The organism is Thalassorhabdomicrobium marinisediminis (genome assembly GCF_003072065.1).
GTDB lineage: Bacteria > Pseudomonadota > Alphaproteobacteria > Rhodobacterales > Rhodobacteraceae > Octadecabacter > Octadecabacter marinisediminis.
Map to the genome: position 1 here is coordinate 55392 of NZ_QCYG01000007.1, position 55822 is coordinate 111213.

General features: G+C 64.2%; 57 protein-coding genes and 2 tRNA genes (2 of these 59 only partly in view). 24 read left to right on the plus strand and 35 right to left on the minus strand.

Going from position 1 to position 55822, the window contains the following annotated elements:
- From rplM to DC363_RS11625, 5 genes are all read right to left on the minus strand, one after another.
- Window positions 1-5: the 5' portion of a 50S ribosomal protein L13 gene (rplM, locus tag DC363_RS11605; RefSeq protein ID WP_108641328.1), read on the minus strand. It extends 505 nt beyond the left edge of the window; 5 of the gene's 510 nt are visible here — the first part of the coding sequence; the start codon lies at window positions 3-5; its stop codon lies beyond the left edge, outside the window.
- 196 nt (window positions 6-201) lie between these two features.
- Window positions 202-636, minus strand: coding sequence for a PaaI family thioesterase (locus DC363_RS11610; RefSeq protein WP_108641329.1), 435 nt, complete (start codon window positions 634-636; stop codon window positions 202-204).
- 16 nt (window positions 637-652) lie between these two features.
- Complete coding sequence (locus tag DC363_RS11615) at window positions 653-2122, minus strand: carboxypeptidase M32 (protein WP_108641330.1); 1470 nt, start codon at window positions 2120-2122, stop codon at window positions 653-655.
- Window positions 2123-2125: 3 nt separating this feature from the next.
- Window positions 2126-3265 (minus strand): heme A synthase, encoded by a 1140-nt coding sequence (gene ctaA, locus DC363_RS11620; RefSeq protein ID WP_108641331.1) that lies wholly within the window; start codon window positions 3263-3265, stop codon window positions 2126-2128.
- Between the two features lie 185 nt (window positions 3266-3450).
- Entirely contained in the window at window positions 3451-4194 is a 744-nt protein-coding gene (locus tag DC363_RS11625) for an RNA methyltransferase (protein ID WP_108641332.1), read from the minus strand.
- A 116-nt stretch (window positions 4195-4310) separates the two neighbouring features.
- Here DC363_RS11625 and DC363_RS11630 point away from each other — a divergent pair, with 116 nt between their 5' ends.
- Window positions 4311-4955, plus strand: coding sequence for a thiamine phosphate synthase (locus DC363_RS11630; protein WP_108641333.1), 645 nt, complete (start codon window positions 4311-4313; stop codon window positions 4953-4955).
- Here DC363_RS11630 and olsA read toward each other — a convergent pair.
- From olsA to DC363_RS11645, 3 genes are read right to left on the minus strand one after another with little or no spacing between them, the layout of a single operon-like run.
- Window positions 4905-5738, minus strand: a complete 834-nt coding sequence (olsA, locus tag DC363_RS11635) for a lyso-ornithine lipid O-acyltransferase (RefSeq protein ID WP_108641334.1) — start codon at window positions 5736-5738, stop codon at window positions 4905-4907. The genes DC363_RS11630 and olsA overlap by 51 nt on opposite strands.
- Window positions 5735-6532 (minus strand): L-ornithine N(alpha)-acyltransferase, encoded by a 798-nt coding sequence (gene olsB / locus DC363_RS11640; RefSeq protein WP_241962988.1) that lies wholly within the window; start codon window positions 6530-6532, stop codon window positions 5735-5737. Before olsB ends, olsA begins: the two co-directional genes overlap by 4 nt.
- 18 nt (window positions 6533-6550) lie before the next feature.
- On the minus strand, window positions 6551-6733 hold the full coding sequence (locus DC363_RS11645) for a DUF3553 domain-containing protein (protein WP_241962989.1): 183 nt from the start codon (window positions 6731-6733) through the stop codon (window positions 6551-6553).
- A gap of 15 nt (window positions 6734-6748) precedes the next feature.
- Between DC363_RS11645 and DC363_RS11650 the strand changes: the two genes are divergently transcribed.
- Window positions 6749-7336, plus strand: a complete 588-nt coding sequence (locus tag DC363_RS11650; RefSeq protein ID WP_241962990.1) for a histidine phosphotransferase family protein — start codon at window positions 6749-6751, stop codon at window positions 7334-7336.
- Here the strand turns inward: DC363_RS11650 and DC363_RS11655 are convergent.
- From DC363_RS11655 to DC363_RS11680, 7 genes are all read right to left on the minus strand, one after another.
- Window positions 7333-8583 carry a glutamate-5-semialdehyde dehydrogenase gene (locus DC363_RS11655; RefSeq protein WP_108641338.1) on the minus strand — a complete coding sequence of 417 codons (1251 nt, stop codon included), beginning with the start codon at window positions 8581-8583 and terminating at the stop codon, window positions 7333-7335. The two genes, DC363_RS11650 and DC363_RS11655, sit on opposite strands and share 4 nt — an antisense overlap.
- Entirely contained in the window at window positions 8583-9686 is a 1104-nt protein-coding gene (gene proB / locus DC363_RS11660; RefSeq protein ID WP_108641339.1) for a glutamate 5-kinase, read from the minus strand. Before proB ends, DC363_RS11655 begins: the two co-directional genes overlap by 1 nt.
- The gene (gene obgE / locus DC363_RS11665) at window positions 9674-10708 is read right to left on the minus strand and encodes a GTPase ObgE (RefSeq protein WP_108641340.1); all 1035 of its coding nucleotides are present in this window, start codon (window positions 10706-10708) and stop codon (window positions 9674-9676) included. Before obgE ends, proB begins: the two co-directional genes overlap by 13 nt.
- Window positions 10709-10777: 69 nt before the next feature.
- Window positions 10778-11341 carry a GNAT family N-acetyltransferase gene (locus DC363_RS11670; RefSeq protein WP_108641341.1) on the minus strand — a complete coding sequence of 188 codons (564 nt, stop codon included), beginning with the start codon at window positions 11339-11341 and terminating at the stop codon, window positions 10778-10780.
- Entirely contained in the window at window positions 11338-11733 is a 396-nt protein-coding gene (locus tag DC363_RS16695) for a hypothetical protein (RefSeq protein WP_146180782.1), read from the minus strand. The genes DC363_RS11670 and DC363_RS16695 overlap by 4 nt, the downstream gene beginning before the upstream one ends.
- A 112-nt stretch (window positions 11734-11845) precedes the next feature.
- Complete coding sequence (rpmA, locus tag DC363_RS11675) at window positions 11846-12115, minus strand: 50S ribosomal protein L27 (protein WP_108641342.1); 270 nt, start codon at window positions 12113-12115, stop codon at window positions 11846-11848.
- A gap of 11 nt (window positions 12116-12126) precedes the next feature.
- On the minus strand, window positions 12127-12870 hold the full coding sequence (locus DC363_RS11680; protein ID WP_108641343.1) for a 50S ribosomal protein L21: 744 nt from the start codon (window positions 12868-12870) through the stop codon (window positions 12127-12129).
- Window positions 12871-13052: 182 nt separating this feature from the next.
- On the opposite strand from DC363_RS11680, the gene DC363_RS11685 reads away from it, so the two are divergent.
- Complete coding sequence (locus DC363_RS11685; protein ID WP_108641344.1) at window positions 13053-13400, plus strand: hypothetical protein; 348 nt, start codon at window positions 13053-13055, stop codon at window positions 13398-13400.
- On the opposite strand, the gene DC363_RS11690 is transcribed toward DC363_RS11685, so the two are convergent.
- Complete coding sequence (locus DC363_RS11690) at window positions 13397-14218, minus strand: DUF2059 domain-containing protein (RefSeq protein ID WP_108641345.1); 822 nt, start codon at window positions 14216-14218, stop codon at window positions 13397-13399. The genes DC363_RS11685 and DC363_RS11690 overlap by 4 nt on opposite strands.
- Before the next feature lie 146 nt (window positions 14219-14364).
- Here DC363_RS11690 and DC363_RS11695 point away from each other — a divergent pair.
- From DC363_RS11695 to DC363_RS11715, 5 genes are all read left to right on the plus strand, one after another.
- Window positions 14365-14454, plus strand: a tRNA-Ser gene (locus DC363_RS11695).
- A gap of 197 nt (window positions 14455-14651) precedes the next feature.
- On the plus strand, window positions 14652-15683 hold the full coding sequence (locus tag DC363_RS11700; protein WP_108641346.1) for an AI-2E family transporter: 1032 nt from the start codon (window positions 14652-14654) through the stop codon (window positions 15681-15683).
- A gap of 147 nt (window positions 15684-15830) precedes the next feature.
- A complete protein-coding gene (locus DC363_RS11705) occupies window positions 15831-16091 on the plus strand; it encodes a hypothetical protein (protein ID WP_108641347.1) in 261 nt (86 codons plus the stop codon).
- A gap of 32 nt (window positions 16092-16123) precedes the next feature.
- Window positions 16124-16459, plus strand: a complete 336-nt coding sequence (locus tag DC363_RS11710) for a peptidoglycan-binding domain-containing protein (RefSeq protein ID WP_108641348.1) — start codon at window positions 16124-16126, stop codon at window positions 16457-16459.
- Window positions 16460-16613: 154 nt separating this feature from the next.
- Window positions 16614-18917 (plus strand): FdhF/YdeP family oxidoreductase, encoded by a 2304-nt coding sequence (locus DC363_RS11715; RefSeq protein ID WP_108641349.1) that lies wholly within the window; start codon window positions 16614-16616, stop codon window positions 18915-18917.
- 17 nt (window positions 18918-18934) lie between these two features.
- On the opposite strand, the gene DC363_RS11720 is transcribed toward DC363_RS11715, so the two are convergent.
- The 3 genes from DC363_RS11720 to DC363_RS11725 form a co-directional block, all read right to left on the minus strand.
- Window positions 18935-19327: a group III truncated hemoglobin gene (locus DC363_RS11720; protein ID WP_338418932.1), complete on the minus strand. Its 393-nt coding sequence runs from the start codon at window positions 19325-19327 to the stop codon at window positions 18935-18937.
- Between the two features lie 5 nt (window positions 19328-19332).
- On the minus strand, window positions 19333-19488 hold the full coding sequence (locus DC363_RS16970) for a hypothetical protein (protein WP_196778417.1): 156 nt from the start codon (window positions 19486-19488) through the stop codon (window positions 19333-19335).
- A gap of 167 nt (window positions 19489-19655) precedes the next feature.
- A complete protein-coding gene (locus DC363_RS11725; protein ID WP_108641351.1) occupies window positions 19656-20765 on the minus strand; it encodes a zinc-binding dehydrogenase in 1110 nt (369 codons plus the stop codon).
- 246 nt (window positions 20766-21011) lie between these two features.
- Between DC363_RS11725 and DC363_RS11730 the strand changes: the two genes are divergently transcribed.
- Window positions 21012-23897 carry a hybrid sensor histidine kinase/response regulator gene (locus tag DC363_RS11730; protein ID WP_108641352.1) on the plus strand — a complete coding sequence of 962 codons (2886 nt, stop codon included), beginning with the start codon at window positions 21012-21014 and terminating at the stop codon, window positions 23895-23897.
- 53 nt (window positions 23898-23950) lie between these two features.
- On the opposite strand, the gene tmpB is transcribed toward DC363_RS11730, so the two are convergent.
- Window positions 23951-24553, minus strand: coding sequence for a (R)-1-hydroxy-2-trimethylaminoethylphosphonate oxygenase (gene tmpB, locus DC363_RS11735; protein ID WP_108641353.1), 603 nt, complete (start codon window positions 24551-24553; stop codon window positions 23951-23953).
- A complete protein-coding gene (tmpA, locus tag DC363_RS11740; RefSeq protein WP_108641354.1) occupies window positions 24550-25692 on the minus strand; it encodes a 2-trimethylaminoethylphosphonate dioxygenase in 1143 nt (380 codons plus the stop codon). The genes tmpB and tmpA overlap by 4 nt, the downstream gene beginning before the upstream one ends.
- Before the next feature lie 96 nt (window positions 25693-25788).
- Here tmpA and DC363_RS11745 point away from each other — a divergent pair, with 96 nt between their 5' ends.
- Window positions 25789-26643: a LysR family transcriptional regulator gene (locus DC363_RS11745; protein WP_108641355.1), complete on the plus strand. Its 855-nt coding sequence runs from the start codon at window positions 25789-25791 to the stop codon at window positions 26641-26643.
- Between the two features lie 4 nt (window positions 26644-26647).
- Here the strand turns inward: DC363_RS11745 and DC363_RS11750 are convergent, their stop codons facing one another.
- The 3 genes from DC363_RS11750 to DC363_RS11760 all read right to left on the minus strand — a co-directional run bounded on the left by DC363_RS11750 (window position 26648) and on the right by DC363_RS11760 (window position 30023).
- The gene (locus DC363_RS11750; protein ID WP_108641356.1) at window positions 26648-27739 is read right to left on the minus strand and encodes a M24 family metallopeptidase; all 1092 of its coding nucleotides are present in this window, start codon (window positions 27737-27739) and stop codon (window positions 26648-26650) included.
- Window positions 27740-27819: 80 nt separating this feature from the next.
- A complete protein-coding gene (locus tag DC363_RS11755; RefSeq protein ID WP_108641357.1) occupies window positions 27820-29406 on the minus strand; it encodes an ABC transporter substrate-binding protein in 1587 nt (528 codons plus the stop codon).
- On the minus strand, window positions 29403-30023 hold the full coding sequence (locus DC363_RS11760) for a helix-turn-helix domain-containing protein (protein WP_108641358.1): 621 nt from the start codon (window positions 30021-30023) through the stop codon (window positions 29403-29405). Before DC363_RS11760 ends, DC363_RS11755 begins: the two co-directional genes overlap by 4 nt.
- A 146-nt stretch (window positions 30024-30169) precedes the next feature.
- Here DC363_RS11760 and DC363_RS11765 point away from each other — a divergent pair, with 146 nt between their 5' ends.
- From DC363_RS11765 to DC363_RS11790, 6 genes are all read left to right on the plus strand, one after another.
- Window positions 30170-31216, plus strand: coding sequence for an ABC transporter permease (locus tag DC363_RS11765; protein ID WP_108641359.1), 1047 nt, complete (start codon window positions 30170-30172; stop codon window positions 31214-31216).
- Window positions 31217-31227: 11 nt separating this feature from the next.
- Window positions 31228-32124, plus strand: a complete 897-nt coding sequence (locus tag DC363_RS11770) for an ABC transporter permease (RefSeq protein WP_108641360.1) — start codon at window positions 31228-31230, stop codon at window positions 32122-32124.
- Complete coding sequence (locus DC363_RS11775) at window positions 32121-32957, plus strand: ABC transporter ATP-binding protein (protein WP_108641361.1); 837 nt, start codon at window positions 32121-32123, stop codon at window positions 32955-32957. The genes DC363_RS11770 and DC363_RS11775 overlap by 4 nt, the downstream gene beginning before the upstream one ends.
- Window positions 32954-33688, plus strand: coding sequence for an ABC transporter ATP-binding protein (locus tag DC363_RS11780; protein WP_108641362.1), 735 nt, complete (start codon window positions 32954-32956; stop codon window positions 33686-33688). Before DC363_RS11775 ends, DC363_RS11780 begins: the two co-directional genes overlap by 4 nt.
- A 19-nt stretch (window positions 33689-33707) precedes the next feature.
- Complete coding sequence (locus tag DC363_RS11785; RefSeq protein WP_108641363.1) at window positions 33708-34199, plus strand: GAF domain-containing protein; 492 nt, start codon at window positions 33708-33710, stop codon at window positions 34197-34199.
- A 117-nt stretch (window positions 34200-34316) separates the two neighbouring features.
- A complete protein-coding gene (locus tag DC363_RS11790; protein WP_108641364.1) occupies window positions 34317-34508 on the plus strand; it encodes a hypothetical protein in 192 nt (63 codons plus the stop codon).
- A gap of 9 nt (window positions 34509-34517) precedes the next feature.
- On the opposite strand, the gene glpK is transcribed toward DC363_RS11790, so the two are convergent.
- From glpK to DC363_RS11825, 7 genes are all read right to left on the minus strand, one after another.
- Window positions 34518-35981 carry a glycerol kinase GlpK gene (gene glpK, locus DC363_RS11795; RefSeq protein WP_108641365.1) on the minus strand — a complete coding sequence of 488 codons (1464 nt, stop codon included), beginning with the start codon at window positions 35979-35981 and terminating at the stop codon, window positions 34518-34520.
- Window positions 35978-36724 (minus strand): RlmE family RNA methyltransferase, encoded by a 747-nt coding sequence (locus tag DC363_RS11800; RefSeq protein WP_108641366.1) that lies wholly within the window; start codon window positions 36722-36724, stop codon window positions 35978-35980. Before DC363_RS11800 ends, glpK begins: the two co-directional genes overlap by 4 nt.
- A gap of 8 nt (window positions 36725-36732) precedes the next feature.
- Window positions 36733-37869 (minus strand): ABC transporter ATP-binding protein, encoded by a 1137-nt coding sequence (locus DC363_RS11805; RefSeq protein WP_108641367.1) that lies wholly within the window; start codon window positions 37867-37869, stop codon window positions 36733-36735.
- 24 nt (window positions 37870-37893) lie between these two features.
- Window positions 37894-39552 (minus strand): alpha-amylase family glycosyl hydrolase, encoded by a 1659-nt coding sequence (locus DC363_RS11810; RefSeq protein WP_422396410.1) that lies wholly within the window; start codon window positions 39550-39552, stop codon window positions 37894-37896.
- 20 nt (window positions 39553-39572) lie between these two features.
- Entirely contained in the window at window positions 39573-40730 is a 1158-nt protein-coding gene (locus DC363_RS11815) for a carbohydrate ABC transporter permease (RefSeq protein WP_108641368.1), read from the minus strand.
- Window positions 40730-41737 (minus strand): carbohydrate ABC transporter permease, encoded by a 1008-nt coding sequence (locus tag DC363_RS11820; protein WP_108641369.1) that lies wholly within the window; start codon window positions 41735-41737, stop codon window positions 40730-40732. Before DC363_RS11820 ends, DC363_RS11815 begins: the two co-directional genes overlap by 1 nt.
- 86 nt (window positions 41738-41823) lie before the next feature.
- Window positions 41824-43182, minus strand: coding sequence for an ABC transporter substrate-binding protein (locus DC363_RS11825; protein WP_108641370.1), 1359 nt, complete (start codon window positions 43180-43182; stop codon window positions 41824-41826).
- A gap of 228 nt (window positions 43183-43410) precedes the next feature.
- Here DC363_RS11825 and DC363_RS11830 point away from each other — a divergent pair, with 228 nt between their 5' ends.
- Together DC363_RS11830 and DC363_RS11835 are read left to right on the plus strand one after the other, a co-directional pair.
- Window positions 43411-44475, plus strand: coding sequence for a LacI family DNA-binding transcriptional regulator (locus DC363_RS11830; RefSeq protein ID WP_108641371.1), 1065 nt, complete (start codon window positions 43411-43413; stop codon window positions 44473-44475).
- A 39-nt stretch (window positions 44476-44514) separates the two neighbouring features.
- Entirely contained in the window at window positions 44515-45495 is a 981-nt protein-coding gene (locus DC363_RS11835; protein ID WP_108641372.1) for a glucokinase, read from the plus strand.
- A 128-nt stretch (window positions 45496-45623) separates the two neighbouring features.
- Here DC363_RS11835 and DC363_RS11840 read toward each other — a convergent pair whose 3' ends face one another.
- The 3 genes from DC363_RS11840 to guaB form a co-directional block, all read right to left on the minus strand.
- Window positions 45624-47903 (minus strand): ATP-binding protein, encoded by a 2280-nt coding sequence (locus tag DC363_RS11840; protein WP_108641538.1) that lies wholly within the window; start codon window positions 47901-47903, stop codon window positions 45624-45626.
- 184 nt (window positions 47904-48087) lie between these two features.
- Window positions 48088-49248, minus strand: coding sequence for an RsmB/NOP family class I SAM-dependent RNA methyltransferase (locus DC363_RS11845; RefSeq protein WP_108641373.1), 1161 nt, complete (start codon window positions 49246-49248; stop codon window positions 48088-48090).
- On the minus strand, window positions 49249-50697 hold the full coding sequence (guaB, locus tag DC363_RS11850; RefSeq protein WP_108641374.1) for an IMP dehydrogenase: 1449 nt from the start codon (window positions 50695-50697) through the stop codon (window positions 49249-49251).
- 129 nt (window positions 50698-50826) lie between these two features.
- On the opposite strand from guaB, the gene speB reads away from it, so the two are divergent.
- The 6 genes from speB (at window position 50827) to DC363_RS11875 (ending at window position 55611) form a co-directional block, all read left to right on the plus strand.
- Window positions 50827-51789: an agmatinase gene (gene speB / locus DC363_RS11855; RefSeq protein WP_108641539.1), complete on the plus strand. Its 963-nt coding sequence runs from the start codon at window positions 50827-50829 to the stop codon at window positions 51787-51789.
- A gap of 113 nt (window positions 51790-51902) precedes the next feature.
- On the plus strand, window positions 51903-53942 hold the full coding sequence (locus DC363_RS11860; protein WP_108641375.1) for an ASKHA domain-containing protein: 2040 nt from the start codon (window positions 51903-51905) through the stop codon (window positions 53940-53942).
- A 90-nt stretch (window positions 53943-54032) separates the two neighbouring features.
- Window positions 54033-54106, plus strand: a tRNA-Gly gene (locus DC363_RS11865).
- A gap of 185 nt (window positions 54107-54291) precedes the next feature.
- On the plus strand, window positions 54292-54681 hold the full coding sequence (locus DC363_RS16700; protein WP_146180783.1) for a hypothetical protein: 390 nt from the start codon (window positions 54292-54294) through the stop codon (window positions 54679-54681).
- Window positions 54682-54796: 115 nt separating this feature from the next.
- Window positions 54797-55147 carry a RidA family protein gene (locus DC363_RS11870; protein ID WP_108641376.1) on the plus strand — a complete coding sequence of 117 codons (351 nt, stop codon included), beginning with the start codon at window positions 54797-54799 and terminating at the stop codon, window positions 55145-55147.
- Window positions 55144-55611 carry an acyl-CoA thioesterase gene (locus DC363_RS11875; RefSeq protein ID WP_108641377.1) on the plus strand — a complete coding sequence of 156 codons (468 nt, stop codon included), beginning with the start codon at window positions 55144-55146 and terminating at the stop codon, window positions 55609-55611. Before DC363_RS11870 ends, DC363_RS11875 begins: the two co-directional genes overlap by 4 nt.
- A 27-nt stretch (window positions 55612-55638) precedes the next feature.
- Here DC363_RS11875 and pgi read toward each other — a convergent pair whose 3' ends face one another.
- Window positions 55639-55822, minus strand: partial view of a glucose-6-phosphate isomerase gene (pgi, locus tag DC363_RS11880; protein ID WP_108641378.1) — the final stretch only. The gene runs 1433 nt beyond the window's last position; only the last 184 of its 1617 coding nucleotides appear in the window; its start codon lies beyond the right edge, outside the window — the gene reads right to left on this strand; it ends in the stop codon at window positions 55639-55641.

Consider the following 55822-nt stretch of genomic DNA (forward strand, 5'->3'; position numbering starts at 1 on the left):
TTCATCGGTACATCCTAAAAGTAAGGACCGCATAACGCGGCCCGACATTCGATGGCTGGGTTCTATGCCCGCCGCACCCGCCCGTCAACCGCCTTGAAGCCGAATGTTTCCAGCGTAATCAAAGGCTTAGCAAAACGGTATCTATATACCCCATCAGTTTTGTGCAGTTTGCGCGGTGTGGCCGCATGCGTCCCCCGCGCCTTATGTGGCCGACATCCCCTTCGGCGGGATCGAATAGGTCAGCGAGGCCCGCGCCACCGGCTTGTCCTCGGCCCCTTCGGTAAAGAGCCGCCCTTCGCACACGGCCAGTGCGCGCCCCAGTTTAAGCAACTCCATGCGGCACAAAAGTCGCCCCGGCTGCGGCTTGCGCATGAAATCCATCGCGCAATTCGTCGTCACCGCAAGGCCCACCGGCCCCAGAACGCTGAGAATACAGAAATAGGCGCAAACGTCCGCCAGCGCGAACATCGCGGGGCCCGAGACCGTGCCACCGGGGCGCAGATGCTGCTCCGAAGCGCTGAGCGCCATGGTGAGCAGGGGCGGCGCCACCGCGACGAAGGTGAACTGGTTGGCCACCTGTGGAAAGTCGCGCTCCAGAAAGGCCTGCAGGGCCGCCTTGTCCATCTTCAAGTCCATGGTGTCGCCCCTGCCCTTACAGCTTGTAGATCGCGCTGAACTTCTCTTCGAGATAATCCAGCAACGGCGCTTCGTTGGGCGTGAAGCCGCAGGCGTTCTCAATCAGTTCGCGCGGCGGGACCAACCCGCCATGACGCTGCACCTTCTCTTGCAGCCAGTCGGTCGCGGGCGTCGTGTTGCCCTGCGCCAGCGCGGCGTCAAGCTCGGGCAGGGCCGCGCGCATCGACTGGTGCAGACAGCCTGCATAGACATTGCCCAGCGTGTAGGTCGCGAAGTAGCCGAAAAGCCCCACGGACCAATGGACATCCTGCAACACCCCGTGGCTCGGCTTGTCCACGGCAAATCCGAAATCGGCCTCGAACCGTTCGTTCCAGGCGGCTTCAAGATCCTCTACCTCAAGATCGCGGGCGATGAGCGCCCGCTCCAGATCGAACCGCAAGAGCACATGCAGGTTATACTGCACCTCATCGGCCTCGGTCCGGATATAGCCGTTCTGCACGCGGTTCACCGTGCCGAAGAAGGTCTCTTCGTCGGCGATGCCGAAATCCCCGAAGGCCTCGCGCATCTGGCCGTAGAGCCAACCGGTGAAAGCGCGGCTGCGCCCGATCTGGTTCTCGTAGATCCGGCTTTGGCTTTCATGCACGCCCATCGACGCGCCCTGCCCCAGCGGCGTCAGCAGATAGCGACGGTCGACGTTCTGTTCATAAGCACCGTGTCCAACTTCGTGGATCGTCGAATAGATGCAATTGAACGGGTCCAGTTCGTCGGTGCGGGTGGTGATGCGCACGTCCAGCCCGGACCCGCTCGAGAACGGATGCACCGCCTTGTCTACCCGCCCCCGCGCCATGTCATAGCCGAAGGTCTTAGCGATCTGCCGCGCCAGTTTCATTTGCGCGCTTTCGTCGAAAACCCCCTCCAATGCGGGCGGGGCTTCGGTCTCCAGAATGGCCGCGCGCAGTTCGACCAGACGGGGCCGCAGCGCGCCGAACATCTGCGACAGATCCGCCGCCGTGGCCCCCGGTTCGTAATCGTCCAGCATCGCGTCATAGACGTCGCCGCCCGCCGACAGCGCCGCCCCCTCTTCGCGTTTGAGGGCCACGACCTCTTGCAGGACCGGCAGGAACGCAGCCACGTCGTCGGCGGCGCGCGCTTCGGCCCAGGCACCCTGCGCCTCTGAGGTGACGCGCGCGATGGCGCTGGCGAGCTTTGCGGGAACCTTGTTGGCCCGATCGAAGGCGCGGCGGATCTGGCGCAACTGGGCGGCTTCGACCTCGCCCGAGGCGTTGGCCTCGGCCAGCCAGTCACCCACCCGCGGATCGCTGCGGCGCGCGTGCAGCACCGATTCCATCGCGGCCATTTCCTCGCCCCGCTGGGGGGCGGCGGCGCGGGGCATCACGGTCTCCTGATCCCAACCCAACCGGCCCGCGACCTGCGCCAGCGCCTCGGTCTCGCGTGCATGCGCCATCAGTTCGTCATAGGCTGCCATGTCTCAGGTCCCCCGGATGCTTTGTGGAAGTGGATAGCGCGCCAGATAGCGCGCCCGCAGGATCGCCACCCAAAGCACGACCGCGGTGAACTGGTGCAGGATCGCGATATGGGCCGGCGCGGAATAAAGCGCCGTGACGATGCCGATCACCATCTGCAGTGCCATCAGCGCCAGCACGACGTTGAAGCCGAACCGCGTTTTCACATGGGGCGAGCGGCGCCCGCGCAGCCAGACGACCACGGTGAAGATCGACAGAAGATAGCCGGACATGCGGTGGATGAACTGCACCAGTCCGTCATCTTCAAAGAAGTTGCGCCACAGCGGTTCAAGCTGGAACGGGTCCGGCGGAAAGAACCCGTCGCCCATCAGCGGCCAGGTCGGAAAGGCCCGGCCCGCATCGATCCCGGCGACAAGTGCGCCGAGAAGGATTTGCAGAAAGGCGAAATGCATCAGGCCCGTGGACATAGAGAACAGCTTGTGCTCGCCGCTGCGCCGCGCCTGCATCAGGTCCGCCTCGCGCCGGCCCAGCAAGAACACATACCAGGCGATGAACCCCAGGATCACGAAGGCCAGCCCCAGATGGGTCGCCAACCGGTAAGAGGCCACGTCGAGCATCCCGTCGCGCAACCCCGAGGAGACCATCCACCAGCCGATCACCCCCTGCAGCCCGCCAAGCGCGCCCAGCCACAACAGCCGCCCCGTCCATCCGGCGGGAATCTGTTTGCGCAGGGCGAAATAGGCAAAGCCCAAAGCCCAGACGAGGCCGATGACGCGGCCCAACTGCCGGTGCCCCCATTCCCACCAATAGATCACCTTGAACTCCGACAGGCTCATGCCCGCGTTCTGCTGGGTGTATTCGGGGATCTGCTTGTAGGCCTCGAACTCTGCAGCCCAGGCGTCATCCGTCATCGGCGGGACCGAACCGGACAGGGGCGCCCATTCGGTGATCGACAGGCCGGAATCGGTCAGCCGGGTCAGCCCGCCCACGGTGATCATCACCACCACCAGAACAAACAGGATCATCAGCCAGACGCGGATCGCCCCGCGTGCGCCGCGCCCCCGCCCGTCGATGCCGCCCGGGGCGGCCACGGGCTTTTGCACGTCATCGACCTCTTCGAAAATACTGCGTGGCTTCGTTGCCATGTCACACCTCAATCGCTGGTTCGCGCAAACCTATGCCGCGCCCTGTGTCTGGGCAAGCCGCAGCGCCAATGCGCCGCAGCCCGCCTTTATCTTTGCTTTGCAAATATCCCGGGGGGGCCGGCGCCCGTGGCGCCGCGGGGGGCTGGCCCCCCGTCCCGGCCCGAAACACCGCCCTTACCTTCGCGTCATCCTCGCGTTTTCCCCCGCAACAACTGCCGCAAGGCCCCGTGCAACATCTGCACATCCGCCCGCGTCATGGGCATCCGGCTCCACAGGTTGCGCAGGTTCACCTTCATGTTCTCGGCCTTGTGCTCGGGATAGAAGAACCCCGCCTCCTCGAGCCGGTCCTCGTAATGGCGGGCCAGGGCCTCAATGTCGCGCTGGTCTGCGGTTTCAACGGTCTGGCCCTGCACGACCACCTCGGGCACGTCTTGCTGGGTGCGCCGCCATTCATATCCCGCGAGCAACACGCATTGCGCGAGGTTGAGCGACGGGAACGCCGGATTGACCGGCACGGTGATGATCGCATTGGCATGGGCGATGTCGGCGTTCTCCATGCCTGAGCGTTCCGGCCCGAACATCACGGCGACCTTCTCGCCCCGCGCGATCCGGGCCGCGGCATCGCGCATCGCGGCCTCGGGCGAGAACACCGGCTTGGTCAGCTCGCGCGGGCGGGCGGTGGCGGCATAGACATAGGTCCGATCGGCAATGCCCCCCGCCACATCCTCGGCCACCTCGGCCTCATCCAGCAGCCGGCCCGCGCCGCTGGCCATGGCGTCGGCTGCCGGATTGGGCCAGCCGTCCCGCGGGGCGACGATGCGCATCCGGTCCAGCCCGAAATTCCACATCGCCCGCGCCGCCGCGCCGATATTCTCGCCCATCTGGGGGCGGATCAGGACAAAGACGGGCTGGGGCGTGTCGGTGGGCATGGTTGTGCTCTGCGTGGGGTCATGGGACATTGCGAAATCTGGGCGTGGCGTAGCTCACCCCTATTCAATACGCAATGCGACCGTTATAGCGTCCGCAATCAATAAAGGCCGCACAAATGACCGAGACCCCCGACCAGCCGCAACTCTATCTCATCACGCCATCCGACTTCGAGCTGTCGAGCTTTCCGGACAAGCTTGCCGCCTGTCTGGATGCCGAGGATGTCGCCTGCGTGCGGCTCAGCCTTGCCACCTCGGACGAGGATCGCCTCTCACGCGCCGCCGACGCCCTGCGCGAGGTGACGCATGTGCGTGACGTGGCGCTGGTGATCGAAAGCCATATGCTCATGGTGGAGCGTTTGGGGCTGGACGGGGTGCATCTCACCGACGGCGCGCGCTCGGTGCGCAAGGCGCGCAAGGATCTGGGCGACGACGCCATCGTCGGCGCGTTCTGCGGCACCTCGCGCCATGACGGCATGACCGCCGGAGAGTTGGGCGCGGATTACATCAGTTTCGGCCCCGTGGGACAGACCCCGCTCGGCGATGGCAGTCAGGCGGAACAGGACCTGTTCGAATGGTGGTCGATGATGATCGAGGTGCCCGTCGTGGCCGAGGGCGCGCTGTCGGACACGCTGATCCGCTCCATCGCGCCGCACACGGATTTCTTCGGCATCGGTGACGAGATCTGGAAGTCCGAGGACCCCGCCGCGACCCTACGCGCCCTCGTGGCCGAGATGGGCCGCGTGGCCCCGCCGCACAGTTGATTCCAGCGCGGCGGCAAGGGCCTTGCGGTCGGCAAAGTCCGCCACCCGCACCGGCGCGTGATAGACCACGGTGACACGGCCCTGCGGCGCCTGCGCTAGCGTGGCCAGAAGATGGGTGCCGAAGTCCATATCGCCCCACCAGCCATAGTGCCGCGGGTCCGCCCCCTTGGGCGCGTGATAGACCAGCGTCACCGGCTGGATCGACAAGTGCGCGCGCAAGGCCGGATCGAAGAAGGCCGCGAACAGGGTGGGTTTGAACGGCAGCACCTGCAACCCGTCGGTCGAGGTGCCTTCGGGGAAGAACAAAAGCTTGTGTCCAAGGCTCAGACGGTTGCGGAAGGTCTCGATCTGCTGCGCGGCCGCGCGTCGATCTCGGGCGATGAACACCGTGCCCGTGGCCCGTGCCAGCCAGCCGATCCCCGGCCAGCGCGCCACCTCGGCCTTGGAGACGAAATAGATCCGTTTCGCGGCGTTGAGCGCGAAGATATCCAGCCATGAGACGTGATTCGACACCACCGCCCCCGCACCCGCCAAGGGCGTTCCGATCCGCCGATAGCCGATCCCCAGCAGCACAAAGGCGCTCCGACAGACGAACTGGGTGATGAAGGGGGTCACCGGCCGACCTGCGCCGCAAAGGGGCCGTTCAATGAGCCGCACCAAAAGCAGAAGCGCCAGTCCGCCGAAGGTCAACAGACCCACCGCCAGCCCGCGATAGATCACGCGCAGCCAGCCTGCGGCGGTGATCCGGTGGGACGGCGGCAGATCGGCCGACTGCCACGTCATCGCCCGCCCCCGTAGATCGCCTTTTGCCGCGGATTCATCCGCGTCACGTCCAGAATCAGGCACACGTCCGTCGTGTTGAACCGGTGGTCGACAAAGGCCCCGTCGCCCACGCCGCCACCCAGCCGCAGATAGGCCTTGATCAGCGCCGGCATCTGCCGCATCGCCGCGACCCGGTCGATCTCTGAAGTCAACGCCATGGGTTGATAGGATTTCGAGCGCACCCGCAGCGCCTCGGGGGCCAGATGGTCGCGGGCGAGCACGGACAACGGCTGTGCCAAAGCCTGCGGATCGGTGCCGTGAAAGCTCGCCACGCCGAACAACACCTCGACCCCGCGCGTCTGCACCAGCTGCGCCAGCCCTTGCCACAGATGCAGCATGGCCGCGCCGCCGCGATAGGCCGGATGCAAGCAAGAGCGCCCGAGCTCCAGCAACGACCGGCCCGACCCCTCAAGCGGCGCGAGGTCATATTCGTCCGCACAGTAGAACTGCCCCGCCGCCTGCGCCGCGCGGCGATCCATCAGGCGATAGACGCCGACAACCTGATCCCCGAGGGAGCGGGCGCGATCGAACAAAAGAAGATGATCCGCATGGGCGTCGAACCGGTCCCGCTCCAGCCGCGCGCGGTGATCGACAAGCGGACCGTCTGCGCCCAGCTCTTGCACGAAAACCGCGTAGCGCAGACGCTGGGCCGCGCGCAGATCGTCGCCGTCACGGGCCAAACGCACGTAGAAATCGGGCGCCGCACCGGTCACGACCATCCCCCGAAAGGGTTGCCAGACAAATCCGTGCTCCATACACTCATAGGACGAACGTCACCCAAACGAAACAACCTGCAAGGTAATCGCTGCCGCATCAATCACAACCTTCCCCGTGTTCTGAAAGTTTACCGTCACCTTTCCGGCGACCGACGATTGCACCTGCCCCTTGCCCCAATCGGGTCGGTCCGGATGCTCGACGATCATGCCGGGTTCGTAAAGCGATTGTCCTGCCATCATTTTCGGAGGTCCCCCTTGACCAATCTGCACGCGCTTGTCGGCTCCCGCATCTGTCACGACCTCATTAACCCATTGGGCGCGATCGGCAACGGGATTGAGCTTCTTGGCCTGACCGGAGTGGGCGCCGGTCCGGAATTCCAACTGGTCGAGGACAGCGTCGCCAATGCGACCGCGAAGCTCAAGCTTTTGCGGCTGGCCTTCGGCGCGGCGTCGCGCGAACAGGTCTGCAGTCGCATTGAAATTCTTTCGATCCTTGATGCCGTCGCGCACGGCGGGCGGTTGCGCTATAGCTGGCACGTCTCGGGCGATGTGGCGCGGCTGGATGCCCGCGTGGCACTGCTGGCCGCGATGTGCGTGGAAAGTGCGCTGCCCATGGGCGGTGAGATCGACCTGCGCAAGAGCGGCGAGCATTGGGAGGTGCAGACGCAGAACGACCGGCTGACGCTGGACCCGAACCTTTGGGGGCCGCTGGGCCGCAACGCCTGCCCCGACGACCTCTCGGCGGCGCAGGTGCATTTCGGTCTGCTGGCGCCGATGGCCGAGGAAGCGGGCCGAAAGCCGCAGGTCAGCCACGGCGCGAATTGGGTCAAGATCGCCTTTTAGGGCCGCAACGTCCCGTCGCCCACCACCAGATACTTGAAACTGGTCAATTGCGCCGCCCCCACGGGGCCGCGTGCGTGCATCTTGCCGGTGGCAATGCCGATCTCCGCGCCCATCCCGAACTCGCCGCCGTCGGCGAATTGCGTGGACGCGTTCCGCATCAGGATCGCACTGTCCAGACGGGCAAAGAACGCAGCCGCCGCCGCGTCATCCTCGGTCACGATGCAATCGGTGTGGCTGGAGCCGTAGCGCTGGATATGCTCAATCGCTTCGTCAATGTTATCAACGATTTTTGCGGCGATCTTCATGTCGAGGTATTCCATCCCCCAATCGGCCTCGGTCGCCACGGCATCGCCTTTCAGCCCCTGCGCGTGGACCGTGACCCCCGCCGCGCGCAGGTCATCGACGATCTGCTGCCCGAGCGAAGCCGCATCGCGGTGCACCAGAAGGCATTCCGCCGCGCCGCAGATCCCCGGGCGTCGCGTCTTGGCGTTCAACACGACCGCGCGGGCCTTGTCGGGATCGGCCGCCTTGTCGATATAGATATGCACGATGCCTTCGAGATGGGCGAACACTGGCACCCGTGCCTCGCGCTGGACAAGGCCGACCAGCCCCTTGCCGCCGCGGGGCACGATCACGTCAATCGTCTCGGTCATGGTCAACATTTCGCGCACGGCGGCGCGGTCACGGGTCGGCACCAGTTGCACGGCCTCCTCCGGCAGACCGGCGGTGCGCAACCCTTCTTGCAGGGCCACGTGGATCGCACGGGAGCTGTGGAAGCTTTCCGAGCCGCCGCGCAAAATCACCGCATTGCCGGCCTTAAGACACAGGGCCCCTGCATCCGCCGTCACGTTCGGGCGGCTTTCGTAGATCACGCCGATGACCCCCAGCGGCGTGCGCACGCGGCGGATGTTCAGCCCGCTGGGCCGGTCCCAATCCTCAAGCACTTCGCCGACAGGATCAGCTTGCGCCGCCACCGCGCGCAAACCCTCCACCATCGAACCGATGCGCGCCTCGTCCAGCATCAGCCGGTCGAGCATCGCCGGGCTCAATCCTTTTTCACGCCCAAAGGCCATGTCCTTGCCGTTGGCCGTGATGATGTCCTCCCGCGCGGCCCAGACGGCGTCGGCCGCAGCCTCAAGCGCGGCGGTCTTGGTCTCGGCCGGGACCGTGGCCAGCACGCGGGCGGCCGCTTTGGCGCGGGCGCCGATTTCGGCCATCAGGGCATGAATGTCGTCACGGTCAGTCATCAAATCACCATATCGTCGCGATGGATAAACACGCTGCGCCCTTCATAGCCCAGAACCGCGGCTATGTCCTGACTGCGCAACCCCTTGATTTGCTGGGCTTCGGCGCTGGAATACCGCGCCAGTCCAAGGCCCAGTGACGCCCCGTCCGGCCCTAGAATCGCCACCGGATCACCGCGCCCATAGGCGCCTTCGATGGCGGAAATGCCGATGGGCAGCAGCGACTTGCCGCCGCGCAGGGCCTCAACCGCGCCCGCATCCACAACCACACGCGCCTGCGGCTTCATCGCCGCGATCCAGCGTTTGCGCGCGGCTTTCGGGTTCGTCTGTGCGGTGAACCAAGTGGCCCTCGCGCCATTCTCCAGCGCGTTCAAAGGGTTGAGCGGTGTTCCTAAGGTAATTGCCATGGCGCAACCGGCCTCGGTCGCGAGTTTCGCCGCGATCAATTTGGTCTTCATCCCGCCCTTCGACAGGCCCGAGGCGGCATCCCCCGCCTGCCCCTCAATCTCGGGCGTGATTTCATCAACAACATCATAGTGTTGCGCGTCGGGGTTTATGTTGGGGTTGGCGGTGTAAAGCCCGTCCACGTCGGACAGCAGAACAAGGCAATCGGCCCCCGTGGTCACCGCCACCTGCGCGGCCAGCCGGTCGTTGTCGCCGTAGCGAATTTCGTCCGTGGCGACGGTATCGTTCTCGTTCACGATGGGGGTCACGCCGAGCCCGAGAAGCGTCTCCATCGTCGCGCGGCTGTTGAGGTAGCGTTTGCGGTTTTCGGAATCCTCAAGGGTGACAAGCACTTGCGCGGTGTTGATGCCATGGGGGGCGAGTGCTTCTTCATAGGCGCGAGCAAGGCGGATCTGCCCCACGGCGGCGGCGGCCTGCGATTGCTCGAGCGCCAACACCCCGGTGCCCAGCCCCAGAACCCGCCGCCCGAGGGCGATCGACCCCGAGGACACAAGAATCACGTCCTTGCCCTGTCCCCGCAGCCGCGCTACATCGGCCGCGAGGGCTTGCAACCAGTCGCTCCGCAGCCCCGTGGCCTGATCGACCAACAGGGCCGATCCGATCTTGACGACCAGCCGGCGCGCGTCGATCAGGGTTGCCAAGGGGCCTGCTCCTCGGGGGTTTTCTGGCGTAGCTTGTCCTCGGCGATCTCGGATTTCAGCGCGCGCAAGACCTCAACCGTGCCTTCGCCCGTGGCACCGGACATCATCATCACATCGACGCCCGTGGCCTCTTTGATCTCGCCCGCGATGAACTGGCGTTCTTCCGCGTCCAGCGTGTCGATCTTGTTGAGCACGGTGACGCGCGGCTTGTCGGCCAGTTGCGCGCCATAGGCCTCGATTTCCTCGATGATCGTGCGGTAATCGCCGACCGGATCGCCCGAGGTCCCGTCGATGAGGTGCAGCAGCACTGACGTGCGCTCCACATGGCCCAAAAACAGATCGCCCAGCCCCTTGCCGTCGCTGGCGCCTTCGATCAATCCGGGAATGTCAGCGACCACGAATTCCGAGCCATCGACCCCAACGACCCCAAGGTTCGGCACAAGTGTGGTGAAGGGATAGTCCGCGATCTTGGGCCGCGCGTTGGAAGTCGCGGCCAGAAAGGTGGATTTGCCCGCGTTGGGCAGGCCCAGAAGCCCCGCATCGGCGATCAGCTTGAGGCGCAGCCAGATCGTCCGCTCGACCCCGTCCTGACCGGGGTTGGCGCGGCGCGGGGCCTGATTGGTGGCGGATTTGAAGTGCAGGTTGCCCCAGCCGCCGTTGCCGCCGCGCGCCAACACGACGCGCTGGCCGGTCTCGCTCATGTCGACCAGAACGGTTTCCTGATCCTCGTCCAGAATCTCCGTGCCCGTGGGCACCTTGAGTACGATATCGTCCCCGTCGGCCCCCGTGCGCTGCTGGCCCTTGCCCGCCTCACCGTTCTTGGCAAAGAAGTGCTGCTGATAGCGGAAGTCAATCAGGGTATTGAGGTTGTCCACCGCCTCAACGATCACATCGCCGCCCTTGCCGCCGTCACCACCGTTCGGCCCGCCGTATTCGATGTATTTCTCACGCCGGAACGAGATGCAGCCCCCGCCGCCGCTGCCGGAACGGATATAGACTTTGCACAGGTCGAGGAATTTCATCGGAACGGCTTTCTATGGTTTGCAATTGGCGATACGCGAAAGCGGGCCGCGCCTCAACCTTGCAGCGCGTTAAACCTGTGCCATCTTGCGCGCATAGGTCCATGTGGGCACCACCGCCCCGCGCGACACGCTGAAGGTTTCCGCATCGCCCAAATAGGCAAAGCCCGCGTTGGTCAGCACCCGGGCCGAGTTCGGGTTGTCCTGAAACACTTCGGCATAGACATCGCTGGCCCCTTGCGGATTGGCGGCGAGGATTGCGTCGACCGCTTCGGTGGCGATCCCGGTGTTCCAGAACGCCGGCGCCACCCAGTAGCGGATTTCCGATTGGTTGCGGTCCAGCCGCTGCATCTTGATCACCCCCATGACCTCGGCGTGGCCCTTGCCGGAACCGTCGATGGCCCAGTAATCCTCGGTCCGGTTCGGGGCCCGGGCCCGGTGGATCATGTTGTCCACGTACTCCGGCGGCAGGGGATGCGGGATCACCCGGGTCGCGGAGGCCACGCGCAGGTCCCCCAGATACCGCTCAAGCAGGCCAAGGTCGGAACGCTCAAGCGGACGCAGGGTGAAACGTTCGGTGGCAATGACGGCCTGCGCCTCGGGGATCTCCTGAGGAAGGGCTTCTTGCACACTCATAACGTGTCTCCTGCGGCGGTGGCTTCGGGGGCATGGGCGGCGATTGGACCCGTCCATATTTTATTGAGGTAATCATCGAATGGGCGTCCGACAAGGCGGCGCGCGCGGTTTTGACGGCGGGCGGCTGAAAATCGGTGCGCCGAAATATCGTGCATCGCCAGCAAGATAGCACAGAACGGTCGCGCGGCGTCGCGGGGTGCTACGACATGATAAAAGTTATCAACCAGACAAACCCGCTGCGGCAGCGCACGCGTGTCGAGACGGCGCAATAACAACCGTGGGTCGCATGAGGTCAGGCCAGCGCGCGCCGAACGTCGGCGGCCCCGCAAGACGCGTTGAGGGATGCGAATTGTTGCTGAACCGCACAGGCGGTCCAATGTGTTGTCAGACATACGACCCTCCCCGATCGAATGGTGAACACGGTGCGCGCCCGACGGCGCGTCACATATGGAAAAAGGGGCCGGTTTGCACCGACCCCTTTCAATCTTGAATTTTAGGTTTCGGTTATTCCGCGGCTTCCGCGTCCGGCATGACGGAAATGAAGGTGCGCCCTTTGAACCCTTTGCGGAAGGACACGGCCCCTTCGACGGTTGCAAAGATCGTGTGATCCTTGCCTTCGCCGACGCCTTCACCGGGCCACCACTTGTTGCCGCGCTGACGCGCGATGATGTTGCCGGGGATGACGGACTCGCCGCCGAATTTCTTGATGCCAAGGCGGCGACCGGCTGAGTCGCGACCGTTACGGGATGAACCGCCTGCTTTTTTGTGTGCCATTTGGTCTCTCCTTAACCTTTAGCCAGTTCTTTGGCCTGCTCGACCCAGCCTTCACGCTCGATCCGGCCCTTGAACGACAGTTTCTCGTCCATAGCAGCAACGTCCTCGGGGGTCCATGCTGCGATCTGGGCGAAGCTGGTGACGCCGCCCTCGATGAGTTTCTTCTCCAGAGCCGGGCCAACGCCGCTCAGCTTCTTGAGATCGTCGGTCGCCTCGGATGCGGCGGCCTTGTCGGCCTTGGACACCTTGGCTTTCGCTTCAGCCTTGGGGGCTGCGCTTTCGTCCTTGGTCTTGACCGCGGCCTTCTTGGTGGCTTTCTTCGGCTGCGATGCACGCTCAGCGGCGGCAGCGGCCTTTTTCGAGGTCGGCGCGCCCTTGCCGGCATCCGCCTGAGCGGCCGAGACGAAGCCCGCACCGGCCAGCGCGGCTTTTACGCCGGATTTGCCTGCGCCGGACTCGAGAATGTCGGTGATCCGCACGAGGGTGAGCTGCTGACGGTGGCCCTTGGTCCGCTTGGACGAATGCTTCCGGCGGCGCTTGACGAAGTTGATCGTCTTCTCGCCCTTGATCTGGTCGATGACTTCCGCCTGAACGCCGGCATCTTCCACCAGCGGCAGACCCACGGTGTTGCCGACCATCAGAACGTCGTTGAATTGAACTGTTTCGCCAGCTTCCGCAGCGATCTTTTCGACACGCAGCACGTCGCCAGAAGCGACTCGGTACTGCTTGCCACCGGTTTTGAGAACCGCAAACATATCGTTTTCCTTTTCAATCGCGTCTCTGGGGTCCCTTGTTTTCAAGGCGTTCATCGCTTTCGCGACCCGTGGACAGCGCGCCCCCTCGGGCGAGTTTTCGCTTGTGTCCGAACAGATGACTTGCTCGGATGGCGGCTTATCTGACCAATTGGCGGGCAAGTCAACCCAAAGTCAGGACCCTCATGCGTCTATTTCCCGTCCTCTTCCTTATGACCGTCGCGGCCTGTTCCGAAGGCGGCGATCTGCGCAACCCGCTCGCCCTGCCCGCCCGCGCGCTGGGTCAGATGTTCGGCGATGGCCCCAGTGCGCGGACCCGCGGTCAGCTTGAGGTTTTCGTCAAGACCAATCACCCGGCCCTGATCACCGACATCCGGCGCGGCGGCGGCGACACCCTCAACACAGCCTTCGATCTGGCCCGGGTGCCCGTCCCCGCCCGCGCGGCGCATACCTTGCAACTGCAATCGAACCTCGCGCTTTATAACGCAAACCTCGACGCGCTCACCGCGGCAATTCTGGTGGCCAGCGCCTAAAGCTCCTGTGTGGACATTTCCGAAGCCGCCGCCCGTCCCAGTGCGTGGCTGATGCCGGTGAACAGCCGGTCAAAACTGTCGAACATGGCGCGGTTGACATGGCCGCCGGCCTCGGTCTGGGAAAAGGCGATATAGGCGTCCAGATCCGCATCCTCGAGCGGTTGATACGCCATGAACAGGAAGGAATGGATCCATTCGCTGGTGCTGGCGCGCACCTCGGCTTCCTGGCTCCACACATCGTCAAGGATCTGGTCCTCGCTCAGCACGCCGTCAAAGGCGTTGCCATCCAGCAGCCCGGCATAGAACGCCAGATTGGAGTTGAGCGCGCTGGCCACGTTCAGCTCAACCAGATTGTTGATCTCGACAAAGGTTTCAACCTGCTCGAACCGCGGATCCCCGTCAGCAGCGGCGATGGCGGCGGCCTCTTCGCTGGCCTCCTCGACCGCTTGATCGAGCAGGGCCCGCCGCGCCGTCACCTCAAGCTCGACGATGTTCTGCCCCTGCTCCGAATCGAAAAAGTCGAGGATGGGGGCAAGGTCGACCCCGTCGAGCGACGCCTCGAAATCCTCCTGCACAATGCCCATCATCACGTCGTAGTCGTAGATCTGCTGCACGACCATGTTCCACTCGGCCGAGGGCGGCCCGGATGTGAGGTCGGCACCGATCGTCTCACCGTAGCTGATGCCCTCTTGGCGCATGATGTCGATGACCTCGGGCAGGTGCAAAAGCTCGAACAACGCCTCGCTCTGGCTTTGCTGGGCGGTGGCGGGCATGGCGACGACGGCGGCAACCGCGAGCGGCGCAAAGCGCATGAACATGAAACGAAACCTTTCTTCTGCTTTGCCTTTCAATATGCAGTCCTGCCCCGATTTCCAAGGGCCGCACCCCGGCCCGCACGCAATTGTCAGGAAACCCCTTGCACCCCCCGCCGCAGCGGATTATCAGGCCGCACGATCCTTGGTGCGGAGAGGTGCCGGAGTGGTCGAACGGGGCGGTCTCGAAAACCGTTGTGGGTGCAAGCCCACCCAGGGTTCGAATCCCTGTCTCTCCGCCACTATCCCCATACATTCCGATACGAGCTGTCCTTCCCCGTCCGCGCTTGATCTCCCTTGCGCCAAGCTATGGACGTTTCGCGGCTCAAACCCTCTGTTGCCAAGCACCTTGAGGCAGCGTCGAATCTGCCTCATGTTGACCGTCTCGGTGGTCATACATAGGCCCTCGCCAAACGGCATCGATAAGAACGGAGAGCGAATGCGGAACGCGACTTACGGCACTGCGCTGACCCTCATGATCGGGTGGATTTTGTGGATCGGCAAGCCGGTGCTGCTGCCCATCCTCGCGGCCGTGATTTCCGTCTATGTCCTTTTGACCGCAGCGACGAGCATGCAGAAAGTGCCCGTTCTGGGCAGCCTTCCGGACTGGGCGCGGCGCGCGTTGATTTTGGCCTTGTTCACCTTCGTCGTGATCTTGCTGTTCCTTCTGGTCATCAACAATCTCGCGCAGGTGGCCGCCGCGCTTCCCCGGTATCAATCCAACCTTGAGTTGTTGATCACGCGCAACGCCAGCATTCTGGGCATCGAGGACGAGCCCACATGGGAAAACGTGCGGCGAGAAACGCTGGATCAGGTGAATTTCCGATCTTGGGTCGCGCCGGCGCTGCTGTCCTTGCGCGGCTTCGGGGCCACGCTGTTCCTTGTGGTGCTCTATGCCAGCTTCTTGATCGCGGAACGGGGCGCCATGGCGCGCAAGGTGGTGATGGCCATGGGCGATGAAGAGGCCGGAGCCCGTGCCATATCGCTGGTCTCGCGCATCAACGAACGGATCGGGCAGTATCTTTTCGTGAAGACCGTCGTGAACGTGATCCTGGGCGGGATTTCCTTTGCGATCATGCTGCTGCTGGGGATCGAATTTGCCCTGTTCTGGGCCGTCCTGATCGCCTTCCTCAACTACATCCCCTACATCGGATCGCTTGTCGGCGTGCTGTTTCCGGTCCTGCTCAGCCTTGCGCAGTTCGGCTCACTCGGCATGGCGACGGTGGTGCTCGTCTCGCTGACAACAGCGCAGGTTTTCGTCGCGGCCTATCTTGAGCCACGGATGATGGGCCGGGCGTTCAATCTCAGCCCCTTTGTCGTACTGCTGGCGCTGGCGTTCTGGAGCACCCTTTGGGGGCTGGCCGGCGCGCTTCTGGCGGTTCCGCTGACCGCGAGCCTTGTGCTTTTGCTGGCCGAGATCCAGACCATGCGCCCGATTGCCGTTTTGCTCTCCGCCAACGGAAACGTTTAGCGCTTCGCACAATTATCAAAAGAAAATTAACAACTGTCCGTAAGGGCCGCTGATCCCCTGCCGCAAAACTGCCGAATTGGCTCCCTAATTTCATCCAAATTGGCCACGAAGACCGGCACAACGAAAACAACCCGGAGGAGAAATGCTATGTCCGACCCCACAACCACAACCATTATCATCGCCAAACCTGAAAAGAGCGTCGTTGCCGCGTTTCTGCTGACCTTTTTCTTCGGCCCCCTCGGGCTGCTTTATGCCACGGTCGGTGGCGGGATCTTCCTGATTATCGTCGCGATTATCCTCGCGATTTTTACGCTTGGCTTCGGGGCGCTGATCACCTGGCCAATCGCGATGATCTGGGGCGTGGCGGCGGCATTGGCTTCAAAACAGAACCGCACCGTAACTGCCTGACGCCAACGCATTGCAATACTTAAGAGAATATCATGATCAACCGTAGAAACATCCTTATCTCGGCCCCCGCCGCCCTGCTTTGCGCCCATGCCGCCACCGCGCAGTCCGCTGGCGTGACAGTCGAGGAGGTGCGCGCCGTGTTCGAGCAACGCGACCGCGGCACCCGCATGATGGCGCAGCGGGGGCTGCAGGGGGAAGGGTATTACACCGGGCCGATCGACGGTGCCTGGGGTCCGGGCACGGCCGAGGCCTACCGCAAGCTCATTGCATCGCCGCGCTATCAACGGCACGCCTCTGGCTGGACATGGTCGCGTGAGGCGCAGGTGATCGACACTTTGCTATTCCTCAATTCCGACGCTTTCCTTTAGAACGCCCGAAAGAAAATTTACTGGTATTCCGATCCCATTTCACGGGGTCGGAATACGCGCGGCCATCCACGGCAGGCAGCCGATCCGCGCCCCCCCACCGGAACCATCACCCGCCCTTGCGGGTTGGGCCATATGGGCTGCAGGGGGGCATGTCATGACCGGCGATACAGCGGCGAACAAACATCGCACAACGCAACAGGACGAACAGGTGCCGACCTATGACCACCCCGCCGGCGGCTGGGGGTCGGTCCAGAGCGTGGCGCGGATGTTCGGTACCACCGGCCCCTCCCCGGTGGCGCTTAAGATGTTGGCCAAGCTCAACAAGCCCCGCGGCGTCATGTGCTCCTCTTGCGCCTGGGCGAAACCGGCCAAACCCCACCGGTTCGAGTTCTGCGAGAACGGCGCCAAGGCCACCCTGTGGGAGCTTGATCCCGCCCGTGCGGATGCGTCGTTTTTCGAAGCCCACACCCTGAGTGAGTTGCGAAGTTGGCACGACCAAGACCTTGAGTCCTCGGGCCGCCTGACCACCCCGCTGCGCTACGACGCGCAAAGCGACCGCTATCGTTCCGTCAGCTGGGACGAGGCTTTCACCGCCATCGGGCGCGAATTGACCGCGCTGCCGCCCAAACAATCGGTTTTCTACGCTTCGGGCCACGCGGGGCTTGAGGCCTCCTACCTCTATGCGCTGTTTGCGCGCGCGCTGGGGCATCAGAACCTGCCGCAGTCGTCGAACATGTGCCATGAAACCACGAGCGTTAATCTCGCAACCTCAATCGGCACCCCCGTGGGCACCTGCACGCTTGAGGACTTCGACCATTGCGACGCGATTTTCTTTTTCGGGCAGAACACGGGCAGCAATTCGCCGCGCTTCCTGCACACGCTGAAAGACGCCGTGGACCGCGGTTGCCGCATCGTGACGTTCAACCCCGTGCGCGAACGCGGGCTGATCGAATTCGTCGATCCGCAGGATCCTAAACAGATGACCATCGGGCGCAGCACCGAAATTTCCGAGAAGTACTATCAGGTGCGGCCGGGCGGCGATGTGGCGGTGCTTACCGGGCTGATCAAATGCGTGCTGGACACCGACGCCAAGGCCCCCGGGACGGTGATCGACTTCGACTTCATCAACGACGAGACCGACGGCTATGACGCCATGCTCGAGGCGGTGCAGGCCGCAACGTGGGACGAAATCGAAGCGCATTCCGGCTTGTCGCGCGCGCTGATCGAGGAGGCGGCGCAGATCTACATCTCCGCCGACAAGGCGATTGCAATCTACGGCATGGGGCTGACGCAACATGTGAACGGCTGGCTCAATCTGGGCATGCTGTGCAACCTGTTGTTCCTGCGCGGCAATATCGGCAAGCTGGGCACCGGCATCTCTCCGGTGCGGGGGCACTCCAACGTGCAGGGCCAGCGCACGGTCGGGGTGGGCGAGAAGACCAAACACATGCCCTCGGACAAGCTGCGCGCACTGTTCGACATCGACCCCCCGCAAGAAGACGGGATGAACATCGTCCACGCGGGCGAAGCGATGCTTGACGGCCGCGTCAAGGCCATGATCTCGCTGGGGGGGAACCTTCTGCGGGCGATGCCGGACCGCGAACGGATGGAACAGGTCTGGCGCAAGCTGAACCTGACCGTGAACATCGCCACGAAACTCAACCGGACACATCTGTTCCCCGGGCGCGAGGGGTATCTGTTGCCCTGTCTGGGGCGCACGGATCGCGACATTCAGGCCAGCGGACCGCAGGCGGTGACGATGGAAGATTCGCTCTCGCATATCTATGGCTCGATCGGTGAAGCCGACCCGCCCGGCGAAGACGTGATGTCCGAGACCGCCATCGTCTGCGCCATGGCCGAGGCGAGCCCGCCGGACAACCCCAAGTTGTGCTGGCGCGACTGGGCCGGCAATTACGACCTAATCCGCGATCTGATCGAAGCGACCTTTCCGGACGACTTCAGGGATTTCAACGAACGCATGTTCCAGCCGGGCGGCTTTGATCGGGGCAACGCGGCCCGCGACCGCGATTGGCAGACCGACAGCGGCCGGGCGCAGTTCACCACGCCTACGACGCTTTCTGCACTGGGCGAGGTGCCGTCGGAGCCCACGACCCTCACCCTTATCACCCTGCGGTCCAACGATCAGTTCAACACCACGATCTACGGTTTTTCCGACCGCCTGCGCGGGCTGAGCGGCGACCGCAAGATCGTTTTAATGAACCGGGACGAGATCGCGCGGCTGGGCCTGTCCGAGGGCCAGAAGGTCAGCCTTGCTAGCACCATCGACGATGGCACCAAACGGCAGGTGGACGGGCTGACCCTGACCGCCTTTGATCTGCCCGCGGGCTGCGTCGCGGGCTATTATCCCGAACTGAACCCGCTGGTGCCCCTTGCCCTGCACGAGAAGAATTCGCAAACGCCAGCCTACAAGGGCGCACCGGTCCGGGTGATCGCCTGACCGCACGCGGGCCCGTGCTAGGTCAGCACCGGCACCCCGTCCGGCGTCGCGCGCCGTTCCAGCCCATAGCGCAGGGCGCGGCCGATGTTGTGCGCGATGGCGGACCAGACCTGCGCCAAGTCGGACGGCAGCACCGCAAAGAGCGTCTCGTCAAAGACCGACAGCCAGACCTCGAAATGTTCCGGCCGCACGTTGCCCGCCGCGCGGTGAACCTGCATTGGATTGCCGTCGTAGATCCGTTCGCGCAACAAAGCATTGCGCCAGAAACGGACGATCTTTTCTTCGTGGGCGGGCCAATCGACGATATGTGCCGCGAAAATGGGGCCAAGTTCCTCATGCGCGCGCACAGAGGCATAGAAGCGAGAGACCACCTGCGCGATCTGCGCCTCGCTCACCGGAAGACGGGCCAAGGGGGTCAAACCGCGATCACCCAGACAAGGGTCAGGCTGATGACCAGATAGATGAGTGTGTTCACCATCCAGCGGATCAACGCGCCCTCCCCTTCGGGGTTCACGCCATAGTGCTCGCACACTTTGGTTCCGGGAAAGAGCAGAGCCTCTGAGAAGGTCATGGGATGTCCGATCAATGGAGTTGTCCTGAGCTGCACTTAATCATTCGTAATGCGTATTGCAAATACTTATTCGATCCCACGCGACATCCCGCCCCCCTACCCGCGGCGATGCGGCTCAAAGGCGGCGGGGGTCATCGGCCCGCCAAGACACGGGCCGATGGCGTCCGTTAGCCCCAGGGGGTCACAAGGTATTTCTCGCCGGTTTTCATCTGCCGGTAATCGGTCACCGCCTCTTTCGTGAGCATCTCTTCCAGCGTCACGCGGGACTTGTAGTGGCTGGCGAAGGTGGTGGTGAGGTTGTCGAGCACGCGCTTGCGCATCCGGTCCACGACCTCTTGCCCCGCCGATTGCATGAACGGGAACACCAGCCAGCCCGAAAGCGTCCAGCCGAAGCCGTAGCTGGGCGTCAGCACTGTGGGGCTGCTGTCCAACCGGCCATAGATGAACATCTGCTTGTGCTGGTTCGAGCCATAGCGGGAATATTCGGTCATGCCGCGCGCGGCCACAGCCTCCATCGCGCGGAACACCGTGTCCACGGTCTTGCCGCCGCCGATGGGATCGAAGCCATAGAAAGCGCCGGTGTCGGCGATCGCGTCTTGCAGGCGCTGTTCGAAATCGTCGGACGCCGAATTGACCACATGGCTGGCGCCAAGGTCCTTGAGCACCTGAACCTGGTCGTCCTTGCGCACGATGTTGACCAGCCCGATGCCGTCCTCGTTGCAGATCCGGGTCAGCATCTGGCCCAGATTGGACGCGCCCACGGTGTGGACCAGCGCCTGCTGGCCGTCACGTCGGGCGGTTTCCACAAAACCCAGGGCGGTCATCGGGTTGACGAAGGCGCTCGCCCCCGCTTCGGCGCTGTGATCCCCAAGGGGCAGGCACAGGGTCGCATCGGCGATGGCATACTGGCTGAAGGCGTGGCCCGGCACGCAGGACACCCGCTGCCCGATCAACGCCTGCGCCTCCTCGGCCTCACCGGCGGCGACAACGGTGCCCGCGCCCTCATTCCCGGCAGGCAGTTTCAGCCCGTGGCGCGCCTTGTTGCCGGTGTTGAACGGCTCCGGCATCCGGGCCACGAACTTGCCGGGCGAATATTCGGCCGTATCCATCTCGGCCGCGCCCACCAGAATGGCCAGATCCGACGGGTTGATCGGCGCGGCCTCCATTTTCACAAGGACCTGTTTGCCCTTGGGGTCGGGAAACGTCACGTCTTCGATGGCGACGGTCAGGGTGCCGTCCGCGGCGAGGGTCGTGAACAATTGCTTGCCGGTTGTCATGGGGGATCTCCTTGCTGAGGGGCGGCCTGTGACCCGCGGTCCGGCACGCCCCTTTCGGGTTGCGTTGCGCCATGAGATAGCGCGCCCCAGCCGGATTGTTAACGCCCCCCGGGAAAGAGAGTGCGCGCCCGCGCGCCTTCCCGGATTGCCCGCGAACATGCCCTTGAAATCCCCGTTGAAAGTCTCCATCAAATTCATACGACGACGCGCGCCACGCGAACTTCGCGGTAATTTCGGAGTCTCTCCATGCAGATCGACCTGGACGCACTTTTCGGGCAATCGCCACTGGCCTACGTTTTGCTGGATCCTGACCTGCGCATGGTCTGGGCCAATGAGGCGTATCTGTCCACGACCGGCCGCCGCCGCGATGAGGTGATCGGCAAACTTCTGCACGATGTCTTTCCCGCGCCCGAGGATTCCCAGCCCGACCAGATGCTGCGCCGGTCGTTCCGCAAAGTTCTGGACACCGGCAAAGTGGACCATCTGCCGGTGATCCCCTATCCCATCCGGTCCGAAGACGGCACCTTCCAGGACCGGATCTGGAGCGCGACACACACGCCCATTCTGGGGGAAGACGGCGGTGTCGACTACATCTTGCAGAACACGGTGGATGTGACCGACTTCTACGACGGCGGCGCGGCCCCCGAGCAAAGCGAAAGCCTCGCGCGGACCGCAGCCCTTGTCCACCGGGCCGAAGCGGTGGCCAACGAGAATCTGGCGCTTGGCAAGATGACCGAATTCTTTCAGGCCGCCTTTGACCACGCCCCCAGCTTCATGGCGATCCTGCACGGGCCCGATCACGTCTTTCAGGTGGTGAACGAGGCTTATACCGACCTTGTGGGCGACCGTCCGCTCATTGGCCTGTCCGTGGCCGAAGCCCTGCCCGAGGTTCAGGGACAGGGGTTTTTGGAACTGCTCGATCAGGTCTACCGCGAAGGGGAGCCGGTCTCGATCAGGGGGATGCCCGCGCGGGTCGAGCCGCACCCCGGTGCGGAGCCCGAAGAGCATTACATCGACTTCATTTTCTATCCGCTGACCGATGCGACCGGTAAGATCCACGGGATTTTCGTGCAAGGCCACGACATCACCGCCCAGAAAACCGCCGAGGCCGAGCTGAGCGCGCGGCGCGAGAAGTTCCGCATCATGGCGCAAACCATGCCCAACCACGTCTGGACCGCCGACACCAACGGCGGGCTGGATTGGCTCAACGACCGGATCTACGAATTTACCGGCCTGAAAGAGGGGGACCTCTACGGCTCGGACTGGGTCCGCGTCGTCCACCCTGACGATCTTCCCGACGCCGCCGCCCTGTGGGAGAATGCGATGGAAGAAGGCCGCGCCTATGAGACGGAGTTTCGCATTCGCAAGGCCGACGGCAGCTATCGCTGGCACATCGTGCGCGCCTCGCCCTTGCGCACCGCCGATGGCACGCTCACCGGCTGGGTCGGCACCAACACCGATATCGAGGAACGCAAGACCATCGAGGCCGAGGTCGCCAATCTCAACGCCTCGCTGGAAGCGCGGGTCGCACAGCGCAATCAAGAGCTTGAGGTGCTCAACGCCGCCTTGCGCCAAAGCCAGAAGCTTGAGGCGATTGGCGGGCTCGCGGGTGGAATTGCCCACGATTTCAACAACCTGTTGCAGGTTCTGACCGGCAATATCCAAAGCGCCCTGCGGGATTCACAAGTGCCCGCCGTCCGCGCGCGGCTGGAACAGGCGATGGGCGCGGTGGAACGCGGGGCGATGCTCGCCTCGCAACTGCTGTCATTCGCGCGCAAGCAACCGCTGGCGCCCGTGGTGCTGAACCTCACCCGGCTTGTGGACGACATGGCCGAGATGCTGCACAGCGCCATCGGCGAAGGGGTCGAGGTAGAGATCCACAAGGCCGAGGATCTCTGGCGCACCAGCATCGATCCCAATAGCATGGAAAACGCGTTGCTCAACCTTGCGATCAACGCCCGCGATGCGATGGACGGTCAGGGCAAGCTGACGATCGCGCTGGAAAACCGCACGCTGGATGAGGCTTTCGCCAAGACCCAACCCGGTGCCACCCCCGGCGATTACGTCTGTCTGACCGTCAGCGACACCGGCTGCGGCATCCCGCGCGAAACCATCGACCGCATCTTCGATCCGTTCTTCACCACCAAAGAGGACGGGCACGGCACCGGTTTGGGCTTGTCCATGGTTTACGGCTTCGCCAAGCAGTCGGGCGGGCATATCACCATCGACAGCACCGTGGGCGCGGGCACCACCATGACACTCTATCTGCCCCGTTCGGACCAGCCCGAGGAGGAGGCGCAGGCGCGCAATGCGGTGGCCCTCCGGGGCGGCACCGAAACCATCCTGCTGGTCGAGGATGACGCCGCCGTGCGCGAGGTCGGGGTCAATATGCTGTCCGATCTGGGCTATACTGTTCTGCAGGCCGATGGCGCGGCGAGCGCGCTGGACATCCTCAGAGGCAAGACAAAGATCGACCTTCTGTTCACCGATGTGGTCATGCCCGGGGTGGCCAACGGGCAAGAGTTGGCCGAACAGGCGCGCAAGCTGCGTCCCGACCTGCGGGTTCTGTTCACCTCGGGCTTCGTGCAGGACGCCATCGTGCATGAAGGCCGTCTGGACGCCGGGGTCGAGTTGATCGGCAAGCCCTACACCCGCGAACAACTGGCCCCGAAGATCCGCCAGATTCTCGGGTCCGAGGGGGTGCCTCTTGCGGGTCCGACGAACAACGACACCGCGGCAGAACCGGCAACACCGCCGACCCCGAAGCCGGACAGCCCCGCCGCCGGTCGCGTGATCCTGCTGTGCGAGGATGACGCGCTGATCCGCATGGACATGGCTGACGAGTTGCGCGATGCCGGCCATGAAGTGATCGAGGTGGGCACCGGCAAGGCCGCGCTTGAAGAACTTGCCCGTGCAGAGGTGGACCTGTTCATCACCGATCTGGGGTTGCCCGATTATTCCGGCGAAGACCTCGCCCATGAGGTGCGCAAGCAAAAGCCACAGCTTCCGGTGATCTTCGCCACCGGCGACGCCCATGTTGCAGCGGCTGAGACCATGGACCGCTGCAAAGTGCTGACCAAACCCTTCCGGAGTGATGTGCTCAAACAGGCGGTCGAGGCGTTAACGACCTAGGCGGCGCCCCGCATCCGGGGCACCGCCGTTGTCTGTATCGTGTGCGCAAACGCCTAGGCTGACGCGCGCTGCGCTTCCATGTGCCGATCCACCATGCGCTGCACCATCGGCGCGAAATGCCAGTAATCCGGCGTCACCATGTCCGGCCGCTTGCCCGCGTCGTCGAGATAGCGCACCGCAATGATCTGCTCGAAGTTGGGCAGGGCCTCGAAGGCGGCGACCTCGCCTTCGTCCATCGGCCCCCCTTGCAGGTTGAGCGAATGCACCGAGGCTTCGGACAATCGGCGGAAATACTCGGGGCGGGTCGCGCAAAGATAGCGTTTCGCGGCCACGTGATAGCGCACGCAGTCGGTGATCACGCTGGGAAAGAACCGCTCCAGCACCTCGGCGCCCGCATCCTCGTGATGGCGATCCTCGGTGTCGGTCATCGCAAAGGTGCCGAACTCGCTGGTGAAATGGCCGATGTCGTGCAACAGCGCGCCGACGATGATCTCTTCGGGCTGGTCGTTCTGCTCGGCGATGGTCGCGCCCTGCAGCATGTGCTGGCCCATGTTCACCGGCTCGCCCAGATACTCCTCGTCGCCGCGACGGTCGAAGATCGAGCCGATGAAGTCCACGATGGTCGCGGGGGTCAGGCTGTCGATATCGGGCTTCATTCCGCCGCCTCCGGCATCTCGCGGCGCAGCGCGTCATGGGTCGAGCGCAGCCCGTCCATATCCGCGTAACAGCCCTGCAGCCAACGGGTGCCGCTGCCCGAATAGCCCTTGCGCGCGTGCAGCACGCGGGTGTTGTCCACCACGAACGCCTCACCGGGGTTCAGCCGGAAGGTGACCTCCATCGCCTCGTCGTCGATGATCTCGCCCAACCGGCGATAGGCCGCATAATAGGTCGCCATCTTGTCGAAGGGCACATCCGTCACCGCGGCGAGCGAGCGGTTGTTGAAGCGCACGCCGATCAGCTCCCCGTCGGGGGCAAGTTCGATCATCGGCCGGCGCGACGTCAGGCAGACCCCCGCTTCGCCTGCATATTCAAACCGCGCGCAATGATCGGCGAGCACGTCGAAATAGGCCGGATTCTCCTTGCGCAAGCGGCGCGCGGCGGCGAAGCCGTCAACCACCATGTTCTCGCCCCCGGCAGCAGAGCTTTCCAGACAATAGAGCACCTGCACCGTCGGCACCGGATCGCGGTAGGGGTTGTCCGTATGCGCCTGCAAGCCCAGCCCGGTGAAGGCAAGGTTCGTGGGGTTCACCTCGGTGCGGACCTCGAACAGGCGGCCGTAGTTCGTCTCGCGTACGTGGCCGAACAGGTCGACGATCTTGAACAGCGCACCCTCTTCCACGGGGCCGTTCACGACCTTGCCAAAGCCGTAGCGCGTCACCTGCCCCAGCCAGTCCTGCAACGCCGCGTTCTCTTGCGACAGGGCCGCGAAGTCGCCCGTGGGGACGCGGTCCATCAGCCCTGAATCCCAAGGCTCGATCTCTGGCCCCACCCAGCCGCGTGGCTGGCTGTGATCGCGGTCATAGGCGTGCGCGTCAAGCCAGGCCAGATCAAAGGCCACCGTCTTGTCTTCGGGCACGAAGGTCACAGAGAGCGTGTTGCCCGAGACATCGGCGTGCGCGATCCGGGTGTCTGCCGGAATGTCGCGCAGGGCGATCAGACGCTGGTTGTTGCCCGGCGCGCGGGTCTCGGGGTCGCTGGCGTTATCGCGCAGCCAGATGGCGTGGAAACGCCGGGTGCCTTGGGCCGTGGTCAAAGCAAGCGAGCTGCCGAAGTCCTCAACAGTCACATCTGTCATGATAAAAATCCTTCCGTGTTGAAGTCTGCTGACAGCATCGCAGCCGTGATCTATTAGTCAAATTAGCAATATTCGCACTGAGGGTGCTTTTTATTTATGAATGAAGCCGGTTTCAAAACCCCGCCCCTTGAATGGATCCGCGCCTTTGAGGCCGCGGCCCGCTGTGGCAGTTTCACCGCCGCCGCCGCTGAAACGGGGCTGACGCAATCGGCGATCAGCCAGCGGATCGGGCATCTGGAAAAGCATCTGCGCACGCCGCTGTTCTTTCGCCGCGCGCGCACCATCGAACTCACCGTCGCCGGTGAGGCTTGGCTGCCCCATGTGCAAAGCGCCCTGACCACCCTGCGCGACGCCTCCGAGGCGCTGTTCGGGGCGGAGCGCGGGCAGATGACGATCTCGGCCAGCCAGTCGATCATCGATCTGTGGCTGCAACCGCGTCTGGCCGCGCTGGGGGAGGTCGCCAACGGGCAGTTGATCCTGCAATCCATGGTGCTCGGCGCGCTCGATGCGCCCGACGACGCGGTGATCCGCATCCGCTACGGCACCGGCGACTGGCCCCACGAGCACAAGCTGCGGCTGTTTTCGGAAAAGATCGCACCTCTGGCCGCGCCTGAATTGGCTGCACAGGGCGGGAATTGGACAAGCTGGCCGCGCATCGCCTGTTCGGGCTCGCGCCCCGGCTGGAACGCCTGGGCCACCCGGTTCGGCATTCCTACGACGCCGGTGCCGCATTTGCGGTTCGACACCTTCCTGCCCGCGCTTCAGGCGGCGCGGGCAGGCATGGGGGTCATTCTCGCCTCGCTGCCCTTGTGCGAAGCGGACCTCGCGGCGGGGCGGCTGGTCCGGCTGAGCGACGATGTGCTCGCGCACCACGAGAGCTACTGGGTGCTGGCCGGATCGCAGGCCCTTGCGCGCAGCCAGTGGGACCGGCTGGCACGCGTGTTGTCGTGACGCGTTACGGCTTCATCACCAAGGTGCGCGGCAGGCCCGACAGGATCTCGGGGCCATCCTCGCGCAGGATCACGATATCCTCCAACCGGACGCCGAACTTGTCCTCAAGATAGATCCCCGGCTCGATGGAATAGACATTGCCCACGCGCATCTGCGTTGTCGCACTGGCGCTGATGTAGGGCGGCTCGTGGATGTCCACACCCAACCCGTGGCCCGTGCGATGCAGGAACCGCTCGCCATAGCCTGCCTTCTCGATCGTGCTACGGGCCGCGCGGTCGATCTCGGAGGCGACGACGCCCGGGCGCGACACCTCCAGCGCAGCCTGCACCGCGTCCTCGACGATGCCCGCGACCTTGAGGAACTCGTCCGACGGGGTGTCGCCGAACCAGCCGCAGCGGGTCATGTCCGAGGGCGCGCCGTTCAGACGGCAGCCGGTGTCGATCAATACGGCCATGTTCTTTTCCAGCTTGGTGTCGCCGGTGTGGTGATGCGGGAAGGCGCCATTGCCGCCAAAGCCCACGATGGTGAACTCGGCCTGCGCGCCGTTGGCCTTGTAATGGGCATGGATCGCGGCCTGCACGTCCCGTTCCGTCACCCCTTCGGCAAGGGCTGCGAACCCGGCCATGGCGGCTTCGTCGTTCAGCCGTGCACTGGCGCGCAGGGCCTCGTATTCCGCATCGTCCTTGAGCTGGCGCAGCAGGCCCACGCTGTCAGCGGCGAAGCTGCGCTTGGGCGCGTCCATCGCGTCGAGCAGAAGCAGCGCGAAATCGGCGCGCATCGCCTCATCCACGGCGACGGATCGGCCCGCACCGCTTACGTTGCACTTGCCCAGAAGCTCGGCCAGCGCCGCGTCGGGGCCCAGATCGTCGGCCCAGGTGTGGAACGGCAAATCAGTGGATTTGCGCGCGGCGTCGGCGTTCAGGGCGGGCATCAGGAAGCCGGCATAGTCCTGCGACACCAGCAGCATCACCGGGCGCTCGTCGCCATGGGGGTTCACACCTGTCAGCCAGTCCATGTGGCTGGTCGGGCCCAGGGCCACCAGATCGGTGCCGATCTCGGCCATGCGGGTGCGGAGTTTCGAAAGTCTGTCGGTCATGGAAATATCCAATCTGTTGAGGGTTCAAAACAAAGGGCCGCCCGGTCACGGACGGCCCCCTATGGTCTGCGCGACCGGTCTTAGTCTTTCTCGACCAGACGGTAGAAGACGAAGTCCGAGGTGGCCCCGTTGACGTAGCCGGACACGTCATCGTCCATCGCCACCTGATAGGCCGCCTGGAACATGATCACGATCGGGCTTTCTTCCTGCACCGCCTGTTGCAGCTCGATATACTGGTCAAGGCGTGCATCGGCGTCCGGCTCGGAAAGGGCCGCCATGGTTTTCTCGTTCAGCTCGTCCGGCACGGCCCAGGCGTTCCGCCATGTGGTGGTCGCCTGATAGTTCTCGTCCGAGTTGTCGGAGTTATAGGCGAAGGCCTTGGCGTTCGAGTGCGGGTCCATGAAGTCCGGCCCCCAATAAAGCAGCATCGCCGCGTGGGTCCGCTCACGGTATTTCGTGATGACCTGCGCGCCGGTGCCGGGCAGGATCTCGAAGTTGATGCCCGCGTCGGCAAAACTCGCCTGCAGCGATTGCGCCATGTCGGTGAACGGGGCCGCGTTGATCACGTCAAGCTCGACCGTGATGGGCAGCTCGACGCCAGCCTCTTCAAGGATCTGCTCGGCCTTTTCGGGGTCGTAGCTGTAGGGCGTATCCTCAAGCGCGCCGGGGAAACCCTTGGGCCAGAACGCCTGATGGATTTCCATCTGACCGGCAAGGAAGCTGTCGACCATACCGGAGTAATCCACCAGATAGCGGGCGGCTTCCCAGACGGCCGGATCGGTCAGCGCGTCGTTTTTCTGGTTGAACGACAGGAAGTGCACGGCCGCCTGCGGGAAGGCTTCGACCTTGATTTCATCGCTGTCGATGCCTGCGATCTGGTCCGGCGTCAGGTTGCGCGCCATGTCCACGTCGCCCTGCTCAAGGAGCAATTGCTGCGTCGCGGCTTCGGCCACGTGCTGCAAGATCACCCCTTCCATCGCGGGCGCGCCCTTGAAGTAGTCGGGGTTGGCCTTGAGCCGCACCAGTTCCGCCGGACGGAAGGTCTGCAATTCGAACGGACCCGAGCCTGCGCTGTTCTCGTTCAGCCAGCCGTTGCCCATGTCGCCGTCGACCTCGTTGGCCATGACGGTTTCCATATCGACGATGGAGGCAGGACGCGAGGCCAGCACGTTGAGCACGAAAGCCGGAGAGAAATCACCGTCATATTTGACCGTGATCGTGTTGCCCTCGGCGGTGATCATCTCGTCCACGTTCTCAGGCGTCCAGCCAAGCTGCGCTAGAATAAACGCAGGCGTCAGGTCCAGCTTGATGACGCGCGCGAGCGAGCCGGTCACGTCTTCGGGGCGCACAGGGTTGCCCGAGTGGAACGTCGCGCCATCCCGCAGGGTGAAGGTCACGGTCTTGGCCTCGGCGTCGGTTTCCCAGTCAGACGCCAGACCGGCGGCCAGCACCGTGGGGTCTTCGGCGTCGTATTGCACCAGACGGTCATAGATGTTGGTGACAAGCTCGCCGCTGGTGAACTCATAGGCCTGCGCGGGGTCGATGGCGACGATGTCGTCAATGTTCTGTGCCACGACAAGCAGGTTCGGCGGGGTTTCCGCCATGGCCGGGGCCGCAAGTGGCAGCGCCAGAACGCTGGCCAGCAGGGCTGATCTAAGGGTTTTCATGAGGTTTCTCCTGTTGGTTTCGGGGTTGATAGCTTGTGGTCCTTGCGGGCCAGCACGCTGAGCGTGCCGGTCCAGATCATGCGGGCGGGTCTGTCGCTGCGGTTGGCCCAGCTGTGCGGCGTGGCCCCGCTGTAATGCAGCGCATCCCCTGCCCCCATGGTCACTGTTTCGTCGCCCAGGGTCTGTTCGATTTCGCCCTCGAGCACGAAGATGATCTCTTCGCCCTCATGGGTCGCAACTTCGGACACATAGCCCGGCGGCACCATGAGGATATAGCTACTCAGCTCCGATCCGGGGTAGTCGTTGCTGATCGCCTCATAGGACATGGTCGAACCGGGCAGCGAGAATTGCGCCCGCTCATTGGCGCGCGACAGGCCCGTCGCAGCGCGGGGGGTGGTGATGAAATAGTCCAGATCGACTTCGAGCGCCTGGGCGATCTGCGCCAGCGTGCCCAGCGACGGCACCGCCTTGTCGGTCTCAACCTGGCTCAGATACCCCACCGAAAGGCCCGAGCGCTCGGCCACGGCCTTGAGCGTCAGCGAGAGTTTGCGGCGGCGTCCGCGGATGCGTTGCCCCAACACGGCAGGGGCCGTCGGTCTGGTTGTTTGATCCCTCACACATCCCCCTTCTGCAGGTCCAAAGTCAGAAAACTTTTTTAGATGTAAACAAAACTTTTTGCATTTGCCAAGCTCTTTCCCTACGGTTTGGCGAAACCATGCCCCGCCCCGATGGCAGGGTCTGAGCCCGAAGGACCGCAATTTCTATGTCATTCAACCCCGATGTTCCGTCGATGCGCCTTGCACGATTCGCCCGGTCTTTGGGCGGGTTCGCGGTGGTCACGGCGCTGACCTTCCTTGGCCTGCTGGCGATCACCTTCTTCATCGGGCGCGTCGTGCCAATCGACCCGGTGCTGGCCGTCGTGGGCGACCGCGCCACCAACGCGCAGTATGAAACCGCGCGCATCGCCATGGGGCTGGACCGGCCCCTGATCGTGCAGTTTTTCTCATACGTGGGCGATGTGTTGCAGGGCGATCTGGGCACCTCGGTCTCCACCGGCCGGCCCGTCGCGCAGGACCTTGTGCGCGTGTTCCCCGCAACGCTCGAGATGGCCACCATCGGCATCATCATCGGCGTCGTACTGGGTGTGCCCATGGGCGTCTATGCCGCCGCCCGCGCCGGAAGCTGGTCCGATCAGGTGATCCGCGTGCTGGCGTTGCTGGGCTATTCGGTGCCCGCGTTCTGGCTGGGGCTTGTGGGTCTGGCGGTGTTCTATGCCGGTCTGGGCTGGGTCGGCGGCCCGGGGCGAATCGACGTCTTCTACGACGGTCTGGTCGAACCGGTGACCGGGCTGTTGCTCGTGGATTCCCTGCTCGACGGGCAGATGGACGTGTTCCGCAACGCCTTCCACCGGATCATTCTGCCCGCCACGATCCTTGGCTTCTTCTCGCTCGCTTACATCGCGCGGATGACCCGCAGCTTCATGCTCGACCAACTGAGCCAGGAGTACGTCACCACCGCCCGCGTCAAGGGCGTGAGCGAGACGCGGGTGATCTGGGGCCATGCCTTCGGCCCGATCCGCGTGCCACTGATCACCGTCATCGGGCTCAGCTACGCGGGCCTGCTGGAAGGCTCGGTGATGATCGAGACCGTGTTCTCGTGGCCGGGCATCGGCAACTACCTGACCACCGCCCTGTTCAACGCCGATATGAACGCCGTTCTGGGCGCCACGCTGGTGATCGGCGCGGTGTTCATCCTGATCAACAAAGTGTCGGACGTGCTTTACCGCGTCCTTGACCCTCGCAGCCGATAGGACGTCGCACGATGCACGCATGGTTAATCTCTGACAGCCCCGCTTCGCGCCTGCAGGCCAGCGCCGGACGCTTCTACCGCGCAGGCGGGCTGCTGCTGCGCAACCCCTTGGCCGTGGCCGGGGTGCTGATCATCGGGCTGTTGATCGTCACCGCGATCTTCGCGCCGTGGATCGCCCCGGAAAGCCCCGTGGGGCAGAACCTGTCGAACCGGCTGCTGCCGCCCTCGGCGGACCACTGGATGGGCACGGACGAGCTGGGCCGCGACATCTTCTCGCGGGTGATCTACGGCTCACGCATCACGCTGATGATCGTGGCGCTGGTGGCGGTGATCTCTGCGCCGCTCGGCCTCGTGATCGGGGCGATCTCGGGCTATTTCGGCGGCTGGACCGACCGCGTGCTGATGGGGCTGACGGATGTGTTCCTGTCGATGCCCAAGCTGATCATGGCGCTGGCCTTCGTCGCCGCCCTCGGGCCTGGCATCGAAAACGCCATCATCGCCATCGCGATCACCGCATGGCCCGCCTATGCCCGCATCGCCCGCGCCGAAACGCTGACCTTCCGCAACGCGGAATTCGTCTCGGCCACGCGACTGCTCGGCGCCTCGCACCTGCGGATCATCTTCGCCCATGTGCTGCCGCTGTGCACCTCGTCGATGATCGTGCGGGTGACGCTCGATATGGCCGGGATCATCCTCACCGCCGCGGGTCTGGGCTTTCTGGGCCTTGGTGCGCAGCCGCCCCTGCCCGAATGGGGGGCGATGATCTCACGCGGGCGGGTGTTCATTCTGGACCAGTGGTGGGTGGCAACCATGCCCGGACTGGCCATCATCCTCGTCTCGCTCGGCTTTTGCTTCCTTGGCGACGGGCTGCGCGATGTTCTTGACCCCAAATCGGCGGGCAAATCATGACCGAACCCCTTCTCTCCGTGCGCGACCTGCGCGTGACCTTCCCCACCCCGCAAGGCCCCGTCGAGGTGGTCAAGGGCGTCTCCTTCGACCTGGGGCAAGAGCGCCTTGGCATCGTTGGCGAAAGCGGCTCGGGCAAGTCCATGACCGGCCGCGCGATCCTGCGGCTGATCCGGCCCCCGGGCAAGGTCACCGCCGAAAAGCTGGCCTTTCAGGGCCGCGATCTGCTGTCCCTGCCCGAGCGCGAGATGCGCGCCCTGCGCGGTGCCCGCATTTCCATGGTCATGCAGGACCCGCGCTATTCGCTCAATCCGGTGATGACCATCGGCCGCCAGATCGCCGAGGCCCTGCGCGTGCATGAAAACCTGTCGCGCAGCGCCACCCGCGCCCGCGTGCGCGACATGCTTGAGGCGGTGCAGATCAACGATCCCGACCGGGTGGCCAACATGTATCCGCACGAGGTCTCGGGCGGCATGGGCCAGCGGGTGATGATCGCGATGATGCTGATCCCCGAGCCGCAGATCCTGATCGCGGACGAACCGACCAGCGCCCTTGACGTCAGCGTACAGGCACAGGTCCTCGACCTGATCGACACGCTCGTCAAGGACAAGGGCATGGGGCTGATCCTGATCAGCCACGACCTGCAACTTGTCGCGCGCTACTGCGACCAGATCCTTGTGATGAACGCGGGCCGCGTGGTCGAACGCTGTGCAGCGGGCGAGCTTGACAAGGCCACGCACCCCTACACCCGCGGTCTGCTGGCCTCTGTGCCGCGCATGAACGAAGACCGCGACACCCTGCCAACCTTGGACCGCACCGCGTGGGAGGGCACATGACCGCCGCGATTTCACTCAACAACCTCGACATTTCCTACAGCGGCACCCGCGTCGTCGAAGGCGTGACCTTTGATGTGGCCGAGGGTGAGAGCTTCGCGCTCGTCGGCGAAAGCGGCTCGGGCAAATCGACTGTGCTCAAGGCCATCGCGGGCCTTGCCCCGGAGTGGTCAGGCGAAATGTCGATCCTCGGTCAGCCCCGCGGCCACGGGCCTGACAAAGACCTCGCCCGGACCTGTCAGATGGTGTTTCAGGACCCCTACGGGTCGTTGCATCCGCGTAAGACCGTCGATGCGGTGCTGTCGGAACCGCTGGCGATCCACGGCCTTGGCAACCGGTCTGAACGGATCGAAAAAGCCCTGCGCGACGTCGGCCTCGACCGGCGTTTCCGCTTCCGCTATCCGCACCAGATGTCCGGCGGCCAGCGCCAGCGCGTGGCCATCGCCCGCGCGCTGATGCTTGAGCCGAAGATCATGCTGCTGGATGAGCCGACCAGCGCGCTGGACGTGAGCGTGCAGGCCGAGATCCTCAACCTGCTCAAACGTCTGCGCGCGGAACAGAACCTCACCTATCTGCTGGTCAGCCACGACCTGCCCGTTGTCGGCTTCATGTGCGATCGGGTGGCGGTGATGACCAAGGGCCGGATCGTGGAAATTGCTCCGGTCGACGCCCTGCACCACGGGGACTTTACTGACCCCTATTCCCGCCAACTCTATGCTGCCAGCGGCGGCTGATTTTCAAAGGACACACTTCATGACCACCCCACTTTCGCAGTTCAACGCCGACCTGTCCGCCGCCTCCACAGCCGACGCCGCGCAGGCCGCGCTGCACCGGCTGGCCGACACGCTGATCGGCGCAAAGCTGTTCACCGTGATGACCGTGGATATGGAGACCGAGCTGGCCAGCCGCTCCTACACCAGCGATCCGGAAAGCTACCCCACCTCGGGGACCAAGCCGATCACCCGCAACAGCTGGTTCAATCACGTCCATGACGAGCACAAGATGTTCGTGGCCAACACGCTGGCCGACATCGCCGATGTGTTCCCCGATCACGAGCTTATCGGCTCGCTGGGGTGCGGCTCGGTGATCAACCTGCCGGTGGTCCACAAGGGCGAGCTGATCGCGACGGTCAACATGCTGGACGCCGAGCAGCACTACACGCCCGAGCGCCAGCAGATCGCGCTTGAGCAATTGACCCTGCCTGCGCTTGCGACGCTCTTGACCGTGGCGCAGCTCGAAGGCTGATCCCCGCGCAGGCGACCCGCAAAACACCGCATCGCAGCCACAACGCGGCCGCGATGCGGCCATGTTTGCGTGCACAATCCTTGGGTATTGACCCAGATTGATACCAAGGATTGAACAATGTATTCCTCAAAGACCACAACCCTTTCCGACCTCCGCACTTTTGTGATGGACGAACGCAAACATTGTGTTTCGGATCGGGAATGGAAATTCCGCCTCAAGGGCTACGGCTACGCCCTGCGCCAGACGCCGCGCGGCACGGTGCTGAGTACCCTGCCCCATGGCGTGGACCTTTGCACCCTCAACGTCTAACGCCCGGACCTAGCCGCGCGTGCGCCGGATCGCGTCCTGCCACCCGGCATAGCGCCGGTCCCTGGTGGCCTCGTCCATCTGCGGCGTGAACTGGTGATCCAGTGCCCATGTGCGGGCGAACCCGTCTTGATCGGGATAGACACCGGCACGCATGCCCGCAAGCCACGCCGCCCCCAAAGCCGTGGTTTCCAGCACCTTCGGGCGGTCCACCGGCGCGCCGATGATATCGGCCAGAAACTGCATCGCCCAGTCCGACGCGCTCATCCCGCCGTCCACGCGCAGGATACCGTCCTCCGCGCCGGTCCAATCCGCCCGCATCGCATCCAGCAGATCGCGGGTCTGGAAGCCCACGCTTTCCAAGGCCGCGCGGGCAAATTCCGCCGGACCTGCGTTGCGCGTCAGCCCGAAGATCGCGCCGCGCGCCTCGGCATCCCAATAGGGCGCGCCAAGCCCGGTGAAAGCGGGCACCAGATAAAGCTCAACCGAGGGGTCGGCCTTTTCCGCCAGCGGATGGGTGTCGGCCGCTTTGGCGATGATCCTTAACCCGTCGCGCAACCATTGCACCACCGCGCCCGCGATAAAAATCGACCCTTCCAGCGCATAGGTCGGCTGGCCGTCCAATCGATAGGCGATGGTGCCAAGCAGGCGGTTCTCGCTCGTGACCAGTTCCGCGCCGGTGTTGAGCAGGGCAAAACAGCCCGTGCCATAGGTCGATTTCAGCATCCCCGGCTCGAAACAGGCCTGCCCGATGGTCGCCGCCTGCTGGTCGCCCGCGACGCCCAGAATAGGCAACTCGGGCCCGAACAGATCGGTCGTGCCGAAGTCGGCGGCGCAATCCAGAACCTCGGGCAGCATCGACATGGGAATGCCGAAACGCTCACAGATCGTGGTGCTCCAGCGGCCCTTGCGGATGTCATACAGCATGGTGCGTGCGGCGTTGGTGGCGTCGGTCACATGGCGTTTGCCGCCGGTGAGGCGCCAGATCAGGAAACTGTCGATGGTGCCGAAGGCCAGCTTGCCCGCCTCGGCCAGCTCGCGCGCACCCTCCACGGTCTCGAGGATGTAGCGCACCTTGGTGCCGCTGAAATAAGGATCGGCCAGAAGCCCCGTGCGGTGCCCGATCACTTCTTCGAAGCCTTCCGCGCGCAGTTCTTCGCAGAACTCCGAGGTGCGCCGATCCTGCCAGACGATGGCGTTGTGCAGCGCCTCGCCGGTCTCGCGGTTCCAGACCACGGTCGTCTCGCGTTGGTTGGTGATGCCGATGGCGGCGATGTCGTCGGACTTGGCGACGCATTGCCCGCAGACCGATTTCACCGTGGCCCAGATTTCTTCCACGTCGTGCTCGACCCATCCCGACTGCGGATAGATCTGCTGGAACTCTTCCTGCGCGATGTGGGCCACGCGCATCTCTTCGTCGAACAGGATGGCGCGGGTGGATGTGGTGCCCTGATCAATGGCCAGCACAAAGGTCACGTCGCATCCTCCTCCTCGCGTCCGCGATAGCCCATTGCGACGACGAATTTTTCCGAACTGTCGGACCGGGACGACGGCGGCTTGACGTTCATCACCTTGTCGAACTTCTGTTTCAGCAGCTTTTGCAAGTCGCCCTCGGCGCCTCCGGCCAGCACCTTGGCGATGAAAACGCCGCCCTCTTCCAGCACATCGAAGGCGAAATAGGCCGCCGCCTCACACAAAGCGATGATCCGCAAGTGGTCCGTCTGCTTGTGCCCCGAGGCGCTGGCGGCCATGTCGGACATGACCACATCGGCCTTGCCGCCCAGCCACTCCTTCACCTTGATGTCTGCGTCATCTTCCATGAAATCAAGCTGGTAGAGCTCGGCCCCCGCGATGGGCTCCATCTCTTGCAGGTCGATGCCAAGGATCGTGCCCACAGGTTTGCCGGCCTTCTCGCCCAAGGCGTTGATCCGGGGCACCGCCACCTGACACCAGCCGCCCGGCGCCGCGCCCAGATCGACGACCCGTTTGCCCGGCGTCAGGAAATTGAACTTCTCGTTCAGCTCAAGGATCTTGTAGGCCGCGCGCCCGCGATAGCCTTCGGCCTTGGCGCGCTGGACGTAAGGATCGTTCAACTGCCGCTGCAACCATTTGGTCGACGACGTCTTGCGGCCACGCGCGGTCTTGACCTTGACGGTCAGGTCGCGCTGGCCCCGGCCCGAGGAATTCTTGCCGGTGCGGGATGTGGGCTTTTTTACCATAGCTCCGATTAGCGCGCCGCCTGACGGTAGTAAAGGGATTGCCCGTTGTGGAACAGGTGCACCTTGTCGGGCCGCGCGGTCAGCCGCACTTCTTGGCCGCGCATGTCCTTGTGGATGCCGGGCATTTTGGCGATCACCGTATTGGTCTTCTCGTCCGCCTTGGGCGCGGTGAAATAGAGCAGCGTCACCTCGCCCAGGGCTTCGGCAATCTCGACCTGTCCGGCAAAGGCAAGGGCGTCGCCTTCGGCTGCGATGAAATCCTCAGGCCGGATGCCGACATTGACCTGCAGGCCCGTGTCGGCCTGCGTCGTCGCGATGTCGGAATAGACGATGCCGCCGCCGTCGTGGATGCGCACCCCGGTGCGCGCCCCGGTCTCGACGATCTCACCGCCCAGCAGGTTCATCGCGGGCGAGCCGATGAACTGGGCCACGAACTCGTTCTCGGGCGTCTCGTAAAGCTCAAGCGGGGTGCCGACCTGGGCGATGGAATGGCTGTAGCCGTTGTCTTTCAGCGCATCGAGCACCACGATCCGGCTGGCCAGCGTCATCGCTTCGACCTGATCGTGGGTGACATAGATCATCGTGCTGTCGGGCATGGATTCCTTGAGCTGGGCAATCTCAATCCGGGTGGCAACCCGCAGCGCTGCGTCCAGGTTCGAGAGGGGTTCATCGAACAGATACACCTTGGGATCGCGTACGATCGAGCGGCCGATCGCCACCCGTTGCCGCTGCCCCCCCGACAGCGCCTTGGGCAGACGGTCAAGGTATTCCTCAAGCTGCAGGATACGCGCCGCCTTGTTCACCGCCGCCTCGATCTCGGCCTTGGGTTTCTTGGCGAGCTTCATGGCAAAGCTCATGTTGTCGCGCACGGTCATGTGCGGATAAAGCGCGTAGGACTGGAACACCATGGCGATGCCGCGTTGCGCGGGTGGCACGGCGTTGACCACCTGCCCGTCGATCTCGAGCTCGCCGCCGGTGATCGTCTCGAGCCCGGCGATCATTCGCAACAAGGTGGACTTGCCGCAGCCCGAGGGGCCGACGAAGACGACAAGCTCACCGGCCTCGATCTCGAGGTTGATGTCCTTGAGGACCTCGACCGTCCCGCCATAGGTCTTTGCCACATTCGTCAGTTTCAAATTCGCCATTGCGGGTCCCTCTCCAAAATCAAATCACGCGACCGTCGCCGCGATGAACGGCTGCCACGGGCCCAGATGCAAGTTGCCATCCGCTGACAGCTCCGCCGAGCCCAGCTCATGCCCGATGGCCTGCCAGGTGCCTTCGGGTGGACAGAATTCCGACGGCGTGTCCGACAGGTTGAACGCGCAGAAGATGCGCCGCCCGTCCAGATGCCGGGTGAAATAGACGATGTCCCCCTCGGCCTTGACCCCGTCATGCCCGCCCGACGCCAACGCCGGGTTGTTCTGCCGGAAGGCAATCGCGCGGCGGTAGTGGTGGATGATCGCATGGGGGTCGTCCTCTTGCACGTCAACGGCGCGGTTCACGTGTTCATGACTGATCGGAAGCCACGGCCGCCCGGCGCCGCTGAAGCCCCCGTTCAGGCCATGATGCTCCCAGACCATCGGCGTCCGGCAGCCGTCGCGGCCCTTGAACTCGGGCCAGAACTCGATGCCGTAGGGGTCTTGCAGATCCTCAAAGGCGACCTCAGCCTCGTGCAGGCCCAGCTCCTCGCCCTGATAGATGCAGGCGGTGCCGCGCAGGCACATCATCAGCGTCGTCATCAGCTTCAGCGCGGCCAGCGGCATGTCCCAGCGGGTGGCATGTCGGGTGACGTCGTGGTTGGAAAAGGCCCAGCAGGCCCAGCCATCCGGCGCATATTCGTCGAGCCGCGTCATCACCTCGGCCACATAGCTGGCGGTGGGCGGCGTGCTGGCCAGAAACTCGAAGGCATAACACATCTGCATCAGGTCATCGCCGGCGGTATATTCGCCCAGAATCTCCAGCCCCCGCTGCGCATCCCCCACCTCGCCCACGGCGGCGGCGTGGAACGGGTCCATCACCGCGCGCAGTTTGCGCAGGAAGTCGAGGTTTTCCGGCTGGTTCTTGGAATACAGATGTTCTTGGTGGTTATAGGGGTTCACCGAGGGCGCGATGGTGTTGTTGCGCTGCGCCTTGGGCAGGGCCGGATTGTCGCGCAACTCTTTGTCGTGCATGTAGAAATTGATCGTATCAAGGCGGAACCCGTCAACCCCGCGGTGCAGCCAGAAGCGCGCCACGTCCAGCAGCGCCTCTTGCACCTGCGGCTCCCAGAAGTTCAGGTCCGGCTGCGAGGTGAGGAAGTTGTGCAGGAAATACTGCTCCCGCTCCCCGCTCCATTGCCAGGCCGAGCCGCCGAAGATCGACAACCAGTTGTTGGGCGGCGTGCCGTCCTCTTTCGGGTCCGACCAGACATACCAGTTGGCCTTGGGATTGTCGCGGCTGGCACGGCTTTCCTGAAACCACGGGTGCGCGTCCGAGGTGTGCGACAGCACCAGATCGATCATCACCTTGAGGCCCAACCGGTGCGCCGTGCTGATCACCGCGTCGAAATCCGCCAGATTGCCGAACATCGGATCGACGTCGCAATAATCGCTCACGTCGTAGCCGAAATCCTTCATCGGGCTGGTGAAGAACGGCGAAATCCAAACCGCGTCCACCCCGAGGCTTGCGATATAGGGCAGCCGTTGCACGATCCCCGCCAGATCGCCCACACCATCGGCATCGCTGTCTTGATAGCTGCGCGGATAGATCTGATAGATCACCGCTCCTTTCCACCAGTCCTTTTGTTTCACAAGGCGGGCATCCCCCAACTCCGGGCTCATTTTCGTCATGGTAGTCTCTTCAATTCCAGTTATTTAACCGAGCCGGCCAACAGGCCGCGCACGAGGTAGCGTTGCATCAGGAAGAACACCGCAAGCGGCACCGCGATGGACACGAAGGCGCTGGTGGCAAGGATTTCCCAATCCCCGCCGCGCGTGCCCAGCAATTCGACGATCTGCTTGGTCATCACGGTGGTCTGGCCGGAACTGTCGATCAGGAACACCAGCGCCACCAGCAGATCGTTCCACGTCCACAGGAACTGGAAGATCGCAAAGGACGCCAGCGCCGGAAACGACAGGGGCAGGATGATCTTGGTGAAAATCTGGAACTCCGTGGCGCCATCCACGCGGGCATTCTCGATGATGTCGCGCGGCAGGCCGACCATGTAGTTGCGCAGGAGATAGATCGCCAGCGGCAGCCCGAAGCCCGTGTGCGCCATCCACGTCCCCAGATAGCCCTTGCCGATGCCAATGGCGTTGTGGAACGTCAACAGCGGGATCAGCGCCAGTTGCAGCGGCACCACCAGCAGCCCGACCACCGCCGCGATCAGCAGCGCCCGGCCCGGAAAGTCCATCCACGCCAGCGCATAGGCCGCGAAAGCCGCGATCAGGATCGGGATGATCGTCGCCGGGATCACCACCGTCAGCGTGTTGAAAAAGGCCTTGAGCATCCCTTCGGAGTTGCGTTCGTCAAACAGCACCTTTTCATAATTGGCCAGCGTGAAGTCCGGCGGCATGGTGGCGTTGATGAACAGCCGCTGTGCGCGCCCGGAGATCTGGTCGTCACCGCCGCGCCAGAGATAGGTCCCGTCGGGGTTCAACGTCAGCGTCTCGCCCTCGCCCAGATCGGCGGTGTCGCCCGGCCTGTAAGCGTCAATCGCGCGGGACGACGTGCCCCAGCTCTCGATTTCGACTTCGGCCAAGGCGTCCCCGAAGACCGTGCCCTCGACCACGAAAATCCCGGCCTCGGTCTCAATCCGGTTCTCATCCGGATCCGCCACGCGCAATTGCACGGTCTGCTCGGCGGGGAACATCGACGACCACCAGCCCGAGGCGGTGATCTGCTCGCTGGTGCGGAAGGACGACACGAACAGCCCCAGCGTCGGGAACAGCCACAGCAGCGTCAGCGCGATGACCGAAAGGTTGAGCAACCAGACGACAAGGGGTTTCTGACCGGCCGGCGTGGTCATCAGCGCATCTCCTTGCGGGCGTTGTGGACGTTCCAGACCAGGATCGGCGTCACCAGCAGCATGATGATCATGGCCGAGGCCGAGCCGATGCCCCAGTCGTTGGCGCGGAACAGCTTGTCATACATATAGTTGGCCAGCACCTGCGTTTCCCACTGGCCGTTGGTCATGGCAAAGACGATGTCGAAGACCTTGAGCGTGGCAATGGTGATCGTGGTCCAGACCACGACGATCGTGCCCATGATCTGCGGGATCTTGATCTTGAAGAAAATCTGGAACGGGTTCGCCCCGTCGATGATCGCGGCCTCGATGGTCTCTTCTGGGATGCCGCGCAGGGCCGCCGACAGGATCACCATGGCAAAGCCGGTCTGGATCCAGATTAGCACCGCCATCAGAAAGAAATTGTTCCAGAACGGAATCGTCAGCCATTGCTGCGGCCGGTCCCCGCCAAAGGTCAGATACAGATGGTTGAGGATGCCGATCTGCGCCACGTCCAGCGGGCGGGCCTCGTAGATCAGCTTGAAGATCACCGCCGCGCCGACGAAAGAGATCGCCATGGGCATGAAGATGATCGACTTGGCGATATTGCCCCAGCGCAGCCGGTCGGTGAGCTGTGCGGCCAACAGCCCGAAACCGGTCGCCGTGGCGGGCACGACAATCAGCCACAGCACGTTGTTGCGCATGGCTTCCCAGAACTTCGGCTCGTCGAACATCTTGGCGTAATTCTGCAAGCCCACGAAGCCCCGCGCGCCGCCCGGAAGCCGTTCCTGAAAGCTCAGGATCAATGTCGCCACCACCGGATAGGCCAGATACAACCCCAGGGCGAGGATCGCAGGCCCAAGAAACACCCAGGGCCGGATCATGTTGGCGCGGGTGATGTTGCGGCCCGCGTTGGGGCCACGGGGCGGGAACAACACCTTGTCCAGAAGCAGATTTGCGCCGTAGAAATACCCCACGCAGCCGGTCACCCCGACGGCGATTGTCAACAACCCGAGTAGCGCTGGATGCATGGCCCGTCCCCCGATGGCACATTCGACGTCTGTCACGTCAGGTGGGGCGGCCCGGTGACGGGCCACCCCTTGTCAATCAAACGCTGTTACTTGATCGCGTCCCAGCTGTCCTGAATGGCGTTCGCCGCGTCCTCGGCCGAGGCACCGCCCACGAAATCGACCATGCCGGTCCAGAACGAGCCCGCACCAATCGCGCCAGGCATCAGGTCCGACGCATCGAACCGGAAGGTCGTTGCGTTCTGCAGGATCTCGCCCTGCCCGCGCAGCGTGTCATCCATGTAGGTGTCAAGGTTCACGCCCGTGTGCGGGGTCAGGAACCCGGTCTGCGCCATCATCACCTCATGCGCGATGGGGGTCTGCAGGAACTTCATGAACTCCATCGTGGCTTCGTTCTCGTCGGTGACCGCCAACAGCGTGCCGCCGCCCAGAACCGGATTGCCAAGGTCCTTTTCAGCGAATGCGGGGAAGTAGAAGAAGTCCGCATCGACGCCCAGCTCGGTCCCTTCGGGGAAGAACGCGGGCGCGAAGGACGCCTGCCGGTGCATGTAGCACTGCGGCGGAGACGAGAAGAGGCCCGCAGGGCTGTCGCGGAAATCCGTCGTGCCCACGGCTCCGGCGCCCCCGGCCACCATGTCATCGTTCTTGGCGAACATGCCGAAGGTCTCGATCGCCTCGACCACGCGGGGATCGTTGAACGGGATCTCGTTGCTCACCCACTGGTCATAGACCTCGGGTGACTGGGTGCGCAGCATGATATCCTCGACCCAGTCGGTCGCGGGCCACCCCGTCGCAGCCCCCGAACCAAGGCCGATGCACCACGGCGTTTCGCCATCCTCGACCATCTGCTCGCTCAGCGCGATCAGCTCTTCCATGGTCTCGGGCACTTCGTATCCGGCATCCTCGAAGTTCTCGGGCACATACCAGACCAGCGACTTGACGTTGACGTTGAAGAAGAAGCCGTAGAACTCGTCGGACCCTTCGGCGTTGGCATAGGTCCCCAGATCGACCCAGGATTGCCCGGCGGCGTAATTGTCCTTGACCCAGGTCGCGGCCTCGTCCCCCAGCGGGGTCAACAAGCCCTGTTCGGCCAGCGTCGCGGCCAGTCCGGGCTGCGGGAAGACCGCGATATTGGGCGGCGAGCCCGCCTCGGCGTCGATCACGATCTGCTGCTCGAACCCGTCCGAGCCGGTATAGGTCACATCGGCGCCGGTCGCCTCTTCGAAGTAGGTCAGCATGGAGGAGAAAATCTCGTCCTCAGGGTTCAGCCATGGCCCGAAGATGGTCACCGACTGGCCGCTCAGATCCGGCGCGTCGGCCTTGTATTCGTCATATGTGTCCCAGCTGAAGTCGCCTTCGCCGGGGGTGAACGGCATGTGCTCGTCCGCCTGTGCCATACCCGCGACAAGCGCGATGGCAGCCACGCTCGCATACATGGATTTCGTCATTGTAGTCCTCCCTTGCAACACGTCCGCGCATTGCACTTCGTTGATCTCCGGCGCGCCTTATCCCTCAAAGCGCTTTGGATGCGGCAAGGGTGCGCCAATCGAAAACCCATGTCAATCGTGACGTGATGCAGACCTTGCGCAATAAACCGTTGATAAACGCGGTTGATTTCGCCACGCGGGGTGCCGATACTGCGCCCCGTCCCCTTTTTCAAAGCGGTTTGGATCCTGATGAACCTCAAGCAGCTCTCGCACCGGCTGGGCCTGTCGCAAACCACGGTCAGCCGGGCGCTCAACGGCTACCCCGAGGTGGGCGAAGCGACGCGGCAACGGGTGCTGTCGGCCGCTGCGCGCTACAACTACCGGCCCAACAGCCGCGCCAAGGGGCTGGCCACCGGTCGGTCGCATACCATCGGGCATGTGCTGCCCACCACCACCCGGCACGAGGTGGTGAACCCGATTTTCGGGGATTTCATTGCCGGCGCGGGTGAGGTTTATGCCGCCAACGACTACGAAATGGTGCTTTCTATCGTTGAGGATGACACCGAGGAAGAGGTTTACCGCGCCTTCAAGACCCGTGGCACCGTGGATGGGGTGATCCTGCACGGGCCGAAGCTCAATGACCGGCGGATCACGCTCCTGCAAGAGATTGGCCTGCCCTTCGTGGTCCACGGGCGCGCATCGGGCGTTGCGGCCGACTACAGCTGGGTCGACGTCAACAACACCAGCGCCTTCGCCCGCGCGACCGAGTTTCTGATCGATCTGGGGCACCGCCGGATCGCCCTGATCAACGGCCCCGAAGAGATGGACTTCGCCCATCGACGGCGCTGCGGCTACGAAGACGGTCTGACGCGGCGCGGGCTTCCCGCCGATCCGGCGCTGATGCGCAGCGACGAGATGACCGAGCGCTTCGGCTACGATTCGGCCTGCGCCCTGTTGGGCGCCGCCGACCCGCCAACCGCCTTTCTGGTCGCCTCGGTGATCTCTGCCCTCGGCGTGCGCCGCGCGGTGGAAGAGCGCGGCCTGCGTCTGGCGCGCGACATCTCGGTCGTGACCTTCGACGACATGCTGTCCTATCTCGACAACGGCGGGCAGGTGCCGGTGTTCACCGCGACCCGCTCCTCGGTGCGCGACGCCGGGCGCAGGGCCGCGCGCCTGTTGTTGGCGCAGATCGCTGCCCCCGCCAGCCTGCCCGACCCGGTCCTGCTTGAAGCGGAACTCACCGTCGGGCAATCCACGGGGCCGGCGCGGCCTTTGCCCCCCGCGCCTCTTACGCTCCCCGCGAAGACCCGCTAAGGTTTCGCGGCCACAGATCGGCCCCAACCGGAGTTTCCCATGACCAGATCCGACACCCCCCTTGCGCTTGTGGCCGACATCGGCGGCACCAACACCCGCTGCGCGTTGGCGCGGGGGACGGCGGTTCTGCAGGATACGATCTGCCGCTATTCCAACAGCGATTTCAAATCCTTGGACGCGGTGCTGCGGCAATACCGCAACGATCAGGGCGACGTGGATCCGGACGCCGCCTGCGTGGCCGTGGCCGGGCCGGTGTTCGACGGCACCGCGACCATGACCAACCTCGACTGGACCATCGACCGCGCGGCGCTGGCCCGCGCCACCGGGGCCGAGCACGTGGCGATCCTCAACGACCTGCAGGCCCAGGGCCATGCGCTCGGGCACCTCGACGTCGCCGCACTGCGCCCGATCCTGACCGCGCCGGACGCGGCGACCAACCCGATGGCCGCGCGGCTCGTGGTGGGCGTGGGCACCGGGTTCAACGTGGCCCCCGTGTGGGAAACGGCCGGCGGGCGTTTCGTGCCGCCATCGGAATCCGGCCACACCACGTTGCCCGTGCGCAGCGCCGACGATCTTCGCCTCGCGCCGGCAGTGGCCGATGCGGACGGGATGGCCGCGGTGGAAGACATCCTCTCGGGTCGTGGGCTGGAACGGCTTTATAGCTTTTTCGCCAACGAGGGCGGCCATCCGGGCGAGAAGGCCGCGAAGGACATCATGGACGCCTGTGAGGCAGGCTCGGACCCCTACGCCGCGCAAGCGGTCGCGCGGTTCGTGGGCTATCTTGGCACCGTTTGCGGCGATCATGCGCTGATCCATCTGCCCTTTGGCGGCATCTACCTGGTCGGCGGCGTGGCCCGCGCGATGGTGCCCTATCTGGCCACCTACGGCTTCGCCGGTGCCTTTAACGACAAGGGCCGGTTCGCCGATTTCATGACGCGGTTCCCGGTGTCGGTGATCGAAGACGACTACGCCGCCCTCGCCGGATGCGCGGCCCATGTGGCGGGGATGCAGACTGCCTGAACGCAAGCGCGCACAGACCGATCGGCTCGCACAAGGCCCGGAGCTGCACGCAGTGCCGGGGAGACCATGACGCGCATCTTTACTCGTTTCGGACCTGCATCCCTCCTGCATGCGCCTCCCCCCTCGCCCTAGTGAAGTTGGCTGTGCACGGTCTTCGTCAGGTCACTGAGCGAGAACGGTTTGGGCAGGAAGGTCGAGTTGGGAATGCACTTCTGGGCTTCGTCAAACGCCTCTTCCGCGTAGCCGGACACGAAAACAACCTTGGTGTTCGGCCGGTGTTCCAGCGCCTCACGCACCCAAGTGGGGCCGTCCTTGCCGGGCATGATCACATCCGTCAGGAACAGATCTACCTGCAGGTCCGGGTCAGCGAGCATCGCAAGGGCGGCCTCGGCGCAGTCCGCCTCGAGCACGGTGAAGCCGCGCAGGCGCAGCGCGCGTGAGGCGAAAGCCCGCACCGGCGCCTCATCCTCGACCAGCAGTACCACGCCATCACCGGAGACCGGGGCCACCGGATCTTCCACTGCGGGGCTGACCTCAATCTCGCGCGGGGCGTCGTGGCCGGGGATCAGGATCGAAAAGGTCGTGCCCACGCCGACGGTGGAATCCACGAAGATATAGCCGCCGGTCTGTTTGACGATGCCGTAAGCGGTAGAAAGGCCCAGCCCGGTGCCGTCGCCGGTTTTCTTCGTGGTCCAGAACGGCTCGAAGATCTCCGAGCGTTTGTCCTCGGGGATGCCGTGGCCGGTGTCATGCACCCGCAAGACCACGTATTTCCCCGGCGGCACGGTGACATTGTCGCGGCTCAACCCCTCATGCAAAAAGGCATTCTCGGTCTCGATGCGGATGCTGCCACCCTCGGGCATGGCGTCGCGGGCGTTGACCACGAGGTTCATGAGCACCTGTTCAAGCTGCCGTTTATCCGCGCGGATCGGGCTCAGGCCCGGGTCGTGGTCCAGCGTCAGCGTGATCTTCTCGCCCACCAGCCGGTTGAGCAGATGGGTGCTGTCCGACAGGGTGTTGCGCAGATCCAGAACCTCGGGCTGGAGGTTCTGCTTGCGGGAATAGGCCAGAAGCTGCCCGACAAGTGCTGCGGCGCGGTTCGAGTTCTGGTGGATCTGCACCAGATCGGCATAGTCGCTGTCGCCCTGGTCATGGCGCAGCAGCAGCAGATCGCAATGGCCCGAGATCGCGGTCAGCAAATTGTTGAAATCATGGGCAACCCCGCCCGCCAATTGCCCGATGGCCTGCATCTTCTGGCTTTGCACGAATTGCAGTTGCAGGTTCTTGAATTCGGTCACATCGTTGAGCACCGCGATCACGTAAGGGTCCTCAGCGCTGCCCGCGGGGTTGAGCGAGACCTGGATGAAGGTGTCCTGCCCGCGGCCCACCGACTGCAGGAATTGCGGCGTCGACAGCCCCTTGCCTTCGGCCGCCTCGGCCAGCCAATCCACCAGCGGCCGCCCCAGACCCTTGAGCAGGTCGCTGATCCGCGTGCCGTCGCCAATGCGGCTGCCCAGAAGCAGCCGCGCTTCGTGGTTCGAGGCCAGAACCTCGCCCGTGATGGCGACCTTGAGCAGGGGCACGGGAAGCTCTTCAATGGCGTCCCACTGGCCACTGCTGAGCGGCCCCGCCTGCGCGAGCGCTTCGCAGGGCAACAGGTAGATTTCCCGCCGTCCGCCGTGGCTTGGCACTTCCGCCACAAGGCTGTCGATCACGCCGGATTCCGTGCGGATCCGGTGCACCGCGCCGGACTGCACGGGAAGATCCTCAAACACGCTGGTGAGGGTCTTGACCCGCCCGCCGAGCAGACGGCGAAACGCCTCATTCATATAGAGCACCGTGCCCGTGGGCCCCGCCGTCAGCATCGGCAGGCTCAACGCATCGGTCGCGCGCGAGTTGGCCGTGCGATCCGACAGATCCTCAAGCCGCCACAGAAAGCTGGCGTCGTCCACCGCGTTCACGCTGAGCCGCACGTGGCCCTTGCGGGTGACGATATCCTCGCGCGCGTGGCCCAGAGCGCGGGCCTTGCTGAGCAGGCGGAACAGCACCGCACCGGGGTTGGCGAACAGTTCAGACAGGGCGCGTTCCAACCCTTCGGCGGGCTTGATCCGGAACGCCTCGGATGCGGGGTCGTTGCGGAAAGAGATCTGCCCCTCAACATCGGTGAGAAAACAGGGCACCGTGTCCGTCTCCGCCAGCGCGATGAGCGTCGTCATGGCGTGGTCGCGTTTCTGCCGCTGGATTACGCGCAGCAGGGCCGCGATTGCGGCAAAGACCACCAGCGCGCAGCCGCAGGCCAGCAGCGCCAGACGCACGGGTTCCTGCGGGGTGAACGGCGCCGCGATAAGCGCCAGCACGCCGGGACCGGCCAGATACCAAAGCGGCATCCGGTCGCGCGCCGGCGGCATCGCGTGGTCCGGATGCGCAGGCCGCCGCGCGGATGCGGCTTTGGGCATCCCATCGACCGGAGCCGGCATCGGATTGCTGTGGTCAGTCACATACGTCCCTTCCCCTGCGAGTCGTGGGGGACAGTGAACACCACAATCGTTAATCGGGTCTTAAGATCGGGCGCGATGCCCGGGACCCCGCGCCTTAACCCGCCTTGCGCAGCACCGCGTAATAGAACCCGTCGCCCTGCGCGCGTGGAAGCAGCGTCGTGCTGTCGGTGAGGGTGAACGCCGGATGCGCCGAGAGGAATGCCTCAATCCGCGCGGCATTCTCTTCCGCGAAGACAGAACAGGTCGCATAGGCCAGCAGGCCACCCGGCGCCACCAGCGGTGCAGCGGCGCGCAGCACATCGTCCTGCATCCCGGTCAAGGCCGCGAGCCGCGCCTCGGTCAGCGCCCATTTCGCCGCCGGGGTCCGCCGCCAAGTGCCGCTGCCCGAACAGGGCGCATCGCACAGCACCAGATCGAAGGCCCGCTGCGTCAGATCCTCTGCCTGCGCCCGGGCGATGGTCACCCCTGCTCGCACCGCCCGTGGCGCGATATCCGCCATCCGGCGCGGATCGATGTCATGGGCCGTCACCTCCGCGTCCCGTGCGGCCAGCGCCAGCGCCTTGCCGCCACCGCCGGCGCAATAGTCCAGAACGCGCATCCCCGGCGTGACAGGCAGGGCCGCCATCGCCACTTGAGACGAGACGTCCTGCACCTCAACCAGCCCATCGCGATAGGCCTGACTGCCCGCGACTTTGCGTTCATTCTCAGTGACATGCAGGGCGGTGTTCACCTGATCCACTGGCACGGTCGCAATGCCTTCCGCCGCCAATGCGGCCTGCGCCTCGGCCCGGGTGGCGCGGGCTGTGTTCACCCGCAGGAACAGGCCCGCACGGTCCTGCATCAGCGTCAGGATCTCATCCGCCGCCGCCCCGAAGGCCGCGTCGAATTTGGGCAAGAGCCAGTCGGGCACGTCCAGCCGCACCGCGCGGGGCGCCTGCGCCAGCTCCCGCCCCGCTTCGCCCTCGCTCACGGGGCCGGGGGCGTGGCCCTCGCCGGTGAAGACCTCATCCGCCTGCCCGGCCGCGCGCATGGCCCCCAGCATCAGCCCGCGCCCGCTGTCGCTGCCGCCCAGCCAGCCATAGGACGCACGACAGCGCAGCGCCTGAAACACGTGATCGCGGATCGCGGCGCGGTCCTTTGACCCGGCAAACCGGTGCCCGCGCCCCCAGGAGGTCAGCGCCTTCTCTGGCGCCGCCCCCCCAAGGATGTCGTCCAACACCTTAATCGCCGCTGCAACGCGGGCTGCCGGTGTCATTTACCCGACCTGATAATTCGGCGCCTCGCGCGTGATCTGAACGTCGTGCACGTGGCTTTCCTTTAGGCCCGCGCCGGTGATCTTCACGAAGCTGCAGTTGCGGCGCATCTCTTCGACTGTGGCACAGCCGGTGTAGCCCATGGCCGCGCGTAGGCCGCCGACCATCTGGTGCACCACCGCGCTGGCGCTGCCCTTGTAGGCCACCTGCCCCTCGATCCCTTCGGGCACCAGCTTGTCGCTGGCCGCGTCCTTCTGGAAATACCGGTCGGCCGAACCTTGCGCCATGGCCCCCAGCGAGCCCATGCCGCGGTAGGATTTGAAGCTGCGCCCTTGATAAAGGATGACCTCACCGGGGGCTTCGTCGGTCCCCGCGATCATCGAGCCGACCATCGCGCAGGAGGCACCCGCCGCAATCGCCTTGGCAAAATCGCCCGAGAACTTGATGCCGCCGTCGGCGATCACCGGCACGTCGCCCGCGGCTGTTGCGCAATCGTCGATGGCGGTGAGTTGCGGCACGCCGACGCCCGCGACCATGCGTGTGGTGCAGATCGACCCCGGTCCGATCCCGACCTTCACCGCATCCGCGCCCGCGCCGATCAGCGCCTTAGTGGCTTCCGCCGTGGCCACGTTACCGGCGATGATCTGCACCTCGCCGGGCAGTTTCTTGGCCCGTTCGACCGCGGCGATCACGCCTTCGGAATGGCCATGGGCCGTGTCGATCACCACGATATCCACGCCCGCGTCGATCAGCGCTTCGGTCCGCTCGAACCCGGCCTCCCCGACCGAGGTCGCCGCCGCCACCCGCAAGCGGCCCAGATCGTCTTTGCAGGCCGTGGGGTTCAGCACCGCCTTTTCGGTGTCCTTCAGGGTCAGCAGGCCGGTCAGCTTGCCGTCGCCATCGGTGACCAACAGCTTCTCGACCCGCTTCGCCTTCATCAGGGAAATCGCCTCATCCCGGTCGGCGGGCTCGTGCAGGATCGCAAGGTCCGTGCTGGTCATCATGGTGTGCACTGGCTGGTCGTCCGCCGTGGCAAAGCGCATGTCGCGGTTGGTGACGATGCCCATCACCCTGCCCTTGTCGTCCACCACCGGAAAGCCGGTGAAATTGTAGCGTTCGATCAAGGCCTTGGCGTCGGCCAGTGTCTGGTCGGGGCGCAGGGTGACGGGGTTGAAGACGATCCCGCTTTCAAAGCGTTTGACCCGTCGCACTTCGCGCGCCTGCTCTTCGATGGTCAGGTTCTTGTGGATCACCCCCATGCCGCCCGCCTGGGCCATGGCAATCGCCATGCGGCTTTCGGTCACCGTGTCCATGGCGGAACTCAGCAACGGAATGTTGAGCTGGATCTGCCGGGTGGCTCTGGTGCGCGTGTCGGCGGTGCTGGGCAGCACGTTCGATGCACCGGGCACCAGTAGAACATCATCAAAGGTCAGGGCCTCGCGAATCTCCATGCGGTCTCTCCTTGGAGGGCTTCGTTTGACGCCGCTCTATTGCACGGAACCCGCCTGCGCGAAAGGGCGGATCGGCACTGTGCACGGGCAGACTTGCGACAGGCTGCGATCTGGGGCACGGTCCGTCCCATGAAAAATTCCTATGATACAGGTCGTCTGAACCTGCCCTTCGTCGGCATCGCCACCTTCGCCAAGAAACCCTATGTCGCCGATTGGGCGACGCTGGACGCCGATGTGGCGGTGCTGGGCGCGCCCTTCGACTTCGGCACCCAATACCGCCCCGGCGCGCGCTTCGGCCCGCGCGCGGTGCGCGAGGCGTCGACGCTGTTTTCCTTCGGCCACGCTGGTGCCTACGATCATGAGGATGACACCACCTATCTGGGCGAGGATGTGCGCATCGTCGACATGGGCGACGCGGACATCGTCCACACCGACACCGAGACCAGCCACGCCAACATCGAGACCGGCGTGCGCGCGGCGCTGGATGCGGGCGCCCTGCCCGTGGTGATCGGCGGCGACCACTCGGTCAATATCCCCTGCATCAACGCCTACGACGGCTCGCGCCACGGCGCGCTCCACGTCCTGCAAATCGACGCCCACCTCGATTTCGTGGACGAACGCCACGGGGTGCGCAACGGGCACGGCAATTGCATGCGCCGCGCGGCGGATCAGCCCTTCGTGACCGGCATCACCCAAGTCGGCATCCGCAACGTCAGCTCGACCACCCGCGAAGGCTATGAGGACGCGCGCAAGATGGGCACCGACATCCTCTCGGTGCGCCAGCAACGCGCCTTGGGCGCGGTTGAAACTATCGCCCGCATCCCCGCAGGCGCGAAGCTCTATATCACCATCGACATCGACGCCTTCTGCCCCTCGATCGCGCCGGGCACCGGCACGCCCTCGCACGGCGGCTTTCTCTATTACGAGGTGCTGGAGATGCTGCAAGAGGCGGCCCATCGGCACGAGATCATCGGCATCGACCTTGTGGAAGTGGCCCCCGACTACGACCCCACAGGCTCGACCGCGGTGCTCTCGGCGCAACTTCTGCTCAACCTGCTGGGCTTTGTGTTCCACCACCGGTCAAACGACTGACACCGGCACACAAACCGGCCTCATGACGGTCTTGAACATTATTCCGGCGCGAAGTGGCTGCTTTGTGCCGCGCGCGCAGCTACGATCAGACCAAACAAGCAGGATCGTGCGCCATGACCCAAGACCCCCTCGTCGTCTTCACCCCTTCGGGCAAACGCGGCCGGTTTCCCGCCGGCACGCCGGTCCTGACGGCTGCGCGCCAGCTGGGCGTTGATCTTGATTCGGTCTGCGGCGGGCGGGGCATCTGCTCGAAATGTCAGGTCTCGCCCGGCTATGGCGAATTTTCCAAACACGGGGTGACCGCACGCGAAGGCGCGCTGTCCGACTGGAACGCGGTCGAGGAACGCTATGACGAAAAGCGTGGCCTGGCCCCCGGCCGCCGTCTGGGCTGTCAGGCGCAGATTCAGGGCGATATCGTCATCGACGTGCCCCCCGAAAGTCAGGTTCACCGGCAAGTCGTCCGCAAGGAAGCCAGCACCCGCGAGATGGTGATGGACCCTGCTGTGCGCCCCTATTACGTCGAGGTGGCCGAGCCGGACATGCACACGCCCACGGGCGATCTGGAACGGCTGGCCGAAGCCCTCAAAGAGCAATGGGGCATCGGCTCGGTGACTGCCGGCATCTCGGTCCTGCGGCACCTGCAGCCGGTGCTGCGCAAGGGCAAATGGACCTGCACCGTGGTCTTGCACAAGGGCCATCAGGACGAGGATCACCGCATCCTCTCCATCGCGCCGGGCTTTGACGAGACGCGGCTTTACGGCCTCGCTGTGGACCTTGGCTCAACCACCATCGCCGCCCATCTGACCGATCTGCGCAACGGCACCGTCGTCGCCACCTCGGGCGCGATGAACCCGCAGATCCGCTTTGGCGAGGATCTGATGAGCCGGGTGAGCTATTCGATGATGAACCCCGGCGGCGATCTGGCGATGACCGCCGCCGTGCGCACCGCGATCAACGCGCTGACCGACACGCTCGCGGCTGAGGCGAACATCCAGACCGACCAGATCATGGAGGCGGTCTTCGTCTGCAACCCGGTGATGCACCACCTGCTGCTGGGCATCGATCCGGTTGAACTGGGACAGGCGCCCTTTGCGCTGGCCACGTCGAAATCCGTCTCGCTGCATCTGGCCGACCTTGACCTGACCTCCATGAATCCCGCCGCGCGGGTCTTCATCCTGCCCTGTATCGCGGGCCACGTGGGCGCCGACGCGGCCGCCGTCGCGCTCTCCGAAGCGCCCGACCAGCAGGACGAGCTGACGCTGGTGGTGGACGTGGGCACCAACGCCGAGATCCTGCTGGGCGACAAGCGCAAGGTGCTGGCCTGCTCCTCACCCACCGGGCCTGCCTTCGAGGGCGCGCAGATCAGCTCGGGCCAGCGCGCCGCGCCGGGTGCCATCGAGCGGATCGAAATCGACCCCGTCACCAAAGAGCCGCGTTTCCAGATCATCGGCTGTTCGCTCTGGTCCGACGATCCCGCTTTCGATGCGGCCATCGGCAAGACCGGCGTCACCGGCATCTGCGGCTCGGGCATCATCGAAGCGGTGGCCGAGATGCGCATGGCGGGGCTCTTGGACAGCAAGGGGCTGATCGGCGGGCCGACCCAGACCGGGACCGAGCGGTGCTTTGCCGAAGGGCGCACCCATTCCTATCTGCTCTACGACGGCACCGAAACCGGCGGGCCGCGCATCGCCATCACCCAGGGCGACATCCGCGCGATCCAGCTTGCCAAATCGGCGCTATACGCAGGCTCGCGTCTGCTGATGGACGAGATGGGCACCGACACCGTGGACCGCGTCGTGCTCGCCGGGGCCTTTGGCGCGCATATCTCGCCCAAACACGCGATGGTGCTGGGGATGATCCCCGACGTGCCGCTGGACAAGGTCGTCTCGGCTGGCAATGCCGCCGGCACCGGCGCGCGCATGGCGCTGTGTTCCGTGGCCGCACGTGCCTCGATCGAGAAGACCGTGCGCGAGATCGTAAAGATCGAGACCGCCATCGCGCCGCGCTTTCAGGAGCACTTCGTCAACGCCAGCGCCATCCCCCACGCCGCCGACCCCTTCCCCATCCTGCGCAGCACCGTCCCGCTGCCCGACGTGGACTACAACACCCAAGGCGACAGCGGCGGAGGCCGCCGCCGACGCCGCCGCGCCTGACCCGGATTAAGCCGGTCGCCGCCCGCCCGCCGCAAATCTGCACGAACCCGATTGACGCCCCCCGCCGCGCGGCGTATCCCATCCCCTGCGGCGGGTATGGTGAAAAGGTATCACGAAAGCTTCCCAAGCTTCAGTTACGGGTTCGATTCCCGTTACCCGCTCCAAGGTTTCATGTGGTTGTGTCCAAGTATTGGCTAAGTCATCTAACCGCATGCCGACGGTCCGTTAAGAATCAGCCTGCTCGATAAGAATACAACGATGTCCGATTGACGTCGCTCCCCAGATTCTTCAGAGTCTTTCTGTAAATGATAGTGCAATGCTACTATCCGAGATGTGATAGGACGCTCATATGAAAGATGCAGTTGATCGGTTTGACGAATACAATCGAAAATCATCTGAGAACGCCAGATTGGCAATTTCCGCAATCGTTGTATTAAACTCTAGTGCGTTCTTAGCGCTGCTAACACAGACATCTAAATTAATGGAAAGCGGTGCCCAACCATACCTAGCTTCATCGATTAGCTTCTGGGGTTGCGGTGCCGTTCTAGGATGTCTTGCATGGGTCTTCGCATTCCTTTCAGCATATAATAACGCCGCTAAGCTTAAGCGAAATATGGACCATTGGTTAGATCTTCTCATCCCTTTGTTCACGTTACTTGGGTTTGTTTCAGTATGCGCCGCAATATATTTCTTCTTGCAAGGTTTAGTGAATCTCGTAGGCGAGATTGAAACCTCCTAGGTTCGGATAACTTCATGGCGCGTTTGCGCCACTCTTCAACGCCCCCCACAAAGGCTTGCCTTCCCCGCGCTTCCGCCGTTACCTCGTGCCAATCTTTCAAGCAGGAGCTTTCCCCATGTCCCAGATCACCCGCATCGACACCAATGCCCGCATGTCTCAGGTCGTCATCGTCAACGGCATCGCCCATCTGGCCGGGCAGGTCGGGGCCGAGGGCGGCACCGTGACCGAGCAAACCACCGAAATCCTTGAGAAAATCGACGCCCTGCTGGCCAAGGCGGGCACCGACAACAAACGGCTCATCACCGCGCAGATCTGGTGCGCCAACATGGCCGAGGACTTTGAAGAGATGAATGCGGTTTGGGACGCCTGGGTGCCCGACGGCTTCGCCCCCGCTCGCTGGACCGGTGAGGCCGTGCTCGCCACCCCCGGTTACCGCGTCGAAATTGTCGTGACCGCCGCCGTATGATCCCCTATCTGACGCCGCTCACAGACGGAGATCTGCGGGCGGCGGGCATTCCCGCGCCCTGGAGCTATGGCATGGCCGACCGCGTGCGCTTTGGCGAGGTCGACATGCTGCACCACGTCAACAACGTGGTCTATCTGCGCTGGTATGAGACGCTGCGCGTCCACTACATGGACGATTACGGCATCTACACCAAGGCGGGGCCAGAGCCGAAACTGGTGGTGAAATCCGTAAGCCTCGACTACCGGGCCGAGGTGACGCGCGGGGCGAGCTATATCAACGTCGCCCGTACCACCGAAATGCGCAACACCAGCTTTGCCATGGAGTATGCGACCTTTGTGGACGGGCGGATCACCACCACTGGCGCGGCGGTTGTCGTGCTGCTGAACGCCGACAACAGCAAGCGGCCGCTGCCGGACGCTCTGCGCGACACCCTGCGGGATCGCGACGGGGCCGTGCAGCTTTAGCCGCGCCGCCCCCGCTAAAGCCCGTCGCTACAGCCCCCGGTCGCGCAGGAACCCCACCAGCCCGGCGGTGGACCCGTCCTTGCCGCTGGCGTCCGCGCCCTCGACGATGGGTTGCAGCGCGGTGGCCAATTCCTTGCCCAGCTCCACGCCCCATTGATCGAAGGAGTTGATGCCAAGGATCACGCCCTCGACAAACACCCGATGTTCATAA

Coding starts and splice junctions, on each gene's coding strand:
- DC363_RS11610 (WP_108641329.1), bottom strand. CDS start 636: ATGGACTTGAAGATGGACAAGGCGGCCCTGCAGGCCTTTCTGGAGCGC.
- DC363_RS11615 (WP_108641330.1), bottom strand. CDS start 2,122: ATGGCAGCCTATGACGAACTGATGGCGCATGCACGCGAGACCGAGGCG.
- ctaA (WP_108641331.1), bottom strand. CDS start 3,265: ATGGCAACGAAGCCACGCAGTATTTTCGAAGAGGTCGATGACGTGCAA.
- DC363_RS11625 (WP_108641332.1), bottom strand. CDS start 4,194: ATGCCCACCGACACGCCCCAGCCCGTCTTTGTCCTGATCCGCCCCCAG.
- DC363_RS11630 (WP_108641333.1), top strand. CDS start 4,311: ATGACCGAGACCCCCGACCAGCCGCAACTCTATCTCATCACGCCATCC.
- olsA (WP_108641334.1), bottom strand. CDS start 5,738: ATGACGTGGCAGTCGGCCGATCTGCCGCCGTCCCACCGGATCACCGCC.
- olsB (WP_241962988.1), bottom strand. CDS start 6,532: ATGGAGCACGGATTTGTCTGGCAACCCTTTCGGGGGATGGTCGTGACC.
- DC363_RS11645 (WP_241962989.1), bottom strand. CDS start 6,733: ATGATGGCAGGACAATCGCTTTACGAACCCGGCATGATCGTCGAGCAT.
- DC363_RS11655 (WP_108641338.1), bottom strand. CDS start 8,583: ATGACTGACCGTGACGACATTCATGCCCTGATGGCCGAAATCGGCGCC.
- obgE (WP_108641340.1), bottom strand. CDS start 10,708: ATGAAATTCCTCGACCTGTGCAAAGTCTATATCCGTTCCGGCAGCGGC.
- DC363_RS11670 (WP_108641341.1), bottom strand. CDS start 11,341: ATGAGTGTGCAAGAAGCCCTTCCTCAGGAGATCCCCGAGGCGCAGGCC.
- DC363_RS16695 (WP_146180782.1), bottom strand. CDS start 11,733: ATGTCTGACAACACATTGGACCGCCTGTGCGGTTCAGCAACAATTCGC.
- rpmA (WP_108641342.1), bottom strand. CDS start 12,115: ATGGCACACAAAAAAGCAGGCGGTTCATCCCGTAACGGTCGCGACTCA.
- DC363_RS11680 (WP_108641343.1), bottom strand. CDS start 12,870: ATGTTTGCGGTTCTCAAAACCGGTGGCAAGCAGTACCGAGTCGCTTCT.
- DC363_RS11685 (WP_108641344.1), top strand. CDS start 13,053: ATGCGTCTATTTCCCGTCCTCTTCCTTATGACCGTCGCGGCCTGTTCC.
- DC363_RS11690 (WP_108641345.1), bottom strand. CDS start 14,218: ATGTTCATGCGCTTTGCGCCGCTCGCGGTTGCCGCCGTCGTCGCCATG.
- DC363_RS11700 (WP_108641346.1), top strand. CDS start 14,652: ATGCGGAACGCGACTTACGGCACTGCGCTGACCCTCATGATCGGGTGG.
- DC363_RS11705 (WP_108641347.1), top strand. CDS start 15,831: ATGTCCGACCCCACAACCACAACCATTATCATCGCCAAACCTGAAAAG.
- DC363_RS11710 (WP_108641348.1), top strand. CDS start 16,124: ATGATCAACCGTAGAAACATCCTTATCTCGGCCCCCGCCGCCCTGCTT.
- DC363_RS11715 (WP_108641349.1), top strand. CDS start 16,614: ATGACCGGCGATACAGCGGCGAACAAACATCGCACAACGCAACAGGAC.
- DC363_RS16970 (WP_196778417.1), bottom strand. CDS start 19,488: ATGACCTTCTCAGAGGCTCTGCTCTTTCCCGGAACCAAAGTGTGCGAG.
- DC363_RS11725 (WP_108641351.1), bottom strand. CDS start 20,765: ATGACAACCGGCAAGCAATTGTTCACGACCCTCGCCGCGGACGGCACC.
- DC363_RS11730 (WP_108641352.1), top strand. CDS start 21,012: ATGCAGATCGACCTGGACGCACTTTTCGGGCAATCGCCACTGGCCTAC.
- tmpB (WP_108641353.1), bottom strand. CDS start 24,553: ATGAAGCCCGATATCGACAGCCTGACCCCCGCGACCATCGTGGACTTC.
- tmpA (WP_108641354.1), bottom strand. CDS start 25,692: ATGACAGATGTGACTGTTGAGGACTTCGGCAGCTCGCTTGCTTTGACC.
- DC363_RS11745 (WP_108641355.1), top strand. CDS start 25,789: ATGAATGAAGCCGGTTTCAAAACCCCGCCCCTTGAATGGATCCGCGCC.
- DC363_RS11750 (WP_108641356.1), bottom strand. CDS start 27,739: ATGACCGACAGACTTTCGAAACTCCGCACCCGCATGGCCGAGATCGGC.
- DC363_RS11755 (WP_108641357.1), bottom strand. CDS start 29,406: ATGAAAACCCTTAGATCAGCCCTGCTGGCCAGCGTTCTGGCGCTGCCA.
- DC363_RS11765 (WP_108641359.1), top strand. CDS start 30,170: ATGTCATTCAACCCCGATGTTCCGTCGATGCGCCTTGCACGATTCGCC.
- DC363_RS11770 (WP_108641360.1), top strand. CDS start 31,228: ATGCACGCATGGTTAATCTCTGACAGCCCCGCTTCGCGCCTGCAGGCC.
- DC363_RS11775 (WP_108641361.1), top strand. CDS start 32,121: ATGACCGAACCCCTTCTCTCCGTGCGCGACCTGCGCGTGACCTTCCCC.
- DC363_RS11780 (WP_108641362.1), top strand. CDS start 32,954: ATGACCGCCGCGATTTCACTCAACAACCTCGACATTTCCTACAGCGGC.
- DC363_RS11785 (WP_108641363.1), top strand. CDS start 33,708: ATGACCACCCCACTTTCGCAGTTCAACGCCGACCTGTCCGCCGCCTCC.
- DC363_RS11790 (WP_108641364.1), top strand. CDS start 34,317: ATGTATTCCTCAAAGACCACAACCCTTTCCGACCTCCGCACTTTTGTG.
- DC363_RS11800 (WP_108641366.1), bottom strand. CDS start 36,724: ATGGTAAAAAAGCCCACATCCCGCACCGGCAAGAATTCCTCGGGCCGG.
- DC363_RS11805 (WP_108641367.1), bottom strand. CDS start 37,869: ATGGCGAATTTGAAACTGACGAATGTGGCAAAGACCTATGGCGGGACG.
- DC363_RS11810 (WP_422396410.1), bottom strand. CDS start 39,552: ATGACGAAAATGAGCCCGGAGTTGGGGGATGCCCGCCTTGTGAAACAA.
- DC363_RS11815 (WP_108641368.1), bottom strand. CDS start 40,730: ATGACCACGCCGGCCGGTCAGAAACCCCTTGTCGTCTGGTTGCTCAAC.
- DC363_RS11820 (WP_108641369.1), bottom strand. CDS start 41,737: ATGCATCCAGCGCTACTCGGGTTGTTGACAATCGCCGTCGGGGTGACC.
- DC363_RS11825 (WP_108641370.1), bottom strand. CDS start 43,182: ATGACGAAATCCATGTATGCGAGCGTGGCTGCCATCGCGCTTGTCGCG.
- DC363_RS11830 (WP_108641371.1), top strand. CDS start 43,411: ATGAACCTCAAGCAGCTCTCGCACCGGCTGGGCCTGTCGCAAACCACG.
- DC363_RS11835 (WP_108641372.1), top strand. CDS start 44,515: ATGACCAGATCCGACACCCCCCTTGCGCTTGTGGCCGACATCGGCGGC.
- DC363_RS11840 (WP_108641538.1), bottom strand. CDS start 47,903: ATGCCGCCGGCGCGCGACCGGATGCCGCTTTGGTATCTGGCCGGTCCC.
- DC363_RS11845 (WP_108641373.1), bottom strand. CDS start 49,248: ATGACACCGGCAGCCCGCGTTGCAGCGGCGATTAAGGTGTTGGACGAC.
- guaB (WP_108641374.1), bottom strand. CDS start 50,697: ATGGAGATTCGCGAGGCCCTGACCTTTGATGATGTTCTACTGGTGCCC.
- speB (WP_108641539.1), top strand. CDS start 50,827: ATGAAAAATTCCTATGATACAGGTCGTCTGAACCTGCCCTTCGTCGGC.
- DC363_RS11860 (WP_108641375.1), top strand. CDS start 51,903: ATGACCCAAGACCCCCTCGTCGTCTTCACCCCTTCGGGCAAACGCGGC.
- DC363_RS16700 (WP_146180783.1), top strand. CDS start 54,292: ATGAAAGATGCAGTTGATCGGTTTGACGAATACAATCGAAAATCATCT.
- DC363_RS11870 (WP_108641376.1), top strand. CDS start 54,797: ATGTCCCAGATCACCCGCATCGACACCAATGCCCGCATGTCTCAGGTC.
- DC363_RS11875 (WP_108641377.1), top strand. CDS start 55,144: ATGATCCCCTATCTGACGCCGCTCACAGACGGAGATCTGCGGGCGGCG.